The organism is Evansella tamaricis (assembly GCF_019042215.1).
In the GTDB taxonomy this organism is placed as follows: Bacteria; Bacillota; Bacilli; order Bacillales; family Salisediminibacteriaceae; genus Evansella; species Evansella tamaricis.
The window spans coordinates 1-45,622 of the sequence record NZ_JAHQCS010000101.1 but is presented as its reverse complement, the minus strand read 5'-3'; the positions used below and the strand labels follow the sequence as shown (position 1 = coordinate 45,622).

46 protein-coding genes, 1 other RNA gene and 1 other annotated feature are annotated in these 45,622 nt (G+C 38.2%); of the genes, 6 read left to right on the top strand and 41 right to left on the bottom strand.

What is annotated here, in order from left to right:
- Nucleotides 1-74: 74 nt before the first annotated feature.
- On the bottom strand, nucleotides 75-722 hold the full coding sequence (locus KS419_RS12405; RefSeq protein WP_217066718.1) for an O-methyltransferase: 648 nt from the start codon (nucleotides 720-722) through the stop codon (nucleotides 75-77).
- A 123-nt stretch (nucleotides 723-845) separates the two neighbouring features.
- Nucleotides 846-1,958 (bottom strand): endolytic transglycosylase MltG, encoded by a 1,113-nt coding sequence (gene mltG, locus KS419_RS12400; RefSeq protein ID WP_246593914.1) that lies wholly within the window; start codon nucleotides 1,956-1,958, stop codon nucleotides 846-848.
- Nucleotides 1,959-2,180: 222 nt separating this feature from the next.
- Between mltG and KS419_RS12395 the strand changes: the two genes are divergently transcribed.
- Together KS419_RS12395 and KS419_RS12390 are read left to right on the top strand one after the other, a co-directional pair.
- On the top strand, nucleotides 2,181-2,531 hold the full coding sequence (locus KS419_RS12395; RefSeq protein WP_217066717.1) for an ArsR/SmtB family transcription factor: 351 nt from the start codon (nucleotides 2,181-2,183) through the stop codon (nucleotides 2,529-2,531).
- A gap of 243 nt (nucleotides 2,532-2,774) precedes the next feature.
- Nucleotides 2,775-4,004, top strand: a complete 1,230-nt coding sequence (locus KS419_RS12390; protein WP_217066716.1) for an IS4 family transposase — start codon at nucleotides 2,775-2,777, stop codon at nucleotides 4,002-4,004.
- A gap of 112 nt (nucleotides 4,005-4,116) precedes the next feature.
- Here the strand turns inward: KS419_RS12390 and KS419_RS12385 are convergent, their stop codons facing one another.
- From KS419_RS12385 to KS419_RS12305, 17 genes are all read right to left on the bottom strand, one after another.
- A complete protein-coding gene (locus KS419_RS12385; protein ID WP_217066715.1) occupies nucleotides 4,117-4,290 on the bottom strand; it encodes a hypothetical protein in 174 nt (57 codons plus the stop codon).
- A gap of 77 nt (nucleotides 4,291-4,367) precedes the next feature.
- A complete protein-coding gene (locus tag KS419_RS12380; RefSeq protein ID WP_217066714.1) occupies nucleotides 4,368-4,562 on the bottom strand; it encodes a hypothetical protein in 195 nt (64 codons plus the stop codon).
- 113 nt (nucleotides 4,563-4,675) lie between these two features.
- Nucleotides 4,676-4,882 carry a hypothetical protein gene (locus KS419_RS12375; RefSeq protein ID WP_217066713.1) on the bottom strand — a complete coding sequence of 69 codons (207 nt, stop codon included), beginning with the start codon at nucleotides 4,880-4,882 and terminating at the stop codon, nucleotides 4,676-4,678.
- Between the two features lie 226 nt (nucleotides 4,883-5,108).
- Entirely contained in the window at nucleotides 5,109-5,411 is a 303-nt protein-coding gene (locus tag KS419_RS12370; protein WP_217066712.1) for a DUF1292 domain-containing protein, read from the bottom strand.
- Between the two features lie 32 nt (nucleotides 5,412-5,443).
- Nucleotides 5,444-5,860 carry a Holliday junction resolvase RuvX gene (ruvX, locus tag KS419_RS12365; RefSeq protein WP_217066711.1) on the bottom strand — a complete coding sequence of 139 codons (417 nt, stop codon included), beginning with the start codon at nucleotides 5,858-5,860 and terminating at the stop codon, nucleotides 5,444-5,446.
- 2 nt (nucleotides 5,861-5,862) lie between these two features.
- On the bottom strand, nucleotides 5,863-6,129 hold the full coding sequence (locus tag KS419_RS12360; RefSeq protein ID WP_217066710.1) for an IreB family regulatory phosphoprotein: 267 nt from the start codon (nucleotides 6,127-6,129) through the stop codon (nucleotides 5,863-5,865).
- A gap of 244 nt (nucleotides 6,130-6,373) precedes the next feature.
- Nucleotides 6,374-9,010, bottom strand: coding sequence for an alanine--tRNA ligase (alaS, locus tag KS419_RS12355; RefSeq protein ID WP_217066709.1), 2,637 nt, complete (start codon nucleotides 9,008-9,010; stop codon nucleotides 6,374-6,376).
- A gap of 385 nt (nucleotides 9,011-9,395) precedes the next feature.
- Nucleotides 9,396-10,472, bottom strand: coding sequence for an AI-2E family transporter (locus KS419_RS12350; RefSeq protein ID WP_217066708.1), 1,077 nt, complete (start codon nucleotides 10,470-10,472; stop codon nucleotides 9,396-9,398).
- Nucleotides 10,473-10,573: 101 nt separating this feature from the next.
- Nucleotides 10,574-10,753 (bottom strand): hypothetical protein, encoded by a 180-nt coding sequence (locus KS419_RS12345; protein WP_217066707.1) that lies wholly within the window; start codon nucleotides 10,751-10,753, stop codon nucleotides 10,574-10,576.
- A 23-nt stretch (nucleotides 10,754-10,776) separates the two neighbouring features.
- On the bottom strand, nucleotides 10,777-10,968 hold the full coding sequence (locus tag KS419_RS12340; protein ID WP_217066706.1) for a DUF2797 domain-containing protein: 192 nt from the start codon (nucleotides 10,966-10,968) through the stop codon (nucleotides 10,777-10,779).
- Between the two features lie 24 nt (nucleotides 10,969-10,992).
- The gene (locus KS419_RS12335) at nucleotides 10,993-11,463 is read right to left on the bottom strand and encodes a PRC-barrel domain-containing protein (RefSeq protein WP_217066705.1); all 471 of its coding nucleotides are present in this window, start codon (nucleotides 11,461-11,463) and stop codon (nucleotides 10,993-10,995) included.
- Between the two features lie 26 nt (nucleotides 11,464-11,489).
- On the bottom strand, nucleotides 11,490-13,802 hold the full coding sequence (gene recD2, locus KS419_RS12330) for an SF1B family DNA helicase RecD2 (RefSeq protein ID WP_217066704.1): 2,313 nt from the start codon (nucleotides 13,800-13,802) through the stop codon (nucleotides 11,490-11,492).
- An 8-nt stretch (nucleotides 13,803-13,810) separates the two neighbouring features.
- Nucleotides 13,811-14,485: a tetratricopeptide repeat protein gene (locus KS419_RS12325; RefSeq protein WP_217066703.1), complete on the bottom strand. Its 675-nt coding sequence runs from the start codon at nucleotides 14,483-14,485 to the stop codon at nucleotides 13,811-13,813.
- 62 nt (nucleotides 14,486-14,547) lie between these two features.
- A complete protein-coding gene (mnmA, locus tag KS419_RS12320) occupies nucleotides 14,548-15,642 on the bottom strand; it encodes a tRNA 2-thiouridine(34) synthase MnmA (RefSeq protein WP_217066702.1) in 1,095 nt (364 codons plus the stop codon).
- 26 nt (nucleotides 15,643-15,668) lie between these two features.
- Nucleotides 15,669-16,808 (bottom strand): cysteine desulfurase family protein, encoded by a 1,140-nt coding sequence (locus KS419_RS12315; RefSeq protein WP_217066701.1) that lies wholly within the window; start codon nucleotides 16,806-16,808, stop codon nucleotides 15,669-15,671.
- 81 nt (nucleotides 16,809-16,889) lie between these two features.
- Nucleotides 16,890-17,309: a cysteine metabolism transcriptional regulator CymR gene (gene cymR, locus KS419_RS12310; protein ID WP_217066700.1), complete on the bottom strand. Its 420-nt coding sequence runs from the start codon at nucleotides 17,307-17,309 to the stop codon at nucleotides 16,890-16,892.
- Entirely contained in the window at nucleotides 17,293-17,952 is a 660-nt protein-coding gene (locus KS419_RS12305; RefSeq protein WP_217066699.1) for a YczE/YyaS/YitT family protein, read from the bottom strand. The genes cymR and KS419_RS12305 overlap by 17 nt, the downstream gene beginning before the upstream one ends.
- Before the next feature lie 226 nt (nucleotides 17,953-18,178).
- Here KS419_RS12305 and KS419_RS12300 point away from each other — a divergent pair, with 226 nt between their 5' ends.
- Both KS419_RS12300 and KS419_RS12295 read left to right on the top strand, forming a co-directional pair.
- Nucleotides 18,179-19,510, top strand: a complete 1,332-nt coding sequence (locus KS419_RS12300) for an AAA family ATPase (protein ID WP_217066698.1) — start codon at nucleotides 18,179-18,181, stop codon at nucleotides 19,508-19,510.
- Between the two features lie 177 nt (nucleotides 19,511-19,687).
- Nucleotides 19,688-20,350, top strand: coding sequence for an RsfA family transcriptional regulator (locus tag KS419_RS12295; RefSeq protein WP_217066697.1), 663 nt, complete (start codon nucleotides 19,688-19,690; stop codon nucleotides 20,348-20,350).
- A 319-nt stretch (nucleotides 20,351-20,669) separates the two neighbouring features.
- Here the strand turns inward: KS419_RS12295 and ssrS are convergent.
- The 14 genes from ssrS to KS419_RS12230 form a co-directional block, all read right to left on the bottom strand.
- Nucleotides 20,670-20,859, bottom strand: a non-coding RNA gene (ssrS, locus tag KS419_RS12290) — 6S RNA.
- A gap of 226 nt (nucleotides 20,860-21,085) precedes the next feature.
- Nucleotides 21,086-22,870 (bottom strand): aspartate--tRNA ligase, encoded by a 1,785-nt coding sequence (aspS, locus tag KS419_RS12285; protein ID WP_217066696.1) that lies wholly within the window; start codon nucleotides 22,868-22,870, stop codon nucleotides 21,086-21,088.
- A complete protein-coding gene (gene hisS, locus KS419_RS12280; RefSeq protein WP_217066695.1) occupies nucleotides 22,867-24,162 on the bottom strand; it encodes a histidine--tRNA ligase in 1,296 nt (431 codons plus the stop codon). Before hisS ends, aspS begins: the two co-directional genes overlap by 4 nt.
- A 146-nt stretch (nucleotides 24,163-24,308) precedes the next feature.
- Nucleotides 24,309-24,539 (bottom strand) — a binding site (T-box leader).
- A gap of 80 nt (nucleotides 24,540-24,619) precedes the next feature.
- A complete protein-coding gene (locus KS419_RS12275) occupies nucleotides 24,620-24,796 on the bottom strand; it encodes a hypothetical protein (RefSeq protein WP_217066694.1) in 177 nt (58 codons plus the stop codon).
- Between the two features lie 70 nt (nucleotides 24,797-24,866).
- Nucleotides 24,867-25,307, bottom strand: a complete 441-nt coding sequence (gene dtd / locus KS419_RS12270; protein WP_217066693.1) for a D-aminoacyl-tRNA deacylase — start codon at nucleotides 25,305-25,307, stop codon at nucleotides 24,867-24,869.
- 40 nt (nucleotides 25,308-25,347) lie between these two features.
- A complete protein-coding gene (locus KS419_RS12265) occupies nucleotides 25,348-27,528 on the bottom strand; it encodes a RelA/SpoT family protein (protein ID WP_217066692.1) in 2,181 nt (726 codons plus the stop codon).
- A gap of 473 nt (nucleotides 27,529-28,001) precedes the next feature.
- Nucleotides 28,002-28,514, bottom strand: coding sequence for an adenine phosphoribosyltransferase (locus tag KS419_RS12260; protein ID WP_217066691.1), 513 nt, complete (start codon nucleotides 28,512-28,514; stop codon nucleotides 28,002-28,004).
- Between the two features lie 48 nt (nucleotides 28,515-28,562).
- The gene (gene recJ / locus KS419_RS12255) at nucleotides 28,563-30,908 is read right to left on the bottom strand and encodes a single-stranded-DNA-specific exonuclease RecJ (RefSeq protein ID WP_217066690.1); all 2,346 of its coding nucleotides are present in this window, start codon (nucleotides 30,906-30,908) and stop codon (nucleotides 28,563-28,565) included.
- 82 nt (nucleotides 30,909-30,990) lie between these two features.
- On the bottom strand, nucleotides 30,991-31,305 hold the full coding sequence (locus KS419_RS12250; RefSeq protein WP_217066689.1) for a LapA family protein: 315 nt from the start codon (nucleotides 31,303-31,305) through the stop codon (nucleotides 30,991-30,993).
- A gap of 58 nt (nucleotides 31,306-31,363) precedes the next feature.
- Nucleotides 31,364-32,266, bottom strand: coding sequence for a cation diffusion facilitator family transporter (locus KS419_RS12245; protein WP_217066721.1), 903 nt, complete (start codon nucleotides 32,264-32,266; stop codon nucleotides 31,364-31,366).
- Between the two features lie 305 nt (nucleotides 32,267-32,571).
- Nucleotides 32,572-33,501: a protein translocase subunit SecF gene (gene secF / locus KS419_RS24915; protein WP_343215059.1), complete on the bottom strand. Its 930-nt coding sequence runs from the start codon at nucleotides 33,499-33,501 to the stop codon at nucleotides 32,572-32,574.
- Nucleotides 33,491-34,807: a protein translocase subunit SecD gene (secD, locus tag KS419_RS24910; RefSeq protein WP_246593890.1), complete on the bottom strand. Its 1,317-nt coding sequence runs from the start codon at nucleotides 34,805-34,807 to the stop codon at nucleotides 33,491-33,493. Before secD ends, secF begins: the two co-directional genes overlap by 11 nt.
- 130 nt (nucleotides 34,808-34,937) lie before the next feature.
- A complete protein-coding gene (locus KS419_RS12235; protein WP_217066688.1) occupies nucleotides 34,938-35,258 on the bottom strand; it encodes a post-transcriptional regulator in 321 nt (106 codons plus the stop codon).
- A 19-nt stretch (nucleotides 35,259-35,277) separates the two neighbouring features.
- Nucleotides 35,278-36,096, bottom strand: a complete 819-nt coding sequence (locus KS419_RS12230) for a DUF368 domain-containing protein (RefSeq protein WP_343215058.1) — start codon at nucleotides 36,094-36,096, stop codon at nucleotides 35,278-35,280.
- A gap of 296 nt (nucleotides 36,097-36,392) precedes the next feature.
- Between KS419_RS12230 and spoVB the strand changes: the two genes are divergently transcribed.
- Complete coding sequence (gene spoVB / locus KS419_RS12225) at nucleotides 36,393-37,946, top strand: stage V sporulation protein B (protein ID WP_217066687.1); 1,554 nt, start codon at nucleotides 36,393-36,395, stop codon at nucleotides 37,944-37,946.
- Between the two features lie 127 nt (nucleotides 37,947-38,073).
- On the opposite strand, the gene KS419_RS12220 is transcribed toward spoVB, so the two are convergent.
- Together KS419_RS12220 and KS419_RS12215 are read right to left on the bottom strand one after the other, a co-directional pair.
- Nucleotides 38,074-38,727: a DUF421 domain-containing protein gene (locus tag KS419_RS12220; protein WP_217066686.1), complete on the bottom strand. Its 654-nt coding sequence runs from the start codon at nucleotides 38,725-38,727 to the stop codon at nucleotides 38,074-38,076.
- Nucleotides 38,728-38,816: 89 nt separating this feature from the next.
- Nucleotides 38,817-40,106 carry an ArsB/NhaD family transporter gene (locus tag KS419_RS12215; RefSeq protein WP_246593879.1) on the bottom strand — a complete coding sequence of 430 codons (1,290 nt, stop codon included), beginning with the start codon at nucleotides 40,104-40,106 and terminating at the stop codon, nucleotides 38,817-38,819.
- Nucleotides 40,107-40,275: 169 nt separating this feature from the next.
- On the opposite strand from KS419_RS12215, the gene KS419_RS12210 reads away from it, so the two are divergent.
- A complete protein-coding gene (locus KS419_RS12210; RefSeq protein ID WP_217066685.1) occupies nucleotides 40,276-40,653 on the top strand; it encodes a TIGR04086 family membrane protein in 378 nt (125 codons plus the stop codon).
- Between the two features lie 87 nt (nucleotides 40,654-40,740).
- On the opposite strand, the gene yajC is transcribed toward KS419_RS12210, so the two are convergent.
- The 6 genes from yajC to ruvA all read right to left on the bottom strand — a co-directional run bounded on the left by yajC (nucleotide 40,741) and on the right by ruvA (nucleotide 45,267).
- Entirely contained in the window at nucleotides 40,741-41,010 is a 270-nt protein-coding gene (gene yajC, locus KS419_RS12205) for a preprotein translocase subunit YajC (protein WP_217066684.1), read from the bottom strand.
- Between the two features lie 180 nt (nucleotides 41,011-41,190).
- Entirely contained in the window at nucleotides 41,191-42,327 is a 1,137-nt protein-coding gene (tgt, locus tag KS419_RS12200; protein ID WP_217066683.1) for a tRNA guanosine(34) transglycosylase Tgt, read from the bottom strand.
- A 14-nt stretch (nucleotides 42,328-42,341) separates the two neighbouring features.
- The gene (gene queA, locus KS419_RS12195; RefSeq protein ID WP_217066682.1) at nucleotides 42,342-43,370 is read right to left on the bottom strand and encodes a tRNA preQ1(34) S-adenosylmethionine ribosyltransferase-isomerase QueA; all 1,029 of its coding nucleotides are present in this window, start codon (nucleotides 43,368-43,370) and stop codon (nucleotides 42,342-42,344) included.
- 43 nt (nucleotides 43,371-43,413) lie between these two features.
- Nucleotides 43,414-43,632, bottom strand: a complete 219-nt coding sequence (locus tag KS419_RS12190; RefSeq protein ID WP_217066681.1) for a DUF2905 domain-containing protein — start codon at nucleotides 43,630-43,632, stop codon at nucleotides 43,414-43,416.
- Complete coding sequence (ruvB, locus tag KS419_RS12185) at nucleotides 43,629-44,630, bottom strand: Holliday junction branch migration DNA helicase RuvB (RefSeq protein WP_217066680.1); 1,002 nt, start codon at nucleotides 44,628-44,630, stop codon at nucleotides 43,629-43,631. The genes KS419_RS12190 and ruvB overlap by 4 nt, the downstream gene beginning before the upstream one ends.
- 19 nt (nucleotides 44,631-44,649) lie before the next feature.
- Complete coding sequence (gene ruvA / locus KS419_RS12180; RefSeq protein WP_217066679.1) at nucleotides 44,650-45,267, bottom strand: Holliday junction branch migration protein RuvA; 618 nt, start codon at nucleotides 45,265-45,267, stop codon at nucleotides 44,650-44,652.
- Nucleotides 45,268-45,622: the final 355 nt, after the last annotated feature.

Here is a 45,622-nt window from a genome sequence, read left to right as displayed (position 1 = left end):
ACTTCGGAAATGACAACCGAAGTCTAAGAGCGCACTTCTAGTTGTCATTCCTCCACTGCCCTACGCTCGTGAGCCTAGGCGCTTGCGCTTTTCTTTATACTAACCATGACACCATCACCTACCGGGTATATCATGGAAGAGAACCTTGTATCCCTCATTAATCTTTCATTATAGCCCCGGAGTTTATTTGCCATTCCTTCCAGTCGTTTATGGGGAGCTGGTTTCTCCCCTGATACAATTCCTTTAAATAATACATTGTCTGATATAATGAGCCCGCCTTTACAGACCATAGGTTCATACATATCAAAGAAGCGCTCATATTGACCCTTAGCAGCATCAATGAACACTATATCAAATGGACCAAAGTCAGAAACGGCACTTTCCAGTTCTAATGCGTCCCCTTCTAGGATGACTATTCGGTTCTCAAGGCCTGCTTTTTCGATATGTTGTTTCGCAAGTTGTATTCGCTCCAAATCCCTTTCTAAAGTAACAATGGTGCTATCAGTCAATCTTTTAGCCATACGAATCGCAGAATAGCCAATAGCGGTGCCAACTTCAAGAATTTTTTTTGGTTGATGTATTTCTAATACTTGGAGTAGAAGGGCTATCCCAGCTGGCTCCATGATAGGTACTTGATGTTTTTGCGCGTATTGTTCCATCTCGATTGTTAACGGATCATTAATTTCGGGTAAAAGTTTGTTAATATATTCGTCTATATCCATAAAAAAAGCGCCTCCTTTGGCTGCCCTTTTCTAAAAAAAAAATGCCCTTCTAAAACTTTTATCGATATATTTTAACACATAAAAACAGAGAATGCGAATCATCACATTCTCTGTTCCTGTATATTAACGATACTGCTGTACTGCGCGGTTATGCTCGTCCAACGTTTCTGAGAAATATACATTCCCACTTGGAGCATGATAGAAATACAAGTATTTATGATCTTCCGGATTTAACGCCGCACGTATCGATGCTTCTCCCGGATTATTAATTGGACCAATTGGTAACCCATTAATATGGTAAGTGTTATAAGGAGATGCGAATTCTGTATGTTCAATTAATGTTCTAGAGAAATGCTCTCCATGTGCATAGGCAACGGTCGGATCCATCTGAAGTGGCATACCGATCCTTAACCGGTTTTCAATAACACCTGAAATTCTTAAACGCTCTTCATCATTCCTTGCCTCACCTTCAATAATAGAAGCTATCGTCAAGATCTCATGATAAGAGTAATCGGATGAACCGGCACCATTGTCCGTTAATACGGTTGCAGTACGTCTTAGCATCGATTCAATCATCTGTTCCACTTCAATTTCTTCTTCCACAAAGTCATACCGGGAAGGGAACATATAACCCTCTAGAGGCCATCTGATCTCTTCATCTAAAATTACATCCTCGAGCATTTCAAAACGGCTAATAAGTTCTGTAAGATACTCTTCATCATTTACCTTTTCTGTTAATTCTTCTTCTTCCAGATTGGTTTCCGATGCAATTCTCGTAATGACATCCTCTAACCAACGTCCTTCTGGAATTGTAAAACTTAGTTGATATTCTTGATATATCGTACCTTCTTTTAATTCGTCAATAATTTGATCCAAGTTCATAGATTTTGTTAATTCATAATCTCCTGCCTGAAACCCAGTTTCATTCTTAAAACGGACGTAATACCTGAAAATGGACGAGTCACTTATGACACCATTTTCCTCTAAAATTCTTCCGATACCCGTACTTGTGGAACCAATTGGGATAGTAACATGCACAATTTCATCATCATTCTCATCTACAGGGCCAATGGCACCAGTTACATAATGATAACCAGCATATGCCCCTCCTGCCACTCCCAAAATGATAAGTAGAAGGCAAATCATTACTATTTTGCGTACAACGCTTGCTTCCTTTTGCCGTTCCTCTAATTTTTTACGATTTATAAGCTTTGCTTTGTTTTTTTTGTCAGACAAACCTTAGTCCCCCTTTCACCCCATCTATTATACTATACAATAAATATTTTTCGATCTTTCTTGCAAAATAGTAAAGCATCTGGACATTAAGTGTGATAAAACACTATAATACGATTTTATTTTCTTGTTCATACAATAGCAAGCATTACTTGAAATTGATTATGTTACTGATATAATGTAGATATAAATCAATTTTTTTTGATATAAATGAAGGAGGTTCCTATGAATCCATTATCTATTCCTCTCACAAAAGGAAATACCGATCGGCCAGATGCTGAATTCTTTCATTCCTACGAAAAAAAATTTAAAGCACTCGCAGATAAAAAACGTCTAGAGATACTTTATTTGATTACAAATTCAACGTCAGTTTGTGTATGTGATTTGAGTGAAACAATTGATATGCAACAATCTAAACTTTCTTATCACCTTAAAATATTATTGGATGCCAACTTGATTACAAAAGAAACAAAAGGGACATGGAGTTATTACCAGATAAACCAGAAAGAAATGAATGGATTATTATCCAATCAACTGTGTTGTATTTTTCGAACAGAAGATAGCACTTGCTGTTAATCTGCAGTTATTAAGAAAAGCGCAAGCGCCTTTGGTCACGAGCGTAGGGCAGTGCCTCTTCCTCTACTAGCTAACGCTCCGTTGTTTATCCGTCCATCGGGCAAAACGCACTAGCGTTGCACGGATTCCAGAAATAGTAAATTATAGAAAGATATATGTAGACAAACATAAAAAAAGCTCCTATTGTATTTGTTAGATGTTTGTTCCCAAATACAAACTATCTACAATAGGAGTTAAATAATAATGAATAGGAGTATATTATCTCAAAAAAACGTATTAAGTCAATGCTTGGATTATTTACCTACCGAGGATTTGGCTTGTCCGATCTTAAATTACAATAATAGTAAGTTAACTATTGAAGCACTTGTTAAAATTTTTGTCACCGCTCAGATTCAAAAATGGGAGTCATACTCTGTATTTGACATAGAATTGCGTGCAAAAAAGGAACTTATGAAATGTATTGATGTGGAAAGTATAAGTAGTTCTCAATTAAGTCGAAGAATTAATGAACTGGATACTGCCATTCTTCAAAAATTGTTCCTTAAAGTAGTCGCTCAACTTAACTTTCATACTAGAAGTATGGTTGGTCTTCCTCCTTATATAGGTAGACTACGCATCGTTGATGCGACACGACTTGGACTGCCAGCTTTTTTGTCTAGCTGGGCAAATGTTTCTAAAGAAAATACTGCTGTAAAGATGCATACAAGGCTAATTGTAGCTTCACCAGATGTTCATTATCCGGATAAAATCGTTCCATCAAACGGTAAAGTTCAAGATCATGAAGGAGGCGATATTTTAATAGAAGTTTCTGACGAAACCTATGTGATGGACCGGGGCTATATGGATTTCTATCGTATGAACGAGTGGATAAAAAAAGATATTAAATGTGTTATTAGACTTCGAGACCCATTTAAGATAAAGGTGTTAGAGGAGTACGAAGTACCAACGGGATCTAACATCAAAAGAGATGCCAAAGTTATTCTGGGTGCAGGTGCCAAAATGGAGCCAATTAGACTAGTGGAGTTTGAGGATGAAAAAGGAAGATTGTATAGACTTGCTACTACTAGATGGGACTTAGAGGCACAATATATATCTGAAGTATACAAGAATCGATGGATTATTGAACTGTTCTTTAAATGGATAAAACAATCTTTAAGGTTCGTTAAGATATGGAGTACAAAGCCGCAAGGCATTTGGAACCAAATGTTTATTGCAATGATCACATACTTAATAACACTTATCGTGAAGCTGAATACAAAATCGGATAAAACTATGCTAGATATTTTGAAACATATTAGAGCTTACATCTGTAATTCATGGAAACAATTCACGGCTGCGTTAGCATATAAGCCTAAAAAAACATCTAAAGGAAGGCAAAAAATTCCGGAAAAACCAAAAAAAGATGTTGTTTATGGTAGTGTCGCGCTGATTGTGGACAAAAGAAAGAAACGTATTAAGAAAAAGATCAAATAAATAATTTACAAAAAATGGGAACAAGCAACAATCTTATTCCAGATTGTCTTTTTTGCTTCTGATGATAAAATACGCATGGTAAATTTTACTTTATTTACAAATTAATTTACAGTTATGCAACGCTAGTGGGCAAAACGCCACGTCCTGTGGCTTGCCCGATATTAGGACGTCCTGTCCGTCCATCGGACAGAACGGCCACGTCCTGTGGCATGCCCGATATTAGGCCGTCCTGTCCGGCGTGGTAACTGGAGGCATATCGCTGCAACCGGGGAAACGCTCGTCGCATGAGCTTGACACATATAATTTTCTTTATAAAAATAGAGACTGGAACAATTTTGTCCCAGTCTTATTTTATGTACTACATTAGCAGATTTTAGAGGAAACAGTTGAACGGGAGTTTCTTCTTGATTTGAAAAAAGTACTGACTCCTTTTTGGAGTTTTTTCACTGCTATTAATATTAATCCATTTTCCTTACTGACAGTTGAGTACGTTCGTTTTACTGCTTCTTGTCTGTATGCAATTTCAGCCTTCATCCCACTCATATGATAATGATTCATTGTAATTCCTCCTTCCAATTTCCCTTTTATTAAATCAATTATTTTTGATTAATTAATCAAGTTTTTTTGATCTAATGTCATTTTATATGAATATGGTAAATTTAACAAGTCTTTTAATCAATTTTTTTTGATTTAATTAATGTTTTTTTCTTTGGACCAATTATATAAGCGTTAGCCCCTCGGTCACGGGCGAATGTCACTGTCACTGTCACTGCCTCTTCCTCTTCTAACTTTTCGAGGATGCGTATCCGTTCATCGGGCAAAGCGCCACGTCCTGTGGCATGCCCGATATTAGGACGTCCTGTCCGTCCATCGGGCAAAGCGCCACGTCCTGTGGCATGCCCGATATTAGGACGTCCTGTCCGACGTGGTAACTCAAAGCAGACTCAAGGGCAGCATCGCTCGTGTGATGCCACTGAAGTAAACGCTTATCGCTGGAGCTGGACAACTTGCACGAGGGTTTCATATATTCTTACCTTTTAACAGAAAAAGCTACATGGTGTAATAAATATAACTACACCATGTAGCCCTCTCCTTTAAAATAAATTATTCCTCTTCCTCTGTAAATGTAGACAGTAACTCCTCTACCATATCCCATTCTTCATCTGTTTCTAAGGGATATAAAGCAAGGTCTTCCCCTTCAGGCTCTTCAAAACGGAATGCCGTTACTTCCACTTCATCTTCCTCGGATTCATTGGATCCTTCTGGGACTAAAACCATATAAGACTTCCCTGTTTCATCCACGTCAAATGTAAATAGTACCTCAAAAAGGTGTTCATCCCCATTTTCGTCTGGAATGATTATTCTCTCTTCGTCTTCTGCTGGACGTTGCATTTGATATTCTGACATCGATTTGCCTCCTTTTCCACTGATAAAGTTCGTTATTGCCTCCGATCTAAAAAACCTTGCAATATTATTACAGCGGCCATTTTATCAATAACTTTCTTACGTTTTTTTCGGCTGACATCAGCCGATACTAACATTCTTTCCGCTGCGACTGTAGATAAACGTTCATCCCATAATTCTACCTTTAATTTTGTTGTATCTGCTAGTTTTTCCGCGAATATTTGACACAATTCTCCACTGGGGCCAATCGTTCCGTTCATATTCTTCGGTAAACCCACTACAATTGAACTAACGTCATGTATTTTAATTAGTTCTTTAAGCCGTTCAAAATCCTTTTCTTCATTTTCAGGATTTCTTTTTATCGTTTCTACACCTTGGGCAGTCCATCCTAAAGCATCACTAACCGCAACACCAATGGTCTTCGTCCCTACATCTAATCCCATTACCTTCATACTTACTCCTTCTCTTGTTGAGATAAATAAGACCTTACTAACTCTTCAATGATTTCATCCCTTTCAATTTTCCGAATAAGGGAGCGGGCATCATTGTGACGGGGAATATAGGCCGGATCTCCAGATAATAGATAACCTACAATCTGATTAATTGGATTATATCCCTTTTCATCTAATGAAGAATAAACCGTTAATAATATTTCTTTCACATCTTCATCTAAAGAGTCATCGTTAAAATTAAACTTCATTGTATTGTCCATTGAACTCATAGGAAACACCTCTCTCCATTTTTGAAAGAAATGGCAGGGAATTAGTAAAGCGCAATACGCCTGGAGCTTTACAGCATACTTTACTCTTGTACTAAAAAATATACTTATCTTTCCAAAAGCAAGCTCCTTAAAAACGGACGATGGACTGCCTCTTTCTCTACACCAAATAATATTTCATTTATTCAATAATTATTCAACGACCATTGTCTACCCTTGTACTTTATTGTACACGAATTAGCAAGATTTAGTAATTTCTTTTTACTAATTCAGGAACTATTTTTAAAGCTTCCCCAAGTTTTTCAGGATTTTTGGCTCCGGCCTGTGCCATATCTGGGCGGCCTCCTCCTCCTCCACCGCAGTGTGTTGCCACTTCCTTAACAATATTACCTGCATGGTGGCCTTCCTTCACTAGATCTTTCGAAACGCTTGTTACGATATTAACTTTACCATTGTTTACAGAAGCGAGAACGAGAATACCTGAATTTATTTTTTCTTTTAAAGAATCTGCCATTTGACGGAGGCGATTCATATCTGTAACATTTACTTGCTTGACTAACAATGGAATACCATTTATTTCTTCCATTTCGTCAAGAATATTACCTGCCTCTAATTGACTGAGCTTTGCTGCAAAGGATTCGTTCTCCCTTTCCTTTTCTTTCAACTGCTTTTGTAATTGTTCAATTCGGAATGGAACATCATTCAACTTTGTTTTCAATAAGTCTGCAGCATTTTTTAGCACATCTACCTGTCCATTCATAAATTCATATGCTTTTTTTGCTGTTACTGCTTCAATTCGACGCACTCCCGCTCCAATTCCTCCTTCCGAAACAATCTTGAAGAGGCCGATTTCTGCTGTGTTGTTCACATGGCATCCTCCACAGAGTTCCAAACTATATTTCCCCACTTGTACTACCCGGACGGTTTCTCCATATTTCTCTCCAAATAGAGCCATAGCTCCCATATATTTAGCTTCTTGAAGACTTCTGAACGTAGTATGGACTAGGATCCCTTCCCAAACCTTTTCATTTACAATTGTTTCTATTTTCTCCAATTCTTCCTCTGTTACTTGCCCGAAATGAGAGAAGTCAAAACGTAATCGATCCTCTGCCACAAGAGATCCCGCTTGATTAACATGTTCTCCAAGTACATCTTTCAACGCCTGGTGGAGAAGATGTGTTGCTGTATGATTTTTTACCACACCTTTTCGGCTCTTTTCATCTACCTGTGCTGAGAATCCCATTTCTGTTTTTACAGAACCTTTTACAACTTCTGCCGTGTGAAGGTTTTGCCCATTTGGTGCCTTTTGTACATCTGTTACTCTCAGTTCATGATCTTTTGTAAATAAGGACCCTGTATCTGCGATCTGTCCACCACTTTCAGCATAAAAAGGTGTTCTATCTAAAATAAGTTGAACAATATCTCCAACATAGGCTTCCTCAACAAGTTTTTTGTCTTTAACAATCGCTTTCACTACTGTTGGAATCCCTAAGACATCATATCCTACGAATTCGCTTTCCACTTTTATTTTTCCTAAAGTTTCATCTTGTGTCTGCATTGATCCTGTATCTTGTCTCGCTGCCCTTGCCCGTTCTCTCTGTTGCTTCATCTCTGCCTCAAAGCCACTACGATCAATTTCAAGACCAGCTTCCTGCACGTACTCTTCCGTTAGATCCACTGGAAAACCATATGTGTCATATAATCGGAATACGTCTTTACCTTCCACTTGAGAAGCATTTTCCCCTTTAACTTTTTCAATGATGCGATTTAGTATGGTTAATCCTTCATTTAAGGTTTCATGGAATCTTTCCTCTTCATTCTTAATAACCTTTTGAATAAATTCTTCCTTTTCCTTAACCTCAGGATAAAAATCGTTCATTATCTTTCCAACAACGGGAACCAATCCATACATAAATGGGCGTTCAATTCCAATTTGCTTTGCATAGCGTACGGCACGACGTAGAAGCCTCCTTAAAACATATCCTCTACCTTCATTGGAAGGAAGTGCTCCATCGGAAACGGCAAACGTTACTGTCCGGATATGGTCAGCAATAACTTTAAATGCTGTATCCCCTTCGGCAGTATTACCGTATTTGGTGTTAGCAATCTCTTCAGTGGCCTCAATAATTGGAATAAATAAGTCTGTATCAAAATTGGTTCTGGCATCCTGAATGATGGATACCATCCTTTCTAATCCCATTCCGGTATCAATGTTTTTCTTAGGAAGAGGAGTATAACTTCCATCTGGATTGTGATTGAACTGGGAAAAAACAAGGTTCCATACTTCTAAATACCGTTCATTCTCACCACCTGGATACATCTCAGGGTCATGAGGATCATTCCCATATGATTCTCCACGGTCATAAAAAATCTCTGTATTTGGTCCACAAGGTCCTTCTCCTATATCCCAGAAGTTCTCTTTTAGTCGGATGATCCTCTCTTTAGGAAGACCTACCTCCTGATGCCAAATATCAAATGCTTCATCGTCCTCAGGGTAAATAGTTACGGAAAGTTTTTCTGCATCAAATCCAATCCACTTTTCACTAGTTAAAAATTCCCAAGCCCAATGAATAGCTTCTTTCTTAAAATAATCTCCGATGGAGAAATTACCAAGCATCTCAAAAAAAGTATGATGACGGGCTGTTTTACCTACATTTTCAATATCATTTGTTCGGATCGATTTTTGAGCATTTGTTATCCTTGGATTTTTAGGTATCACCCGTCCATCAAAATACTTCTTTAATGTTGCTACTCCACTATTAATCCAAAGTAACGAAGCATCATCATGTGGAACAAGGGGTGCACTAGGTTCCACATGATGCCCTTTTTCTTTAAAGAATTCTAAAAACAATTTTCTCACTTGTGCAGATGTTAACTGCTTCATTTCATTTCCTCCTTTTTCTTTCCAGTCCAGTACAGACAGCTTTGGTTCACCAGGGAACTTTTGAAAAACAAAAAAAACACTCATCCCTAAAACAGGGACGAGAGTTATCTCACGCGGTACCACCCTGGTTACATAGAAAACAGTATTTACAGTGTTTTCTATATCACCTCTCTAACGGTTAACGGCCGTGTACCGGCAGGGTTTTCCTGCTCTCAGGAGTAGCTGATTGCTAACCTTCATCTGAAATTTCTCCCAGCCATGGAAATTTCTCTCTGATAAGCCGTTGATAAGCTTTAAGTAGATGGTCTTTAGCAATTTCGGTTCCGTCATCAATTTGATGATTTTTTGCTTACTGATGTCATTATAGAAATTGGAAATGTGTTTGTCAATAATAGAACCCTTTTCTTTCACGAATCATTCTTCTTACATGAACCAAAATGACCCTTATCACTGTTAAAATTGGAACGGACAATATTAAACCGATGACACCGGCAACCTCGCCTCCAACAACAAGGGCAAAAATAATAAGTGCCGGATGCATATGCAGGCTTTTTCCAACGATGATAGGAGCTAGTAAATTACCCTCGATGACCTGAACAATTAATGTGACAATAATAGCCATTACAACTAATTGAAGGGATTCTGTTAACGCAATGAAAATTACAGGGACTACTCCTATAATTGGTCCGAAATATGGGATTACATTTGTCAGGCCGATAAAGACAGCAAGCAGTAAGGCATATGGCATGTCAATGAGGATAAAGCCAATATAAGCAAAGATTCCTACTGCAACACAAACTAATAATTGTCCTCGAATATAGTTCCCCAGGGATTCGTCAATTTCTTTTATTAACCTTTCCCCTTCTTTACGGTATGGTTTCGGAGTTATATACCAGCAAAGTTTTTTTACTAATTCCATATCCTTCAACAAATAAAATACAAGAAAAGGAATTACCACAAGAATAAACATCCAGTCCACAAGTTGTCGTATAAATGCCCCTATTTTCGTTAGTGTTTCGGCCATATATGCTTCCCCTGAAAGAAGCCACTCCTCCGCACGGTCTTGAAATGTCTCTGGCAATACTTCCGCTTTCTCATGTATGGTATTCACAAAAGTTCCGTATGTTTCAGCCATGTAAGGTAGTTGCTCTAGAAGTTCTTGACCTTCCAATAAAATATATGGTGTACCTTTAAATAGTACCCAAATAAAGAGAAGTACGAACAGTGTATAGATTAACAAAATCGAAAGTGACCTTGGTACTTTTTTATTTTCCATTTTTTTAATAATAGGGTGTAGTATGTATGCGATTAAACCAGCAACAAAAAAAGGAACGATTACTCGCAGAACTATTTCAAACACAGGTCTCATGTATGATCCAATTAAGAAGAGCATATATAAAACAAGGCCACAGAGAAGAAAAAATGATAGCTTAATGATCCATGGCAAAAGGCGATTTTCCACAAATGTTCCTCCTATAAAAGTATAGAATTTCAAAAAAATAAGAAAGAAGAGGGATTACCCATCAATATAGTAAAATGGATAATCACCTCTTTATAGAAAAATCAGGAAATGATTTTCATCATTTGTTTTCGGAACCGTTTTATTGTCCGGCCTTTAGGGATTATCCCTTCAATAGAAGAAACAATCGGCGTCATACGCTTTTGTAATTGTTTTCTCATGTTTTTATTCCTTGATACAGCATATGCACCTGCACCTATTGCAACAAGAGATCTCATTCTCATTCGTTGTCACCACCGTTTCACAGTTACTCCATGTTTATTTGCCTTTCCGTTTCCTCAAAAAGATCGTCAAGGGAGCTTAACGACCCATCCATTTCCACCTGATGAAGGCAAAACCTCCCGTCAGAAATTGACAGTTCAATGAAGCAATTCCAACAGTAATATTGATTTGTTCCAATTTTTCCTATATCTTTTCCTTTACAATTTGGGCAACGCATCGAAGATATCCTCCAGATTCTAAACTAATTTAGCACGATTAAGGAAGACTCTGTTTCAACGAGTGGTGACGAAGGCTTAATGACCTTTACACCATATTTAATGTCAGAGTAAAGTCCTTCCGATAGTTCATACCCTATAATTTTTCCCGAATCTGGAAGAAAGTATACATCTTCTAGAATACCAATCATTGCCCCATCCCTCTCCTTAACGGGTTTTCCGAACGAGTGGCCACTGCCGTCTGCAAAACGTTGCGTAAAGCTAACTACCGTTTTAAGAGAGGTGTCTTGTTTAACATACATACCATCTGCATCTTCATGGACTACTTTATCAAGGGGGAGAAAGTGCCTCTTAGACCACCAGCGGTGATCATTGACCCAATAGCCTTCCACCATATTTGTCTTGTGTGAAAGGACTAAATCAGTTATCTTGCCGACAGGTTTTCTTGTTTTTTCAAAAAAAACAGGTGCTCCCTTGACTTTTTCTAATGTTCGCAAAGGACTCTCCCTCCTCTCGAACATTCTTAGTCTTGGGAAACACCATCTTTTTCATGCTGGTATTCCTTTTCCATTGTAACAGTTAACTTTTCCAACAAGGTTGTATTCCTTTTTAAATCATTATCATTTTTTACAGCCATGTCTAATGCTTGCCATTCCCCACATAAAAGGAGAAATTCCTTTGCCCTCGTAACCCCTGTATAAATTAATTTTTTTCGAAGCATGCGATAATAGCCTTTAACTACTGGCATAATAACAATAGGGAATTCGCTCCCTTGTGATTTATGGATAGAACAACAATAAGCATGGGTAATTTGGGATAGGTCCGGCTTTGTGTATTGAACCTCCACACCATCAAAGGAAATAACGATTTTTAATTCTCTATCTGTGTTTTCCTTTTCCAAAAATATAGAAACTATCTCACCCCTGTCCCCATTAAATACATTTTCTTCTGGATTATTAACCAACTGAAGGACAACATCCCCAACTCGAAATACAACATTCCCAAACGGAACTTCCCGTCTCTGGTCAGAGGGGGGATTAAATAGTTTTTGCAGTACATCATTTAAATTCTCTACCCCTGCATTCCCACGGTACATTGGAGCAAGGACTTGAATGTCTTTTGCAGTAAAGCCTTTATTCATTGCCCGTTGACATATTTGACGTACAGCCTCAGGGACATCATTTTGTAAACAAGGAAAGAAACGAAGATCTTTACTACTTGAATCAATTTGATCTGGTAATATCCCTTCTTTAATTCGATGTGAAAAGTCGATGATTTGGGAGCCTTCTGACTGTCTGTAAATATCTGTTAGCTTTACTGCTGGAACAATATCAGAAGCTAATAAGTCCGCTAATACCTGACCAGGACCGACCGAGGGAAGTTGATCTTCATCGCCAACAAGAATGACCTGCATATTTGTTGGAATCGCTTTGAATAACTGATTAGCAAGCCATGTATCCACCATGGACATCTCATCGAGAATAATCAATTCCCCTTCTAACAGTTCCGAATCATATTCATCCATATTATCCTCCGTGCCTTTTAACCCTAGGAGGCGGTGAATAGTTGATGCAGGCAACCCTGTGGATTCACTCATTCGTTTTGCAGCCCTACCTGTCGGTGCTGCCAGTAAAACAGGGAATTTGTCTTTCTTTCCATAATCATCAGGATTCACGGAAATTCCCCTTAATTGACCAAAAACTTCAATTAGACCTTTGATCACCGTAGTCTTTCCTGTTCCTGGTCCTCCCGTTAAGATCATGACAGGGGACTTTAGAGCTTCGCTAATTGCCTCTTGTTGAGAAGGGGCATAACTAATTCCCAGTGTCTCCTCCACTTTTCCCAACGCCTTAAAAAACTCCGATTCAGGAAAGGTGTCCAGATCCTGACCCTTCGTTAATAGACGGGTTACATTTGTTACAATGCCCTGTTCTGCAAAATTCAACGTTGGGAGGTACATCCTATTCTCTTCAATAATAACTTTACCCTCTTCTCCTAAAGCAATCACTTGATCAGCAATATCAAGAGGGGTAATTATCTCTCCTCCACCAGTCTCCAAAAGTTCTTTCGACTTTGTCACAGCAGTTTCATTTATTACAAAGACATGTCCCTCATTTAATGAATACTCTGTTAACGTAAAAAGGATAGCAGCTTTTATCCTGTCAGGATGATTCCCAGTGAGCCCCAGTTTCCTCCCGATCATATCTGCCTTTTGAAATCCAATCCCCACGACATCCTCAATCATTTGATAAGGATTTTCTTCCATAATAGTTAATGCGTCCATTTTATAAACTTGATATACTTTCATAGCCAACTGTAAACCAAATCCGAATTCATAAAGGCGCATTAAAACTTGTTCAATTCCTTGATCCTCTAATAAAGTCTGATAGATTTCTTCCGCTTTATTAGGTTTAATACCTTGAATACTGTCTAAAGCAGAACGATCTTGAATAATAATGGAGATTGCTTGTTTTCCTAACGTGTTGACAATCTTTTCTGCTGTTTTTCTTCCTATTCCAGGGAAACGGTCACTGGATAAATATAAAATAATTCCTTGATCTGTCTCTGGTAATTTTTTTTGAAACTGTTCCACTTTAAATTGTCGTCCAAATCGGGGGTGATCAGAAAAATTCCCCCGGAAAAGATAGGTAATGTCCCTCTCTAGTTTTGGCATAATACCAACGATTGCCGTTTCCTTATCTTCCATAGGTAAAGAGGATTCTATTACTTTAATTTTTGCAACTGTATAAAGGGTTTCTTCATTATGATAAATGGTATGAAGTAATTCCCCTTTAATATCGTCTTTTCCGTCTAATGAGATTTGTGTTTCATGCATATGGAAACCTACTTTCTTTCGTCCCCTTGCTGAAGGAGTTTCTCCAACTGTTTTTTTCCATTGGCACTTAATATGTGATCCGGCTGTAATTCAAGTGCCTTATCAAACATCATAACTGCTTTGTCCAATTGTTCCTGATAGGAATAGGCCACCCCTAAGTTAAAGTAACTGTCCGCATGAAGTGGATTCAATTGAAGGACCTTCTCAAACATAGTAATGGATTCCTCTATTTGCTCCAATTGTGCGAGAGTTAACCCATATTGAAAATGGGCATCTACATCCGTAGGATTAAGTTCTGTTGCCCTTTGTAAACTAGGTAAGGCACGGGAAAGATCACCATTTTGATAAAAACTTAACCCAAGCATATAATAAACGTCTCCCTCTTTAAGATCTCTAGCGAGCGCCTCCTGATAAGCATCAATAGCTTCTAGATATAGCCCTTGATTGAACAGCACATTCCCTTTCCCATAATAGGCTGTTGCCTGATACTCATCTAATTCGATCGCTTTATTAAAAAAGATAATTGCCCGTTCTTCCTCCTGAACAGCGGATAATAGATTTCCGAAGTTTACATATGCCACAGGATTCTTTGGATTTTCTTCGATTGCCTCATTTAACAACTTTGCCGCTTCTTCCAAATTTCCATTTTCCATTTCTGTCACAGCTTTTTTATTTTTATCCATTCTTAAACTCTCCTTGAAAAGTATAGAACCATCCGAAAAAAGGACTGAGCCTTTACGGTTTATCAGTCCTTTAAAACCTCATCGATCACACCGCCACCTAAACAGATTTCTCCGTCGTAAAACACAACAGACTGACCAGGCGTGATGGCTCGGTCAGGATTATCAAATTCCACTCGTACCATGTTATCACCTAAAGGGATCACCGTCACCCCTTGATCCTTCTGACGATATCGGAATTTTGCAGTACAGTGGAAAGAATCTGTTATTTCCTTACTGATCCAGTTAACATTACTGGCTATCAACCCTTTGGAATATAAAGCAGGATGATGATAACCTTGTCCTACAATAAGGGTATTATCTTCTAGGTCCTTGTCCAATACAAACCAAGGTTCTCCTGCACCACCTATTCCTAACCCTTGCCGTTGCCCTAGTGTATAATACATTAAACCATCATGCCTTCCTTTTATTTCTCCGTCCAACGTTTTCATGTCACCAGGTTGAGCAGGCAGATACTGACTTAAAAATTCTTTAAAATTCCGCTCACCAATAAAGCAAATACCAGTGCTATCCTTTTTCGTTGCAGTAGCCAATTCTGCTTCCTTTGCAATCTCTCGTACTCGAGGTTTTTCAATTTCACCAATGGGAAATAATACTTTCTCTAATTGCTTACTATTTAGGGCATTCAAAAAATACGTTTGATCTTTATTATCGTCTACTCCCCTTAATAGCTCCACTCCATCTTCCATATGTCTTACTCTGGCATAATGGCCTGTTGCCACATAATCTGCACCCAAAGATAAGGCATGTTCTAAGAAAGCATTAAATTTTATTTCCTTATTACACATAACATCAGGGTTAGGTGTCCGTCCAGAACGGTACTCTTCAAGAAAATAGGAAAACACTTTATCCCAGTATTCCTTTTCAAAATTCACCGCATAATAAGGAATACCTAATTGATTACACACACGGATGACATCATTATAATCTTCCGTTGCTGTACAGACTCCATTTTCATCTGTATCATCCCAGTTTTTCATAAAGATTCCTATGACTTGATAGCCCTGTTGCTTTAATAAATACGCAGCCACGGATGAATCTACACCACCAGACATACCAACTACAACTCTAGTACCCGCTGGATCCTTCAGTGTTGTCATGGTCATCCCCCTTTCTATTTCTTTTATTATCGTGATATCCGCTTAATTACTTTTACTGTACGAATAGCCGCTTCCTCTACCTGCTCTCTTGACAATCCATACCCAAAACTAAAACGAATCGCAGATTGACTTCTGGAAACATCTTTGTACATCGCCGTCAAAACATGGGAAGGGTCAATGGATCCAGCCGTACATGCGGAACCACTGGATACTGCTACCCCGTCCAAATCTAAATTTGTAAGGATGGATTCCACGTTAATTCCAGGAAAACTGACATTTAGTATATGTGGTAAGTAATGATGTGGATCCCCATTGAGGGTAAAGTGCAGTTCCTCCCTGCGGAATGTATCAAGAAGGATATTGCGATACGTTATATACGTTTTCCGTCTTTGCTGTCTTTCTGACAGGGCAATTTCTACAGCTTTTTGAAGTCCGACGACAGCAGCCACGTTCTCGGTACCAGCACGTCGTTTTCTTTCCTGTTCCCCCCCATGAAGAAGGGGATTAATCGTAATTCCTTTCTTAACATATAAAAAGCCAATTCCTTTCGGTCCGTTTATTTTATGGGCAGACATGGCAAGGAAATCCACACCAAGCTCTTTTATATTTATTGATTCCATCCCAAAGGCTTGTACAGCATCCGTATGGAAAACCGCAGGATGATCACGTAATAGAACTCCAATTTCTTTAATTGGTTGAATGGAACCAACCTCATTGTTCCCAAACATACAAGAGACGAGAATCGTCTCAGAGGTAAGTGCCTTATTCAATTCATCAAGGGATATCTTCCCGGTTTCGTCCACTTTTAAATACGTTACTTTAAATCCTTGTTTCTCTAAAAATTCGAATGTATGAAGAACGCCATGATGTTCCACTTCCGTTGTAATGAGATGTTTACCTTTATTTTGGTGAGCAAAAGCGTAACCCATTATCGCTAAATTATCCGATTCCGTTCCACCACTAGTAAAGACAATTTCCTCAAAGGAAGCCCCGATTGCCTTGGCTATATATTCCCTTGCCTCGTCTATACCTCGCCTTGCTTCCCTGCCGAAATGATGAATACTAGACGGGTTCCCGAAAACCTCATCATAAAAAGGCTTCATTGCCGCAAAAACTTCCGGATGGACTGGGGAAGTTGCTGCGTGATCTAAGTAGATTCTCTCCATAAATACACACCTTCTAAATAGTAACAGTCGTAAAGAAAAGTGAGGATATCCTCACTTCTCCCATTATAACTATAGTTTTGACTAAATATAAAACATATAGTACTCTTGCTCACCTTTATCTTCATAATTTGCTAAATCTGCTAATGTTGTACTATCTAACACTTCTTTAACTGCATCTCTAATCTTAATCCATAAATCTCTTTTAGCAGGTTCTTCATCTTCCATAACTTCCACAGGGCTAATAGGACCTTCTAAAACTCGGATGATATCACCTGCTGTAATGTTCTCAGGGGGTTTTGATAACATATACCCCCCATATGCTCCCCGGACGCTTTTTACTAACGTTGCATTTCGTAATGGTGCTATCAACTGTTCTAAATAGTGTTCAGATAGTTGATAATCTTTTGCAATCGACTTTAATGAGATGGGACCTTCCCCATATTTTTTTGCTAATGCTATCATTATTGTTAGACCGTATCTGCCTTTAGTGGATATTTTCAACTTTGACCCCTCTTTCCATTCTCCGATCAATCCAAGTTTGACACCATGATAATGAAATTCCTGTCACATGTCCAATCGAAAGACTAAATAAAATAGTTCCAATAAAAACTGGACCTCCTAATAACCATCCTGCAGTCAGAACAAATACTTCCATCATCAACCTAACCCGCGCGACCGAAAACTTTGTTCGTTCCGAAATAGCTATCATAAAACTATCCCGCGGTCCTGCACCACACCTGGGAGAAATATAAACTCCAATGCCAAAGCCAGTCACTAAAATTCCAGTCACCAGCATTACTCCTTGTAAAAATAAATTTGATGGAGTTTGGAGCAAAAATAAAAAAATATCTACAAATATTCCAACGAGCATCATATTTAAAAATGCCCCTAATTTGGGGAATTCCTTTGTTAGAATTGATGCACTGGACAAAACAACAAACCCCATAATGATAGTCCAAGTACCAACTGTAAGACCAAACTTCTCTGTTAAACCAATATGGAGAACATCCCACGGCGCACTGCCAAGATCAGCCACAATAGTTAATGCTATTCCAAAACTCATAATAATTAATCCTAATAAAAATACTCCCCATCTAAAATTAGAAACATTTTTATTATGTTTTTCTCTTCTCTCTCTTTTCACACACTCGTCTCCCTAAGAAAAATAGTATACTATTAATTACTCTGTCTTTCTTTGAACAATCCTGTTAGATTGTTCAGTATTTTGCTCCAATTATACCACAGAATTGCTTTTTTAGTGGTAACTCTGTTTAGGATTCATTTACCCAATTTAATTACCCATATATAATGTAGAATAGAATGAAAGAACTATTATATCCTTCATACGATTGAAGAAGGGGGACTATCCTTTGGATCTATTTGATCTATCTAATGAAAAAGAAACGCCGAAAGGACCTTTGGCGGCAAGAATGCGTCCACGGACATTGAGTGAAGTAATTGGTCAAGAAGAAATTATTGGGGAAGGGACACTCCTAAGAAGGGCGATCGAAGCAGACCGTCTCACACCGATGATCTTTTATGGTCCACCAGGAACTGGGAAGACGACATTAGCTAGAGTTATTGCCAATACAACCTCTGCTCATTTTGAACAATTGAATGCAGTTATTGCCGGGATTAAAGAGGTAAGGGAAATCGTACAACGGGCAAAAGACCGTTTGAAATATGATTCGGAAAAAACTGTCCTCTTTATTGACGAAATTCACCGCTTTAATAAGGGACAACAAGATGCACTACTACCCTTTGTAGAAGATGGAACTGTAATCCTAATAGGTGCCACTACGGAAAATCCAATGTTCGAAGTAAACCCCGCTTTACTTTCACGATCAAGATTATTTCGATTACAATCACTAAATAATGACGATTTAAAAAGAGTTATCGAAGTGGCCATTGAAGATAAGGAAAGGGGATTTGGAAACTATAAAGTCTCCATAGATGATAGTGCTGTCCATCATCTAGTTGATGTATCAAACGGTGATGCAAGAACAGTACTTAACGCATTAGAACTTGCGATCTTAACAACAGATCCTAATGAAGAAGGAGTTATTTTAATTGATCTCCCAACGGCGGAAGCATCGATTCAAAAAAGAGTTCTTCAATATGATAAATCGGGAGATCAGCATTATGATACCATCTCAGCATTTATAAAAAGTATCCGTGGTTCAGATCCTGATGCATGCATGTATTGGCTGGCCAAAATGATTTATGCTGGAGAGGATCCTCGTTTTATTGCCAGAAGATTATATGTACATGCCGCTGAGGACATTGGTTTAGCTGATCCAAATGCCCTGCTAATTGCTCAAGCTGCAGCTTATGCTGTCGACTTCTTAGGGATGCCGGAAGCCCGGATTCCTTTAGCCGAAGCAGCACTTTACTTAGCTACTGCCCCTAAAAGTAATGCAGTTATAACAAGTATAGATCACGCGCTAAGTGTAGTTGAAAAAGAAAGAACAGGTGTGGTACCAGTACATTTGAGGGATGCACATTATAAAGGAGCTTCGAAACTAGGACATGGTGTAGGTTATAAATATCCACATAATTATGAACACCATTACGTACCTCAACAATATTTACCGGACCATCTAGTAGAAAAGAAATTTTATAACCCTTCTGAAAATGGATATGAAAAGACAGTGCAAAAACGATTAGATTATTTTGAAAAACGGAAAAGGAATGAAACATAATAACAAACAATCTATGTTTAATTCTATTTATATACGTTTTTTTCTGTCAAACTTTTATTAATTATACTCAAATCCTATGAAGTTTTTAATATGTTGGTATATTTTTTTCCAAGCATGTCCATCTTAGTAATAAACAATTTTACGCAAAAGTTTATGAATAGAAAGGATTTGGAAAAAATGAAAGTAAGACAAGATGCATGGTCTGAAGAAGACGATCTTTTACTTGCGGAAACGGTATTAAGACATATCCGTGAAGGGGGAACACAATTAAAAGCTTTCGATGAAGTTGGTGATGCATTAAACCGGACTTCTGCTGCTTGTGGTTTCCGATGGAACGCCGTAGTGAGAGATAAGTATGAAGATGCAATCAAACTAGCAAAAAGGCATCGAAAGGATAGAAAACGCCAAATGGCTCAAGAAGCAAAGCCTTCTACGTTTACTACCCAACAATCGCAGCCAGTATATCATTCTAGTGCTATTGCTACTGATCCTACTCCGGAAATCAACGTGTCATCAGTTAAAAAAGAATTGACATTACAAGACGTCATCCAATTTTTACATCGCATGAATGAAAGCGGGCAGCAGGAAGGACTCTTAAAGCATGAGAATGAGGCATTGAAAATGGAAAATAATCGTTTGAATGAAAAAGTTGCAGAGATGGAACAAAAACTAGCAAAGTTAAAAGAAGAGCATCAAACGATCGAAGAAGACTATCAATCCATTATTCAGATTATGAATCGTGCTAGAAGAATGGCTATCTTAGAAGAAGAAACAGACGACCGTCATGCCCCATCATTTCGGATGGATAAAAATGGAAACTTAGAGAAAATTGCAAAATAAATTAATCGTAAATACTGCCTGTCAGACAGGTAAAGGCTGTCTCCCTAGATTTGTATTGACTGGGTGACAGCCTTATTTTGATGGGCAAGATAGTGGGAACTTCCACAACCCTATTCTAATGTCTAGCTCCAGAGACCGCTACTTAGTATTCTTCTTTTTGTTTCAACGGATAAATACTATTTTAGTTAAATATTCAACTTCACAACTCTTGCGAACTGTTTGAAGTGGGGAATCACTAAGAACAAAGTAGAGAAGGTTTTACTCACTTACACTACATTTTTGCGATGGAAGAAGGGGTCGTTTGTCGGAAAACGATAAAAAAAGTCCCATGAGTGCCGTTTATTCTTCCTTGTTTTGAACCTGCTCCAGGCAGGTGGGTGTCCCGTTCACTATTTCAAACTTCCTCACGGTAAATTATGTAAGGCTTGCTTTCCATACTGAAACATGAGACTCCCAAAGTTGATGTGTTGGCTCAAAACGTAGAGTTGTGACGAGCACCCCAGGACTATTTTCTTTATTTAATTTTACAAAAATGGATGATAAAAAACAATGACATTCTCAGTAAGATCCGGTGACAATTTTATTACAATTATTATCCCCAAAATAAAGCTAAAACAAACGTTAATTAAAAAACAGACTGAAAAGAATGAGGGCACTGTAAAAGTGGAAAAACCACACTTTTTCAGTGCCCTCAAAAGAAATAGTCATCTTTTCAGTCTGCAGATAATCCCTTGTCTACTTATCTTCTTCTTTTTTCGGAACCACTTTTAAATTAAGTTCATTTAATTGAGCATCACTTACACCACTTGGGGCATTAGTCAACAGACAACTGGCACTAGCTGTCTTAGGAAATGCAATGGTTTCACGGAGGTTGCTTCTTCCTGCAAGGATCATGACTAAACGATCTAGTCCTAATGCAATTCCACCATGGGGTGGTGTACCATATTCAAAGGCGTCCAAAAGGAATCCGAACTGACTTTTAGCTTCTTCTTGGCTAAAACCAAGGGCCGTAAACATTTTCTCCTGTAAGGAGCGTTCAAAAATACGCTGTGATCCTCCGCCTAACTCATAGCCATTTAAAACAAGGTCATAAGCCTCGGCACGAACATTCTCTGGGGAAACTTCCAGGAGCTCCTCATCTTCTTTAACAGGACGTGTGAATGGGTGGTGTTCGGCAACATATCGATTTTCATCCTCATCATAAGAAAGAAGTGGGAATTCTGTTACCCATAAGAATTGAAACTCATTAGAATTCACAAGCTCCAAATCCTTGGCAAACTTTATACGTAATGCCCCGAGTGCATCCCAAGCTACACGTTGTTTATCTGCCACAAAGAACAATACATCCCCTGCCTCTGCATTAAAACCTGAACAGAGTGTTGCTGCTTCTGTTTCATTAAAAAATTTCGCAATCGGTCCCTTCAGGGTATTCCCTTCTTCTACCTTTAGCCAGGCTAATCCCTTTGCTCCATATACTTCCACAAATGAGCCTAAGCCATCTAAATCTTTACGGGAATAGTTTTCTGCAACCCCTTTTACACAAATACCTTTTACAACGCCACCATTTTTGACCGTATTAGCAAAAACTTTGAAATCGCTATCTTTAACTGCAGCGGATATATCCACCAATTCCATCCCATATCTTGTATCTGGTTTATCTGAACCATATCGGTTCATTGCATCCTGATAGGTTAATCTCTGGAATGGTGTGGAAATCTCAATACCCTTTAATTCTTTCATTAATTTTGCCATTAATTCTTCCATCATCGACAAAAGATTTTCTTTCCCCAGAAAGGAAGCCTCAATGTCCACTTGTGTGAATTCCGGTTGTCGATCTGCACGAAGGTCTTCATCACGGAAACAGCGGGCAATTTGATAGTAACGTTCAAATCCAGAGACCATGAGTAACTGTTTAAATAATTGTGGAGACTGCGGCAAAGCGTAAAACTCACCGTGATGAACCCTCGATGGGACGAGATAATCCCTTGCCCCTTCCGGAGTACTTTTTGTTAACATGGGAGTTTCAATTTCCATAAACATATTATCATCCAGGTAGTCTCGAATTATTTTTGTTGTCCGATGACGCAATTTCATTGTTTCAAACATTTTTGGGCGTCTTAAGTCCAAGTATCGGTATTTTAAACGGACGTCCTCGGAAATTTCCACATTATCCTCAATTAAAAAAGGTAGTCCCTTAGCAGCATTTAATATTTCAATTTCGTCCACAAGTACTTCAATATTCCCGGTTGGGATTTTTTCGTTTATGTTGCTTTCTTCCCTTTTTACCACTTTACCTTTTACTTGAATCACATATTCGTTACGGATTTTTTCTGCAATATTTAAAGCAGCAGGGTTAGCCTCACCGTTAAATACTACTTGGACATGACCTGTTCGGTCACGCAGGTCCACAAAGATCACTTGTCCCAAATCCCGGCGCTTCTTCACCCATCCCTGTAAGACAACATTACTTCCAATTAAATTCTCTAATACTTCTCCACATGAGTGTGTTCGTTGGCTCATGATGATTCCCCTTTCTTCTCTTCCTTCAACTTTGTTACTAGACTACCCACTACCTCTTCCATAGGAATAGTATCTTGTTCCCCAGTTAATAACGATTTTAAAACAATTTGATTTGTGTTTAATTCATCTTCTCCAAGAATAATGGCATATCTTGCATTCACTCGATCTGCAGCCTTCATCTGCCCCTTCATTTTTTTCCCTAAATAATCTGTGTCAACAGTAATTCCATTTGTTCTTAAATCATGTAATAGTTTTGGCGCCCTAGCCTTTGGATTTTCTCCTAAAACAATCAAAAAGGCATCGAGTCCTTCCTCCAGTGGAAGTGCAATCCCTTGGGATTCCAAAGCCATTATGAGACGCTCTATACTTAAAGCAAACCCAATTCCTGGTGTTGTCGGGCCACCAATTTCCTCTACTAGACCGTTGTAGCGTCCTCCACCACTTAATGTGGTAATAGCCCCGAACCCTTTTCCTTCAATCATTATTTCAAAAGCTGTATTGTTATAATAATCCAATCCCCTTACTAAAGTTGGATCAACCACATAAGAAATTCCCATATCGTTTAAATAAGTTTGGACATTATCAAAATAGGTTTTTGATGTCTCATTTAAAAATTCTAGTATGGATGGAGACGTTCCCATTAACTCATGATCTCGGTCCACTTTACAATCTAGAATACGTAGGGGGTTTTTTTGTATCCGGTTTTGACAATCTTGACAGAATTCAGCAATTCTTGGTTCGAAATGTTTAATCATTGCTTTTCGATGATTCGTACGGCTTTCTTGATCCCCTAGACTATTAATGACTAGTTTTAAATTGGAAAGGCCAAGTTCCCTATAGAAGTCCATTGCTAAACCGATTACTTCGGCATCAATGGCAGGATCGTCACTTCCCATTGCTTCTACACCAAATTGGACAAATTGCCTCATCCTTCCTGATTGAGGTCGTTCATAACGGAACATTGGACCAATATAGTATAGTTTTATCGGCTGATTTACCCAACCAAACATCTTATTCTCCACATAAGAACGAACCGTAGATGCGGTTCCTTCTGGTCGGAGCGTTAAACTTCTGCCCCCCCGGTCCTCAAATGTATACATTTCCTTTTGAACGATATCGGTTGTATCCCCAACGCCACGAGCGAACAATTCTGTTTGTTCAAACATCGGTGTTCTAATTTCCTTATAATTATATCTTCGGCACAACTCATGAGCTTTTTGTTCAATGTACTGCCATTTCAACGATTGTTCCGGCAAAATATCTTGTGTTCCTCTTGGAATCTTAAAATTCACTTTTTTTCCTCCCCTTTGTTCATCATCTTTCCATTATGTATTTCACAGTTTGGTTTTGTACAAGAAAATAATGGTGCTAGACAACTTGCCCGAAGGTGCCAAAACTGATATTTTTTAAAAACAAAAAACTCCCGTCCCTGAACAATGTCAGGGACGAGAGTTTATATTCCCGTGGTACCACCCTAGTTGAAGCATTCTTGCTTCCACTCGATCAGTTAACGCCTGATTACGCTCTCACCTACTTAAAAGTTTTGTTCAGTGAGAAACCTAAGGAGTGTTCATTCATGAAGATCCATGTAGAAGTGCTTTCAGCCCAAGTGGCACTTCCTCTCTGATCACGGTGAGACTTCACTACTGTTCTCCCTCATTGGTTTTCATTAATTTTGTTAATTTGCTACTAATATTACGAATTGTTTTAATTCATGTCAAGCTTTTTTATCGATTTTTGGGTAAAAACTTAGCCCCTCTCGATTCTCTTTTTCAAGGATTTAACTTCTTTTAGGGACAATCCAAACTCAGTAGCAATTTCATAGTTATCAGCATTCTGCTCTAATTCTGTGAATCGGTGTAAATTCACTCCAAGTAACTTGGAGTTTGGATTTGTAAATCGTTCTTGTTGATGTCCTGACCGCATAGAAAACCCTCCACTTTTTTTACAGTTTGACCAAAAAAAGCAAAGGTTACTCCTATTTAAGGGACATTTTTCACTTACTTTCCACGATTAATGTAACAGGTCCATGGTTTGTAAAGGATACATCCATCATTTCACCAAAAACGCCTGTTTCCACCTGTATTCCTAAATTTCGTAATGAATTGTTAAATTTATCATAAAGCTTAACAGCATACTCAGGTTTTGCTGCGTTCATAAAATTTGGACGGCGACCCTTTCTACAGTCTCCATACAACGTAAATTGGGAAATGGAAAGGATTTGACCTCCCACATCCTTTACGGAGAGATTTAATTTTTCATTTTCATCCTCAAATATTCGGAGATTGGATATTTTCTCTGCCAAATAATGGACATCTTCTTCGGTATCATCATGAGTGATCCCCACTAACAGAACTAACCCGTGGTTTATTTTACCAGTTATCTCGTTATTTACAGTGACAGTTGCCTCCAAAGAACGCTGAACTACAATTCTCACAGCAGAATACCTTCTTTCAAAAAAAATGTTTACCCTCTTCCTAGTGCATAATCCGACGGACGGAATAAATATCTGATATTTGTTTAATTCTTTCCACAACCCTTTGTAGATGGGCTACATTTTGAATAGATATCGTCATGTGAATCGTCGCCATTTTATTTTTATCAGAACGGCCTGAAACAGCATTTATATTTGTCTTTGTTTCCGCTACTGCCTGAAGAACCTCATTTAACAAACCTCTACGATCATAACCTGAGATCTCAATATCCACATTATAATTTTTGGATTGTTGTTGATCCCCTTCCCATTCCACTGGTAATAACCTTGTTTGTGATTCATCGTTATTGATGTTTGGACAATCACTCCTGTGGATAGATACACCACGTCCCTTTGTTATATACCCGACAATATCATCGCCGGGGACAGGATTACAGCAACGTGAGAGTCGGATAAGCAGGTTGTCTATCCCTTTAACTCTGACCCCAACACTTGTTTTCTTCTTGGAATCGTAGGTCTTTAATTCCTCAACTGCTTCCGTTAATGTTAAATTACTTCCTTCTTCATCCTGCTGTTTACGAATATTATCTGTTAAACGGGTAACAATTTGTGCAGCTGTGATACCTCCGTAACCCACTGCAGCATACATATCTTCTTCTGCCGTAAAATTAAATTTCTTTGCCACCCGATCAATGTTTTCAACCGTCAGAACATCTTTTAGGGAATATCCCTTTTTCTCGACTTCCTTTTCTACCAGTTCCTTCCCTTTTTCCACGTTTTCTTCCCGTCGCTCTTTTTTAAACCATTGACGGATTTTGTTTTTCGCGTGAGAACTTTGGGTCAACTTAATCCAGTCCTGGCTTGGACCATAAGAATGCTTAGATGTCAAAACCTCAACGATATCTCCTGTGTGAAGTTTATGATCGAGGGGAACCATCTTCCCGTTCACTTTTGCTCCAATACACCGGTTTCCAACTTCCGTATGAATCCTAAAAGCAAAATCAAGAGGAACGGATCCCTTAGGTAATTCAATGACATCACCTTTTGGGGTAAAAACAAAGACCATATCGGAAAATAGATCAATTTTTAAAGATTCCATAAACTCTTGAGCATCGTTTGTATCTTTCTGCCATTCAAGAATTTCTCGAAACCAAGACATTTTTGTTTCGAGGGACTCTTCATTTTTTACTGTCTTTCCTTCTTTATAAGCCCAGTGGGCAGCAATACCGAATTCTGCCACTTTATGCATTTCTTCTGAACGTATCTGCACCTCAAGGGGATCCCCCTTAGGACCAATTACTGTGGTATGAAGGGACTGATACATATTTGCCTTCGGCATTGCTATATAATCCTTAAATCGACCTGGCATTGGTTTCCAGTGCGTATGAATAATCCCTAAAACGGCATAACAATCCTTTATACTATCGACCACAATTCGCACTGCCAATAAGTCATAAATCTCATTAAATTGTTTATTTTGAAGGGCCATTTTACGATAGATACTATAAATATGTTTTGCTCTTCCGTGAATGTCTGCTTTTACATCCACATTCTCGAGGCGCTGACGAATCTGATCCTTAACTTCTTCAATATAATCTTCACGCTCTGCACGTTTCTTTTTCATTAGATTAACTATGCGGTAGTACTGTTGAGGATTAAGATACCGTAACGCTGTATCTTCGAGCTCCCATTTTATTTTGGAGATCCCTAACCGGTGGGCAAGTGGTGCAAAAATTTCTAACGTTTCATTTGCGATTCTTCGCTGTTTCTCTGGAGGAAGATGCTTTAATGTCCTCATATTGTGTAGTCTATCTGCTAGTTTTATCAGTATAACGCGAATATCTTTTGCCATCGCCACAAACATTTTTCGATGGTTTTCCGCCTGTTGTTCTTCTTTTGATTTATATTTAATTTTACCTAGTTTTGTGACTCCATCAACAAGCATGGCCACTTCCTGACCAAATTGCTGTTCAATTTCTACTAATGTAACTTGTGTATCTTCCACTACATCATGGAGAAAGGCAGCAGCTATTGTATTGGGGTCCATTCCTAATTCCACTAAAATTCCAGCAACTTGTACTGGATGCCAAATATAAGGTTCACCCGATCTTCGAAACTGTTCTCGATGGGCCTCCTCCGCTATTTCATAGGCTCTTCTTAGAAAAGCCACCTCTTTATCAGGAAGATATTCACTTGCTTTTTCCAGTACTTGCTCACTATTCATGAAATCACCTTAACATCCATATATTTCTTTAATTAATAATCTATTTCTCGCCTTTTGTAAAGTGTATCTGCCTGCCAGAAAGCTTTTGATAAAAAAAGCGTCTCTTCCGTAGAAAAGACTTTCATTAAGAATAACATATTTTTTATAAAAACATAATGAAAATGGTATTTTAAGTAGAAATTACACTGGAAATGATAATCTTTGTATTGATGTGATCAAGTTAAAGAGTAGGACGTATGGAGCTAATAAATAGGTGGCTCTTTTCGTAAACTTTGTTGCTTTTTGAGAAAAGCTTCGAAAAGTGAAAGGCGGCAAAGAAGACACTGCGAAGAATGAGCAGATGTCGCACTTGTACCTTGTGTGAAAGCGTCCGCCTGGAGTATATCCAAGCAAGAATGTTGCTTTATAAAGAACAATCTATGCGAAAAGAGCCAAATAGGTTAAGGTTGTCCCCTTCGAGACAACCTCCATTACTAATATTTCATTAATGAATAAACTTCATATTCCTTTAGTTTTTCACGGCCATCTAAGTAAGTCAATTCAATCAGAAAAACAATTCCAGCCACGACTCCCCCAAGTTCCTCCACCATGTTAATCGTTGCCTCTATCGTTCCACCAGTAGCTAACAAATCATCAGCAATTAACACTTTCTGACCGGGTTTTATGGAATCTTTATGCATGTTTAATCGATCTTTCCCATATTCCAGACCGTAGTCAATACCAATCACTTCCCTCGGCAACTTTCCTTCTTTTCTGACTGGAACAAATCCAATTCCCATTGCATATGAGATAGGGCACCCGACTACAAATCCGCGTGCTTCAGGACCAACGACCACATCAATATCCTTTTCTTTTGCAAAATTTGCCATTTCATCAATTGCCTTTTTATATGCTTCACCGTTTTCCATTAGGGTTGTAATATCTTTGAATCGTATTCCTTCCTTTGGAAAATCCGGTACTACAGTAATAAATTGTTTAAAATCCATTTTCTTTCCTCCTAGTTAATACCTTCGTCATCTTTTTCAACCTTTATACTATTGTACTTGGACAGTTTCCTTTTGTTGAAGTAAACTGTTAAAAAATTGTTTCAGTTCTGTTGTGGAAGAGTAAAATAATCTGTCTTCTAATTCACTTTGTTCGATCCGCTCTTTATACGTTTTCGAATCACTTAAATCCCTTTTTTGCGGATTTTCCATTAAAGTTACTATGCCGTTATCTATTTTAACAAATTCTAAATCAGAAAACACCTGACAAATGAATCGAACCCCACTTATTGACCAACCTTTATATTTCGCTAAATCTTGCCCGTGCTCCGTTAAATTGAAGAAACCTCTTTTCGTCAGAAAAGCATAGAACCATTTAAAGTGTTCCCGGGTTGGCATCATTTCAAAAAAATAATCTTGATCATGGAGAAATGCAGTATAAATTCGTTCAGGTTGACTTCCACTCAATAAATTCTGAAGGTACTCCATCCTTTCAGGTAAATCAAGCAATAGGATATACTTTGCTGAAAGGGAATTTGTCGCTTTATTTTCTTGGTGGTAATTTTTAATTACCTCCCAATTTTTAGGTAGTTTTGACAAGTGAGATTCAGATGCTTTTTGAAACAGGACAACAGAAACCTCCTGAGCATTCAAATTATTTAGTACTGTCCAAGGCTCTTTATTACTTCTAAGATCAAATAACTGCCACTCTTCCACCTTTAGATCTTCTATAACAAGTTGAGGTTTTATATTCCCGTTCCATTCATTAATGGATAATTGACCTACAACAGATACTTTAGCCAGAGGGGACACTTCCCCTTGTAACTCACCCATTCGAAATCCAATACCGTCCAACACCGTATCCCTATTACGAATGGATACCTTTAGATGATCTTGTTTTGCTCCAATTTTTTTAATTGAAGAGAATTCAATATTTTCCAGTAATACTTTCGGGGCCGGGTTTCCAACTCCAAAAGGAGCCATTTGCTGAAGGTCCAAAATAGCTTCCGTGGTCACCTCTTCCACTTCCACCGGTAGATCAACGGAAAGAGACCGAATCCAATCTTCAGGTTTCATGGTACTCTCAGCCAATTTCATTAATTTACCATGTAGTTTATCAATATTAGCTATTTCCATCGTCAATCCAGCAGCCATTGGATGTCCACCAAAGTGGGGAAGCCATTCACGACATTGAGATAACGACTGAAACATATCAAACCCTTCAATGCTTCTAGCAGATCCCTTCGCTAATCCTGTTTCATTATTTAAACTCAACACAATAGTAGGACGATAATACTTCTCTACTAATCTGCTCGCAACAATACCGATAACACCAGCATTCCATCCCTCTTGACCAACAATGATCACTGGGGGAATCCCCTGTTTTTCCACCTGTTCTTCCGCTTCTTTTGCCATCTCATTAACTATTTTTTGTCTTTCTTTGTTGTAGTCATCAATCATCATCGCTAACTCTTCCGCTTCATAAGGGTCTTCGCTAATGAGTAAATGAATTGCTGGATCTGCTGAATCTAGTCTTCCTGCAGCGTTAAGTCGTGGTCCAATCACAAATCCTATTTGTTCTTCACTTACTTCCTGAGCTTGTACACCACACAAGTCAAGTAATGCCTTTATTCCAACCCGTTGCCCTTGCCTTAGTTTATGGACGCCAGCGGTAGCCAAATACCGATTTTCACCTTTTAATGGGACTAAATCAGCAATAGTACCTATGGCGACTAAATCTAAAAATTCATCAGGAGACCTTCCGTATAAAGCATGGGAAACTTTAAATGCCACTCCTACTCCCGCTAACGAAGGATTAGGATAGGTACAATCCTCACGTTTTGGGTTCACTACTGCAAAACCGTCTGGTATTTGTGGAGGTGGTTCGTGATGATCCGTAATGATTAAATCTATTCCTAGCTCTTTGGCCACTTCCGCTTCATGAACTGCTGATATGCCAGTATCCACAGTGATTATAATGGATACATCTTCTTCCTTTGCTTGTCGGAATGCTTGTTCATTTGGTCCGTAACCTTCCGTAAACCGATTCGGTACATAATACCCCACTTGGGCGCCTAAATCTTTCAACGTTAAAAACATCAATGATGTACTTGTAACCCCATCCGCATCATAATCTCCGAATACAAGTATTTTTTCCCCTGCCGCTATTCCTCTTTTTATACGTTCAACAGCTTTCTCCATATCCTTTAGTAAAAAGGGGTCATGTAAGGAGTTGTGATCCGTATGTAAAAAATTCTTTGCACCTTCAACGGTTGAAAAACCCCTCTGAACTAAGAAACGGGCAGCAATTTTAGATATATGAAGTGCACGTGAAAATTCTTGTACTTTATTTTCATCCGGTTTTATAATTTTCCATCTTGATTTCGACTTTAACATAATTAAACCACCCCTGACCAAGTAATTATACATAAGGTCGAAAGAGGTGGCAATCATAGATATCAAGATTTTCGGTATGGATTTATTTAGATTCTCGCTCTTTAGTAGGTGAATCTTTTTTATTCTTAAGATTTGATTCATTTTCCGGTTGTATTTCAGTTGGTTTAGGCCTTCGAAGTTTTTTGATTTCTCTTTGTAGTTGATAAATTTTGTACATTCCAACACTTCCAACAATAATTCCACCCATTAATACGGAAAATATGATGACGATCACTAACGGCCATTGTGCTTGTCCAAATAAGAAATTTACTTCTACTGGATCCACATTTATAACGGAAAAAACCGCAATAATCAGCACCATGACAATTCCAAAAATAAGACCCCATTGTCCTTTCATTTTCCCACACTCCCTTCAGTCTATTGGTTTTCTTTTGAAGTCACTTCCACATCAAAAGCTAACTTGTTTCATTAGAATATGGATTAATATGAACACGAACATCGTGAACATACTCATCTTCCATTATCCTTTCTTTCACTTCTTTACCGATAGTATGGCCCTCCTCCACTGTGATGGATGGATCAACGGAAACTTTAATATCGACGATAACATAATGTCCATGCTCCCTCGCCAATAATTCATCCACTTCATAAACTCCCTCTACACTCTCTGCCATTTTTATCATATCTTTCGTGTCCTCATCATGTAATACGTGGTCGAGTGTATTATGAATCGCTTCACTGCCAAGTTTCCATGCCATTTTCCCAATTAGTATAGCAACAAATAATCCAGCAAGAGGATCAGCATAAACTAGCCAAGGAACTTCAATCCATCCCCCAATAATAGAAGCACCAATACCGAGAAGGGCCGCTATTGAGGAAAACACATCTGAGCGATGATGCCAAGCATCAGTAATTAATGCATCACTCTTATACTTTTTACCCAAATATATTTTATATCTAAACATGATCTCTTTTACGATAATTGAAAAAATCACTGCGTAAATTGCAATTATACCTGGAACTGCAATTGGTTCAAAAAAAGCTTTGATAGCAGACATTGCAATTTCCAAACCAACAATAAAAAGAAGAACAGCAACGATAATTGCCGTTACAGTTTCTGCTTTTCCATGACCGTATGGATGATCACGATCTGGTGGGAGTTGTGCGGCACGAATTCCGATTAGTACAGCTACTGATCCCACGACATCTGATGCAGAGTGAACAGCATCAGCAACAAGAGCTCGACTGTTCGCGATAATCCCTACGATTGCTTTTATGAGAGCTAAGACAATATTTCCGATAATTCCAATCCATGCTCCAAATTTCACTTTTCTATATCGTTCATCATTGGATTTCACTTCCATTTTACCCATTCACCCACCAATTCATCTCATTAACATTACTATAACATTATTTGTAAGTTACTACCTATTTTATGAGTAATTCATAATATTTACTTATCTAGTCTCTATTCGAAACTAAATAAGTGAAGCTCAAGTGCCTATGAGACAACTGGAAGTATAGTCATGAGCAGCCACCGAAGTGAACGCTCGTCGGTGGAGCTAGACATCTTGACCAATGGTCCAAAACATATAAAATTCCCTTAAAAAAGGCGCCCCATTTGAATAGGACACCTTTTCTACAAAATTATAGTTATATTTAATTATGCCTCACTCTGTTCCACAGGCCGTTTCTTTCTTTTTTCCAATTGCTTCGATTTTAATACTAACCAAAGCTGTGCCGCGATAAAGAGTGAAGAATACGTTCCTGCTATAAGGCCAACAACCAGGGCAAAGGAGAATGTCCGAATTGCTTCTCCACCAAAAAAGAAAAGTGCAGAGGCTGCAAACACGACTGTAAGAACTGTATTTATTGAACGTGCCAATGTCTGAACTAAACTCTTGTTAACAACTCTCGCTAAATCTTTGAAATCTTTCACTTTCTTCTCTAAACCCATGTTTTCCCGGATACGGTCAAACGTTACGATCGTGTCATTAATGGAATAACCTATTATCGTTAACACTGCTGCGATGAATGGAATGTTTACTTCAAATCTAAAAATACTGAATACGATTAAAATAAACAATGCATCATGGAATAATGCAACAATCGCAGAAATCCCATATAAAAACTCAAATCGTATTGTCACGTAGAGTATGATCCCCACAGCAGCGATTAATACAGAAATAAAAGCGTTTCTTGCTAATTCCTCCCCTACCATAGGGGTTACAGTGCTTACCGTTGGCGTCTCACCGTAAACTTCTTCAAAGTGAGCTTGAATCTCTAATGTCTCTGCGGAACTTAAGGCTCCAATAAATTTAACCCGTCCTATTTCATTTTCATTACCTGCAATTGTAATGTCATCGGGGTTATAGCCTAACTCAGCAAACTCTGTTGAGATTTCTTCGGAAGAGATTGGAGCATTATTTGTTAACACATCAATAGTTGTCCCACTACGGAAATCAATTCCCAGATTTAAACCAATAGTGGATAAAAGAATAATACCTATAACGATCATTGCTCCTGAGAAGATAAAAAATTTATTCCTGTGCTTAACAAAATCAATTTTGGTATTATCATGATCAAAGTTCACTTATTTCGTCCTCCTTCACGCCAAACATACGAGGTCGCTTATTCAAGATTCGACTATTCACCCAAAGTCCCAGTAATAACCTCGAACCGAATACCGCTGTTAAGAAACTTGTCAGAATACTAACGATTAACATAACCGAAAATCCTTGAACAGCGCTTGTCCCAAAATAGAATAATACAGCTGCTGCTAGGATCGTTGTGATATTGGCGTCAAGAATGGTGGACAGGGACCTTCGGCTTCCGGCTCGGAAAGCACTCATGGCTGATTTACCAGCACGTATTTCATCCTTTATCCGCTCATACGTTATAATATTGGCATCCACAGCCATCCCCACACCAAGAATTAATGCTGCAATACCTGGAAGCGTAAGGACCGCATTCATCCAATTAAATACTACTAAAACAATGTAAATATAAATACTTAGTGTTATAACGGCCATGACACCCATGAATCGGTAATAAAAAATCATGTAAGCAAAGATCAAAGCAATTCCGATAAAGCCTGCAAAGATCGTTTGCTCCATTGCCCTTTCCCCTAAAGATGCACCCACTGCATGGGAATAGATTTCCTCTAACTCAACAGGAAGGGCTCCAGCATTTAAAACACCTGCTAGATGATCGGCAGATTCAATAGTGAAATTTCCAGTAATCATAATATCCCTTGTCCGTAAAGTTTGTGTCACAGACGGATCGGAGATTATTTTAGAGTCTTCCTTCATTATTTCTTCGTAATAGCTATCCCCTTCGTCAAAATCAAGCCAGATAGCCATCCGGTTTTCTGGTACTGTACGCCGCCTTATTTCATCGGTGATATCACCAAATTTGTTCGCATCATCGATTGTTACTGTAACTATGGGCGCATTCGTGTCAGGATGAAAACTTTGTCTTGCGCCGCCCTCCACGAGATCAGAACCATCTAAAAGTACATTATCGTCAACATCACGAATGGTGAGTCTCGCTTCTGTAGAAAGAAGTTCCCTTGCAGCTTGCTGATCAGTGACCCCTGCCAACTGAACCCTAATCCGGTCATCTCCCTCTATTGTTACATTTGGCTCTGAAACCCCTAACACGTTAATGCGAGCATTTAAAGATGCCACCGTATCGCTCAATAAATCTCGATTAATTTCTTGTCCTTCTTCAATAGGCCGGACTTCATATAATACTTCAAAGCCCCCTTGCAAATCTAACCCAAGACTAATTTCATTGGCATGATCCATAACATTCGTTGCAATCAAAGCTACAAAAGCTGCTACGATGACAAAGAATACGGCAATTCTGCCCTTTTTGACCCCTCTATTTTTTTTCATGAACGAACTAATCCTCCTTTATATACACAAATGAAGCACCCTAACACGATGACTCGGTTAGGGTTTTTATTATGTAATTCACTAGTATATCAGTTACTATTATAGCGATGTTAAAAATTGACTGTCAATGTTAGGCTTTCTGACCATTTTTATCTTTTTTATTCAATAACGAATGCAGTGGATCCCCTTCAGAAAATAAGTTTGGACCTTTATATGCCTGGAGAGTTAACCAATTCATATAATCATTTGCCTGCAGATGGAATAATTGTGCAACAATCCAGTGATAACGTATTCTATCAGGTACATCTAATCGGGGAAGTTTGGCTATAAAACAATCCCAAACATCATCCTTTGATACTCGTCCATAACCGAAGATATGCCATTCTTCTGCTTTACTCTGCAAAACAATATCCACTTCTCTTTTCCAATCCTCCCATTTTACCTCGTCCACCTAGATTCCTCCTCACGCTTTATATATCTGCATTATCTTTTGCACCAAGTAAAACAGCAGTTACAGCCCCTGCAATAAAAGTTATAACGCATGGGAAAATAACAATTGAACTACTTATTCCTGGGTACACCACAACTGTAGATCCTAAGACTAAACCAATGATAATTGCGTAAGTCATATAAGGGAAATTATTTAACAAAAATTTAATTAACCTACTGCACACAATAAAACCAATGATGACACCTGATCCAATTACAGCGATTATTGGAATGTTAAAGTCGGAAAGTGCCCCGATGGCAGTATAATAAGAACCTAAAATAAGTAAAACAAAAGAACCACTAATCCCTGGCAATAACATAGCCATACTTGCTAACCATCCAGAAGCAAATAAAACAAAACCGTTATTCATTGTGAGTGTTTCAATAATAACTTTTTCTCCTGAATCTGCAAAGAATCTCATACTTGCAACTCCAATGGCACTCATTGCTATTAGTAAAAAGTGTCCTATATTAAACGTTGTCTTCACTTTAGCCCTTCGGAATAATAAAGGAAGAATCCCAACAATCAACCCTAAAAAGAAAAACTGAGTCGGTTCAAAATGATTTTCCAACAACCATTTCATCAACCTGCTTAAAGAAAATAAGGCAATAAGCATTCCGATACCCAATGGAAGTAAGAAGGCTACATGCTTTTTCCACTCTTTACTAAATAGTCCGTTAATAGCTGAAATTAATTGATCATAAATACCAAGCAAAATGGCAATCGTTCCGCTACTAACACCTGGAATTAATTCTGTTATTCCCATCATAGCACCACGGTATAAGTTTTTCCATTCCACGCTTCCATTCTCCTATCTTTTGTTTTATCTTATTTAGCCGTTTTTTTATCTCATTCTTTTACTCTATCCCTTGTTATTTAACCTATTATATCTAAATCTTTAACTAGCCATCTTTTTTCTAACATCTTTTTTATCTAACATCTTTTTTATCTAACCATTAATTTTGAAAGTATTCAATAGAAAATTCCGTAGTAAATAGTAGAAATACTTAAACTTGTCATGCTTGGCCCCCTTAAAAGCATATACATGTTTAGAGTAAATATCTATGATTTATCGAGAGAAAGTAGGGGCTGTTTATGACAAAACAATCCTTTTTAAAAGGGGCGTTTATTCTAATTTTAGCTGGATTAATTACTCGAATATTAGGATTCGTTAACAAAATAGTCGTTGCGAGAATTATGGGTGCAGAAGGTGTGGGCTTATATATGATGGCTGTCCCCACCTTACTACTCATTATAACTCTAACACAATTAGGTTTACCTGTGGCCATTTCTAAACTTGTTGCGGAAGCTGATGCAGACAATGACAGGGCTAGAATAAAACGTATCTTAGTTGTTTCCCTTTCCGTCACTGGAATATTAAGTATTTTTTTTACAGCTTTAATGATATTAGGTGCACCATTAATCTCTCAAACACTATTAACGGATTCGCGTGCCTTCTATCCTTTAATCGCCATTTCTCCAATAGTTCCAGTGGTTGCCATCTCTGCCGTTTTAAGAGGTTATTTTCAAGGATTGCAGAATATGAAACCGACTGCCATTTCACAAGTGATTGAACAGGTGATTCGAATTACACTCGTTGCCACCTTCACAACTGCATTTTTACCTTATGGACTGGAATATGCGGCAGCAGGGGCGATGATATCCGTTGTACTTGGGGAGTTAGCTTCCTTAATCTTTATGATCACAATCTTTAAGAGAAAGAAACGATTTCGAATGCGAAGACAATTTTTCACCTACGTAAAAGAAGGGAAAAAGACGCTTGACGATCTCCTCGGGATCGCCATTCCAACAACAGGCAGTCGTCTAATCGGGTCTGTTTCGTTTTTTTTCGAACCAATTGTCGTAGCTCAAAGCTTAGCTATTGCAGGTGTTGCAACAAGTCTTGCGACAGCTCAATACGGAGAGCTTTCAGGTTATGTTATTCCCATGCTGCTGCTTCCGACTTTTATTACACACTCCCTTTCAGTTTCATTAGTACCTGCCATCAGTGAGGCAGCCTACCAGAAAAACTATGGACTTATTCATCATCGCCTTTCACAGGCACTCCGGTTAGCTTTAGTGACCGGTGGAGGTTCTGTAGTTGTACTCTATGTATTTGCTGTTCCAATTATGGATTTAGTTTATAACGCACCAACTGTTGCTACCTACTTGAAAATTATGGCACCATTCAGTATCTTTTTATACTTTCAATCCCCTCTACAAGCAACATTGCAAGCGTTAGGATTAGCAAAAGCTGCCATGATAAATAGCTTTATTGGTGCATTTGTAAAGATAGCAGCAATTTTTATTCTTGCATCTCGCCCCGAGTTTGGAATTATGGGTGCTGCTTTAGCCATTGTTATTGGGTTTTTACTAGTGACATTTTTACACTTTGCAACTATCGTAAAAGCCATCAGCTTCACTTTAAATATTCGTGATATAGTTAAAGTGGTTGCCTCCATTGTCATCACAGGTGGTTTTGCCACATGGTTTTGGAATCAGTCAATTTTTATCAACAGCCTTTTACATAAAACGATAAGCAGCATTTTACTTGCCGGTATTGTTTATTTGGTGTTAATCACTGTCCTAGGTCTAGTAAAAAAAGAAGAATTGGCTCGTGTTCCTATTCTCAATAAATGGATTACCTGAAACTACACACTTGTTAGAAGTTAATTCCCCCTCAAATTGCACATATACTAACTTATTCAACATAAAAAGGCTATCCTTAAAAAGCTCTACTAAGAACTTAAAGGATAGCCATCATGAATTTCTAACCTTAGTCATCTTTTAGATCCACAAATAACGTGTCATTTCTTCCTAAAGAGCAAAAGGATATCTTCTTAATATCCTTAAACCCAAGTTTCCTCAACTCCTGCCGTAACCATAAGGGAGTTTTTTCAATTTGTCTCAAATGGTCTTCTTGGACTTTTCCGTCTAATACTAGCGGTAATGGTAAGTAGGCCCCTTTAGGGTCCTGACCTTCCTCTTTTTTCACTACAGAGAGATCTCCAGAAGGTTCCAGAATTGCAAACTCCACATCTGATAAATATGTGATGTTATTCTGGCGAAGTTGCATCATTAAATCATCGTAGTTATACCTTTGTTTACGCATTTCCCTTTCATCAATTCTTCCTCTTCGGATGAGGACGGAAGGGGAACCATCAATTAACTTACGGAGTTTATCACTTTTTAAGGAGATAAACGCAAGACTTATTTGAATGATCATTAAAACAAGCATAGGAATAATTTGTCTAGCCATTGGTGCTTCTACATTTTCAATGGAAATAACTGCTAACTCAGCCAACATGATGGAAATAACAAAGTCCACTACAGATAATTCACCAATTTCTCTCTTTCCCATTAAACGAAAAACAAGGAGGATCACAATGTATATCAGTACCGTTCTGGTTATGAGAGTTCCAAATTCCACGTGTGAACGCCCCTTCTTCATCCTTTTACAACACTATTTTTCCCAAGGTAGTGGTAATTAATAATTGAAAAGGATTGGAAGGTAGGAATTTACTGGAAAAAGATCAAATATCGAAAATATAAATAAAAACTTGAAATAATGAAGGAAATGATAGCTGTTGGTGCACCAACTTTCAGAAAATCCATATATGTAAACGGTTGTTTTGCCTTTACTGCTAAGCCTGCAACAATGACATTGGAGCTGGCACCGATAAGCGTTCCATTTCCACCTAAACATGCACCTAGGGCAAGGGCCCACCATAATGGATCTAAGTTGCTCATCCCATATTCCTGAAATTCCAGAATTACTGGAATCATAGCAGCAACAAATGGAATGTTGTCCACAAAACCGGAAAGAATACCCGAAGCCCAAAGGATTAATAGTGCTGTTTTTGGTAAATCCCCTTCGGTATAATGGATAATTGATTTTGCTATTTCGTCTATAATACCAACCTCTTTCAATCCACCTACTAGCATAAACAATCCAACAAAGAAGAATAAAGTAACCCATTCGACCGCTTGGAAAACTTCTTCCGTCTGTTTATCTTCATGAGTTAAAAGCATCAAGAGAAGGGCACCTGCCATTGCTACACTTGTCAGTTCCACATTTAAAAGAGGTTGTATAATAAAACCAACCGTTGTCAATGTCAAAACAGTTACTGATTTAAATAGTAACTGTCGATCCCTTAAATATGTCTTTGGATTAACCCCCATTAATTCCCTTTGATAATGTGGAGAGACATCAAGCTGATTTCTATAAAGAAAACAAACACCAATCATAATCGTGACATAAATGACTACAACAATAGGTCCTAGATGTATTAAGAAGTCATTAAAATTGAGGTGATCAACCGCCTGACCAATCATTAAATTTGGCGGATCCCCTATTAGAGTTGCTGTTCCACCAATATTTGATGCCAAGATTACTGAAAGTAAATATGGTATTGCAGATATATGCAAAAGATTTGTTAATGTAAGAACAATTGGGACTAAAAGTAATACAGTCGTAACATTATTTAAAAAAGCTGAACCCACTGCAGTAAGTGTAGAGATTACAATTAAGAGAGGGATTGGCTTTCCATTCACCATTTTTGCTAATGTAACCGCTACAAATTCAAAAAAACCACTCTGACTTGTTATGGAAACAAGAATCATCATTGATAATAGAAGAACAATTGTATGCCAATCGATATGATCTAAAAAAGCACCATTTAAATCTAATACCCCTGTAAATAGCATTAATACCCCACCGAGGCATGCGATGAGGGCTCGATTTAGTTTCTCTGAAATGATAAATACATAACTTACAATAAAGATTACTAAGGCTAAAAACCAATCCATAAACATGTCCCTCCCCATCCTTCGATACATTGTATGAACAAAGAAGGACAAACATGTTCCCTTTTACCTTTTTGAATCTTTTTAGTCCTTGAAACGAAAAAGCTCGTCTAATTTTTTTCCTTCTGAATATGAATGAAATAAAGAAAGATTAGGGGAGGGAGAATGACCGATGCAACATCGTCTAATAAGCAGTGCACTTTATGGTATTTTAACCATACTTATACTGGTCATTTTAGCCAGTTTGATTAGCTCTACTTTGTTACGTTTTACATCGTTAGAAGAAGGGAGCTTAACCTGGGTACTGCTAGGAGTTTCATTTTTAGCTGTATTTTTTGGTGGCTTTATATCTGGAGGTCGATCAGGTCAAAAGGGGTGGTTAGCTGGAGCGACTACTGCCATTCTTTATACAATCATCATTTTCTTTGTTCAGTTCTTAGGGTTTAATGAAGGGTTCGATATTCAACAGTGGTTAGTCCATAGTGGGTACTTGGTTGTTGCTGTATTAGGGGGAATATTTGGTGTTAATGTTCGAGGAGAAACGTTTTGAAGGAAATAAGAATTAGCGTCGAGGCAACATTCTTCTCTTTTAAGAAAAACCGACTTCCAATTGGAAATCGGTTTTTTTTCATCATTATCAGTCTTGATTCGTTACTTCACGAATTGCTTGGCGGTCAAAAGTTAATTTTGTACTGCCAATATCAATTACAACAAGGTTTTCATCAATTGCATCGATCTTACCATGTAAACCACCGATCGTAACAATTTTATCACCTTTTTGAAGCGCAGCATGCATTTCTCTAACCTTCTTTTGTCTCTTTTGCTGCGGTCTGATTAAAAGGAAATAAAAGATCGCAAACATCAATAATAAAGGAAGTATTGCACCAAAGATACTACCGTCTCCCATATGTATTCACCCCTTTCCCAGCTGACAAACACCCTTACCTTTGCTTTTATATTTTAGCGCAAAGGCTTACTTATTTATCAAAATTCATTTTATTACTATAGTTGTCTCTCCTGTACTATTTTAGACAATATCTACTGTTAAAATCAACTAAAAGCTTTAAGAAAACTAATTTATTTACAATTAGAAATTTTTGGCATTAGGTTTATTAAATCCATACAACTCAAAAAATTCTTCCCGATAATCCAACAACCGGTCTTCTTTAATAGCTTTACGTACATTCTCCATTAACTTTAGTAAGAAATATAAATTATGGTACGTAGTTAGACGTAAGCCAAATGTTTCATTTGCTTTTATTAAATGCCTGATATAAGCACGACTATAGTTTTTGCAAACATGACAATCGCAATTTTCATCCAAAGGACCAAAATCACGGGCATACTTTGCATTTCGGACTACTAAACGCCCAGCACTAGTCATTAATGTTCCATTCCTTGCAATTCTTGTAGGTAGTACACAATCAAACATATCCACTCCCCTGATTGCCCCATCAACTAAAGAGTCAGGAGATCCTACTCCCATTAAATATCGCGGTTTACCTTCTGGTAAGTGTGGTGTTGTAAACTCTAATACACGATTCATAACGTCCTTCGGTTCTCCTACTGATAATCCCCCAATTGCATATCCGGGAAAATCTAACGAAACTAGATCTTCTGCACTTTGTTTCCGTAATTCTTCATATTCTCCCCCCTGGACAATACCAAATAAACCTTGCTCATTCGGTCTTGAATGGGCCTTAATACATCGTTCAGCCCAACGGCTAGTGCGATCCACTGACGCCTTCATATAATCATATTCTGCAGGGTATGGGGGACACTCATCAAATGCCATCATAATATCTGGCCCAAGGGCATTTTGAATTTCCATTGCTTTTTCAGGACTTAAAAACATTCTTTCCCCACTGAGGTGATTTCGGAATTCAACGCCTTCTTCTGTTATCTTTCTCATATCACTTAAACTAAACACCTGAAAACCACCGGAATCAGTTAAGATGGGACGGTCCCAATTCATAAATTTATGAAGACCACCTGCCTCTTTAATAATTTCGTGTCCAGGCCTCAACCATAGATGGTACGTATTACTTAAAATTATTTTAGCACCTATTTCCTTTAACTCCTCTGGGCTCATTGTTTTTACTGTAGCCAATGTTCCTACGGGCATAAACATTGGTGTATCAAATGACCCATGAGGTGTATGGACAATTCCTAGTCTTGCCCCAGATTGTTTGCATGTTTTTATGTGTTCATATGTTATTGCCATTTAGATCACTTCCTTTACAATAAAAGCATTGCATCACCAAAGCTAAAAAAGCGGTACCGATTATCCACAGCTTCTTTATAGGCACGGAGAATATTCTCTCTGCCGGCAAATGCACTGACTAACATTACAAGAGTCGATTTTGGCAAATGGAAATTTGTAAGTAAGCCATTAATGCCAGAAAAAGTATACCCTGGGTAAATAAAGATATCTGTCCAACCTGAAGTTTCAATAAATTTTCCATCGTGAGTTGATGCAATTGTTTCCAGTGTCCTTGCTGAAGTGGTTCCTACAGCTATCACTTTCTGACCGTCTGATTTAGCTTTGTTTAACATTTCAGCAGTCTCTGATGACATTTGGTAAAATTCAGCGTGCATTTGATGTTCTTCAATTTTATCAACCGATACAGGACGAAAAGTTCCTAATCCCACATGTAATGTAATAAATACAATGTTTACCCCTTTGTTGCGTAACCGTTGTAACAGTTCTTCAGTAAAATGAAGTCCAGCGGTAGGAGCTGCTGCCGAACCACGATGTTTCGCATAAACTGTTTGATAGCGTTCCGTTTCCTCCAATTGTTTTTGAATGTATGGAGGTAATGGCATTTGTCCCAACTCATCTAATATTTCATTAAAGACCCCGTCAAAGGAGAATTGGATTTTTCTCCTCCCTTCATTCAATTCTTCCACACATGTTCCGATGAGTTTCCCTTCACCGAATTGAATTTTAGTACCTGCTTTCACTCTTTTTGCAGGTTTAACAAGAGCTTCCCATATATGATCTCCCTCTTCTTTTAACAAAAGAAGTTCAATCTTAGCCTCCGTATCTACCTTCAGCCCCATTAACCTAGCTGGAATTACTTTTGTATCGTTTAATACTAGAACATCCCCTCTTGAAAGATATTCTTCAAAATCACTAAATTGACGGTGCTGTATCTCGCCGTTATTTTTATTTAATACTAACAATCTTGAGCCTGTCCGATTTTCCAAAGGAGTTTGTGCAATTAATTCATCCGGCAAATCAAAATCAAATTGTGAGACATCCATCAAACTCAACCTTTCTGTCTATCTTTTGCTGTTACATGTTTCCTCAGCGGAAACGTCCTAAAACAAACAATATTAGTGACAAGAGAATACTAATTACAATAGAGGTTACAATCGGAAAATAAAAAGTTGAATTTCCCCGTTGTATAAAGATATCGCCTGGTAATTTCCCTAAAGAAAGATATTTCCCTCCTACTTGCCATAAAAGCCCAGCAATAACCAGTATTACTCCTATTGTTACCAATATCTTCGGAAATTGTGTCACTTTTTTGGCACCTCCAACTTTAAGTGCTTATACGCTTCAGGTGTTACCATTCTTCCCCTTGGAGTACGTTGTAAAAACCCAAGTTGTAATAAAAAGGGTTCATAGACATCCTCAATGGTATGGGATTCTTCACCAATCGTAGCAGCGAGTGTATCAAGTCCCACTGGTCCTCCACGAAACTTTTCAATAATATTTCCAAGTAATTTATGGTCAATCTCATCCAGACCTAATGGATCCACCTGCAAAAGTTCTAGTGCTTCCTTCGTGACTTTCACGTCCACTTCACCAGTGCCCCGAACTTGTGCGAAATCCCTTACTCTACGCAATAGCCGATTAGCAATACGTGGGGTTCCCCTCGATCGACTGGCGATTTCCCTACCCGCTTCATGGATTAATGGGACTTCCAACACCTCAGCGGTTCTTTCTACAATTTCACCTAATTCTTCATTTGTATAATATTCCAATCTACTCACAACACCAAATCGGTCCCGTAACGGAGCAGACAACATTCCTGCCCTAGTAGTTGCTCCAACTAAAGTAAACGGAGGTAAATCTAAACGTACGGACCGTGCTGTTGGACCTTTACCAATAACAATATCCAAGCAATAATCCTCCATTGCAGGATATAATACTTCCTCCACTGAGCGGTTTAACCGATGAATTTCATCAATGAATAAAACATCTCCCGGTTCTAGAGCAGTTAAAATAGCAGCCAAATCACCAGGTCGTTCTATAGCTGGTCCAGATGTTGTTCTTAAATTTACACCCATTTCGTTGGCGATAATCATAGACAATGTTGTTTTCCCTAATCCAGGCGGACCATATAAAAGCACATGATCTAATGTTTCTTCTCTCATTTTTGCAGCCTTAATAAAAACACTTAAATTATCTTTAACTTTCTTTTGACCAATATATTGTGTTAACCTTTGCGGTCGAAGACTACGTTCCTCCCATTCTTCTTGTTCATGGGATTCACTGCCTACAATTCGTTCCTCCATCCTATATTCCCCCGATTAATTACTTTAGCATTAACTGAAGTGCCCTTCGTATATAACCATCCGTAGTTAGCTTTTCTTCTTGGAGTTGTGGGATTACTTTATTTATCTCCCTGTCAACGTATCCAAGTGCCTTTAATGCTTCTAGCGCTTCTTTCAATTCTAAGTTATGTAATGACGTTGATGATTTTTCTTGGGTTATGTTTCCGAAGGAACTTCCATTACCCTTCGAGGTTATTATATCAGTTAATTTCCCTTTTAAATCAAGGATAATTTGTCTGGCGGTTTTTTTTCCAACCCCAGGAAATTTAACTAAAAATAATTCATCTTCATTTTCAATAGCGTGAATAACCATATCAGGTTCCCCTGTTGCAAGAATTGCCAGTGCCCCTTTTGGCCCTATACCAGATACCTGAAGTAATTTTTCAAATAACCATCTTTCTTCTCTTTGAGAAAATCCAAATAATTTAATGGAATCTTCCCGAACATGTTGATATGTATAAATAGTAATCTCCTGATGTAAGTTACCTTCAAAATGATAAGGGTTTGGACAGTAAACTAAATAACCTACATTATGTACATCTATTACGATGGAATCAACATCAATAAGTACAACTTTCCCCTTAAGAAATTCAATCATATCTATACCTCTTTTCAAAAAAAAATGAGAACACATATTTCTATATTAACACATGAAGATCAAATTCAATGAATACAAATAAGAAAAGCGCAAGCGCCTATAGTCACGAGCGTAGGGCAGTGGAGGAATGACAACAGAAGTCCGCTCTTTGACTTCAGTTGTCACTTCTGAAGTGCCCCGCAACGAGTAGGCGCTGGAGCTAGACAATAAGAAAAGCGCAAGCGCCTATGGTCACGAGCGTAGGGCAGTGGAGGAATGACAACAGAAGTCCGCTCTTTGACTTCAGTTGTCACTTCTGAAGTGCCCCGCAGCGAGTAGGCGCTGGAGCTAGACAATAAGAAAAGCGCAAGCGCCT

Coding starts and splice junctions, on each gene's coding strand:
- KS419_RS12405 (WP_217066718.1), bottom strand. CDS start 722: ATGGATATAGACGAATATATTAACAAACTTTTACCCGAAATTAATGAT.
- KS419_RS12395 (WP_217066717.1), top strand. CDS start 2,181: ATGAATCCATTATCTATTCCTCTCACAAAAGGAAATACCGATCGGCCA.
- KS419_RS12390 (WP_217066716.1), top strand. CDS start 2,775: ATGAATAGGAGTATATTATCTCAAAAAAACGTATTAAGTCAATGCTTG.
- KS419_RS12385 (WP_217066715.1), bottom strand. CDS start 4,290: ATGCGACGAGCGTTTCCCCGGTTGCAGCGATATGCCTCCAGTTACCAC.
- KS419_RS12380 (WP_217066714.1), bottom strand. CDS start 4,562: ATGAATCATTATCATATGAGTGGGATGAAGGCTGAAATTGCATACAGA.
- KS419_RS12370 (WP_217066712.1), bottom strand. CDS start 5,411: ATGTCAGAATATCAAATGCAACGTCCAGCAGAAGACGAAGAGAGAATA.
- ruvX (WP_217066711.1), bottom strand. CDS start 5,860: ATGAAGGTAATGGGATTAGATGTAGGGACGAAGACCATTGGTGTTGCG.
- KS419_RS12360 (WP_217066710.1), bottom strand. CDS start 6,129: ATGAGTTCAATGGACAATACAATGAAGTTTAATTTTAACGATGACTCT.
- alaS (WP_217066709.1), bottom strand. CDS start 9,010: ATGAAGCAGTTAACATCTGCACAAGTGAGAAAATTGTTTTTAGAATTC.
- KS419_RS12345 (WP_217066707.1), bottom strand. CDS start 10,753: ATGAGAATGAGATCTCTTGTTGCAATAGGTGCAGGTGCATATGCTGTA.
- KS419_RS12340 (WP_217066706.1), bottom strand. CDS start 10,968: ATGCGTTGCCCAAATTGTAAAGGAAAAGATATAGGAAAAATTGGAACA.
- recD2 (WP_217066704.1), bottom strand. CDS start 13,802: ATGCATGAAACACAAATCTCATTAGACGGAAAAGACGATATTAAAGGG.
- KS419_RS12325 (WP_217066703.1), bottom strand. CDS start 14,485: ATGGATAAAAATAAAAAAGCTGTGACAGAAATGGAAAATGGAAATTTG.
- mnmA (WP_217066702.1), bottom strand. CDS start 15,642: ATGACAACACTGAAGGATCCAGCGGGTACTAGAGTTGTAGTTGGTATG.
- KS419_RS12315 (WP_217066701.1), bottom strand. CDS start 16,808: ATGGAGAGAATCTACTTAGATCACGCAGCAACTTCCCCAGTCCATCCG.
- KS419_RS12295 (WP_217066697.1), top strand. CDS start 19,688: ATGAAAGTAAGACAAGATGCATGGTCTGAAGAAGACGATCTTTTACTT.
- aspS (WP_217066696.1), bottom strand. CDS start 22,870: ATGAGCCAACGAACACACTCATGTGGAGAAGTATTAGAGAATTTAATT.
- KS419_RS12275 (WP_217066694.1), bottom strand. CDS start 24,796: ATGCGGTCAGGACATCAACAAGAACGATTTACAAATCCAAACTCCAAG.
- KS419_RS12265 (WP_217066692.1), bottom strand. CDS start 27,528: ATGAATAGTGAGCAAGTACTGGAAAAAGCAAGTGAATATCTTCCTGAT.
- KS419_RS12260 (WP_217066691.1), bottom strand. CDS start 28,514: ATGGATTTTAAACAATTTATTACTGTAGTACCGGATTTTCCAAAGGAA.
- recJ (WP_217066690.1), bottom strand. CDS start 30,908: ATGTTAAAGTCGAAATCAAGATGGAAAATTATAAAACCGGATGAAAAT.
- KS419_RS12250 (WP_217066689.1), bottom strand. CDS start 31,305: ATGAAAGGACAATGGGGTCTTATTTTTGGAATTGTCATGGTGCTGATT.
- secD (WP_246593890.1), bottom strand. CDS start 34,807: ATGAAAAAAAATAGAGGGGTCAAAAAGGGCAGAATTGCCGTATTCTTT.
- spoVB (WP_217066687.1), top strand. CDS start 36,393: ATGACAAAACAATCCTTTTTAAAAGGGGCGTTTATTCTAATTTTAGCT.
- KS419_RS12215 (WP_246593879.1), bottom strand. CDS start 40,106: ATGGATTGGTTTTTAGCCTTAGTAATCTTTATTGTAAGTTATGTATTT.
- KS419_RS12210 (WP_217066685.1), top strand. CDS start 40,276: ATGCAACATCGTCTAATAAGCAGTGCACTTTATGGTATTTTAACCATA.
- yajC (WP_217066684.1), bottom strand. CDS start 41,010: ATGGGAGACGGTAGTATCTTTGGTGCAATACTTCCTTTATTATTGATG.
- tgt (WP_217066683.1), bottom strand. CDS start 42,327: ATGGCAATAACATATGAACACATAAAAACATGCAAACAATCTGGGGCA.
- queA (WP_217066682.1), bottom strand. CDS start 43,370: ATGGATGTCTCACAATTTGATTTTGATTTGCCGGATGAATTAATTGCA.
- ruvB (WP_217066680.1), bottom strand. CDS start 44,630: ATGGAGGAACGAATTGTAGGCAGTGAATCCCATGAACAAGAAGAATGG.
- ruvA (WP_217066679.1), bottom strand. CDS start 45,267: ATGATTGAATTTCTTAAGGGGAAAGTTGTACTTATTGATGTTGATTCC.